This is a genomic window from Melioribacter sp. Ez-97 (genome assembly GCF_051488665.1).
Taxonomy (GTDB): Bacteria; Bacteroidota; Ignavibacteria; order Ignavibacteriales; family Melioribacteraceae; genus Melioribacter.
In genome coordinates, this window is sequence record NZ_JBPSEG010000011.1 from 1 (window position 1) to 57,671 (window position 57,671).

A 57,671-nucleotide genomic window follows, 5' to 3' on the forward strand; every position below is an offset into this window, starting at 1 on the left:
GCTTCCGTTTATTACGCCAGCAGTTATCAAAATGAAAAGAAATAATTGTAACGATTTTCTCACACAACCTCCCTGTTTTAGTTATGTAATTTTTAAAATAAGTAAATGTTTTATAAAAGCAAAAAGAATTATTCTATTACGATTAATAACTCGTTTTTCTCCACGCTGGCGCCCGGCTTAATTTTGATTTCCTTTATTTTTCCGTCTTTCGGCGATTGTATTTCGTTTTCCATTTTCATGGCTTCGAGCACAAGCAGACTTTGCCCTTTTCTTACCGAGCTCCCTTTTTCGACGTTCAATTTTACAATCAAACCGGGCATCGGAGCTTTAATTTCGGAATGTTTTTCTTTGCTCCGATTTTCCTCGCGGCTACTTTGAATTAAATATTGAAGAGCGGTGTAGAGCTTCAATTTATATAGATTGCCGCCAATATTATATATAAAATCGTTTCCGGCGGATTTTCCCGAAACAATGTTATAAACTTTTGTTCCCGTACGAAGAAGGAATTCATTTCCATTCTTAGCGTAAAACTCCTCAATTACGTATTCCGCATCATTGATAATGATATTTTTTCCGCCCTTATAAATAACAGAATATTTTTTATTGTTCAGTTCGATTACAAAGTCAATCATATTTCAATTCAGTCCATCTGTTTTGGTTATTAATCAGATTACCGTTGACTTTAAATCTGCCGCGGTAATTCATAACAGCCGCAATTACAGCGGCTATTTCCAGGTCGGTATTTTCTTCCTTAGTAAACGCTGCATTCTTAAGCGTATTGATATTGAAAGAAGCGTTTGCGAATATTTCGCTTTTCAATATCTGTTTTAGAAACGGAATATTAGTTTCGACGTCGGTTATTAAATAATTTTCGAGCGCATTCAACATACGAGCCAAAGCTTCCCTTCGATTTCTGCCGTAACTTATAACTTTGGAGAGCAAAGGGTCGTAGTATAAAGAAACTTCCGACCCGATATCGATACCGTAATCGACTCTGACGCCGGGCAGATTGGGAATTTTATGATTTGTAATTTTTCCCGTAGAAGGCGAAAAATCGAAGTCCTCGGAATTTATCCTGCATTCAATCGAATGTCCTTTTATGGCTACATCATCCTGTTCAAACGAAATCCTTTCGCCCGCTGCAATTTTAATTTGCTCTTTTACAATATCTATACCCGTTATCGATTCGGTAACCGGGTGTTCTACCTGAATCCGGGTATTCATTTCCAGGAAATAAAAATTACGGTTTTCATCCATCAGGAACTCCACAGTTCCGGCATTGAAATAGTTGCAAGCTTTAGCCGCTTGAACTGCGGCTGATGTTATTTTCAGCCTTAACTCCGAGTCGATAGAAGGCGAAGGAGCTTCTTCTATAATTTTTTGAAATCTTCTTTGAAGAGAACATTCGCGTTCGAATAAATGTACATGGTTGCCGTAGTGATCTCCCAGAATTTGCACTTCGATATGTTTCGGATTAATAATCAGTTTCTCGATATAAATTTCGTCGCTGCCGAAGGCTTTCTTGGCTTCGCTGCGCGTTAAATTAAAAGCCTGTTCGAGTTCTTTTTCATCGGACACCATACGAATTCCTTTTCCCCCGCCGCCGCCCGAAGCTTTAAGCATTATCGGATAACCGATTTCATTTGCAATCCCGGAGGCGTCTTCCAATCGATTTACCGGCACGACGGAACCCGGTACAACCGGAACGTTGTTTTCCAGCATCAGTTTCCGGGCATTCAATTTATTGCCCATCATTTCGACAGATTTTGCGGAAGGACCTATGAATTTAATTTTGCTTTTTTCGACGGCGCGAATAAAATTTGAATTCTCCGATAAATAGCCGTAACCCGGATGGATTGCATCCGCTCCGGTATTCAAAGCTATTTCGAGTATCAAATTCTGATTGAGATACGCTTTCGGCTCGCCAATCGAAACGGATTCGTCTGCGGCTGAAACGTGAGGCGAGAATTTGTCAATATCTGAATAGACTGCGACTGTTTTTATGCCCAGTTCTTTACACGCTCTTATTATTCTTAGAGCGATTTCTCCCCTGTTGGAAATAAGTATTTTCTTAAACATATATTAAGAGCGGTTATCCGATAATCAAGATAACAATAATTTTTCACAGAACAAACCGCTCATTCAAATTCGACAACTGTAATGCCGTCGCCGCCGCTTTCGATGTCGGCAAAATAATAGTTTTTAATTCCTTTGTACTTTTTAAGAATCGAATGCGCCAATTGTTTCAGCGCGCCGGTTCCCTTGCCGTGCAGTATTTCGACTCTCTCCAAGCCGTACATCAGAGAATCGTCGAGGAAACGGACAATCTCGTATTCCGCTTCATCCGATCGCATCCCTCTTATATCGAGTCTGTATTTAACGTGGTCGTAATCCGTAATGACTTTTTTCTTTTCGTATTCTTTGAAATCGGATTTTTTAGCAGGCACTAGAGAACTGTATTTTGCTTTTATTTTCAACGAACCTATCGTTATCAGAGCCTTGTCTTTATCTTCGTCGATTTCATCCAGAACGCCCACCGAAGTCGTTCCTTTAATCGAAACGTAATCACCCACGTTCAATTTGTAATTTGAACTTTCTTCGGTTTTCGATTTTTCCAGGAAACTTTGCGTCTTCTTTTTGATTGCTTCTATTTCGCTCTTTTCTTTCTTTATTACTTCTTTATCGGCTTTGGATTGTTTAATATTTCTAATGGCGTTTTCGATTTTCCTGTTCGCATCCGACAAAAGAATATTGGCTTTTTGATGAGCTTCTTCGAGTATCTCTTTTTTCTGCTTTTCCAGTTTGTTTATTTTTTCCTGATAAAGATTAGCCAGACTTTTTAGCCTCAGATTTTCTAGTTCGAGATTATGGATTTGATTTCTCAAATCGTGCGATTTTTTTTCAATGTCGATTAAAAATTCTTCAATTTTAGTTTTATCGCTGTCGATATAACTCTTTGAAAGCTCAATGAATTTTTCGTCGAAACCGATGCGTCCTGCAATTTCGAATGCATAACTCGAGCCCGGCATTCCCTGATTAAACCGGTATGTCGGTTTCAATTCCTCGCTGTCGAATTCCATCGAACAATTTTGAAATTTATCGAGTTGATTTGCAATCAATTTAAGCGAACCGTGGTGCGTTGTAGCTACTACAAGAGCGCCTTTATCGCGCAATGATATCAGAATTCCCGTGGCGATTGCGGCTCCTTCGACCGGATCGGTTCCGGTGCCGACTTCGTCGAGAAGCACAAGCGTTGAGCTGTTTGCGTTTTCTAGTATCGATTTAATATTCGTAAGATGCGAACTGAACGTACTCAAATCGTCTTCGATCGACTGATAATCGCCGATATCCACGAGCACTTTTTCGAAAATATGAAGATTGGAATCGGGGTGAGACGGAATCGGGATTCCGGACTGCGCCATTAAAACAAGCAATCCGATAGTTTTTAATGCAACGGTTTTTCCTCCCGCATTAGGTCCTGTCAAAACGAGTATCTTCTTGTCGGTAATTTTCAGATTCAACGGAACGGCAGCTTCGAATCCGAGCTTTTTGAGCAGAATCGGATGCCTTGCGTCGATCAATTCAATCGGTTTATCCTCATCGAATGAAGGAATCGAACCGATAATTTCTATCGCATATTTGGCGCGTGCAAACAGCGTATCGAGCGTTGTAATAATATTATATGAGTTCAGCAACTCTTCGCTTTTTGCCGCCACATGTTTTGTGAGCGCCAGAAGAATTTTCTCAATTTCTCTTTTTTCGGCAAACTTCAGAGAAAGTATATCGTTGTTCAATTCGAGAATTTCTGCGGGCTCAATATAGACCGTCTGACCTGTAGACGATTCGGAATGGATAAATCCTTTTACGTGTCTTTTATGTTCCGCTTTAACCGGCAGAACGATTCTGCCGTCGCGCTGCGTAAAATATTCTTCCTGAACGAGGTATTCTTCGCTCAGTTTTTTTAACAGGCGGTTGACTGTTTTTTGAAGCGACAATTCTTTTTCCCGTATTTCGCTTCTGATTGATTTCAACGCCGGGCTGGCATCGTCTTTGACATCCCAATTTTCGTCGAATATTTTTTCAATGCTTTTTTCGAATACCTTATCGACCATCAATCCTTTTCGTAATTCATCCAGAGGAGTATCGGTTTGATCTTCCGGTTTCAAATAACCGACCAGCTTCCTCGACATTTGCGCAAGGCGGTAGATTTCCCTAATATCCCTGGACGAAAGCGCAACTCCTTCAATTCTTGACCGATAAATGACTTCCGTTAATTCAGGCAGATATTCGAGAGGAGGAATATCTTTTTTAATAAGCAGATTACGCGCGTAATCAATCTTATTGCTCTCAGACAATATATAACTACGCTCGGTTAAAGGTCTAAGTTCTCTTATTTTCTTTTTGCCGGAGTCCGTCTGGCAATAAGAGGAAATATGCTCGGTGATTTTACGGAATTCGAGTTTATCGAGTGTATCGTTTTTAACCATGTCAATTATTATTCAAAGTGTCTGTTTTTTCTATAAAATCTTTAATTATGTCGGTCGCATTGGAACTTTTATCAACAACAAAATTGATGACACCCGGAATTATATTATAAACTCGCTCGTACATCAGAGATTCCGTCCGGGTTTGTTTGTCGGGATAACCAAGCAAATCAAGGACAAGAAAAAGCCCGCTAAGGAAAATTATTATTTGTAAAGTTCCGATCAAACCGCCGATAATCTGATTGATCAATTTATTTACTTTATCGGACGGATGAACTATTCTTTTCAAAATAGAAAATATAATAATGGTAGTTAAAAAGATTAATACGGCTGCGACGATTTTGGCAAAATAATCGTCGTCGTTCAATACCGGGGTCAGTATAATCGCAAGTTCATCCGAAAAATTAACCGTCAATATAACGGCGAGTACAAGACCTGTTATGCCTATAATTTTTCTTATAAGACCGTCCTTAAAGCCAAGGATAAAGCCAATTAAACCGACAACGATTATCAAATAGTCTAAGTAGTTCAATTATTACCTTACAATTACTGTTGCAGAAATTTTTCGACCATTTCTTTAATCAATTTGCCTTCGGCTCTGCCTTTAAGAGTTTTTGCGGCAACGGGCATCAGTTTAGGAAAGTCTTCTTTTGTAACTGCGCCGACTTCGGCGGCAATTTTTTTTACTTCTTCAAACACTTCTTCTGGCGATAATTGTTTCGGGAGATAGCTTTCAATAATCTTCAATTCGGCTTCTTCTTTTTCCGCAAGCTCGTTTCTCCCAGCGGCTTTATATTGCTCTACGGCTTCTCTTCTCTTTTTTGCGGCGCTCGTAAGCAGTTTTATTTCTTCTTCTTCGTTCAATGTTTTTCCGCTGCCGCTTTTTTCGAATTCAAGTATCAATGCCCGAATCGAACGAATTGTTTCGAGACGTACTTTGTCGCCCGATTTCATCGCTTCTTTAAGGTCTGCATTTATTTTATCTTTGAGACTCATAGTATTACCTCCCATAAATTCCAAAAAAAAAGGCAGGTTATTAAGAAACAACCTGCCTTTCAATTATAAAGACTGCGACTATATTTTTAGCAATGTCGAATAATTAATTCTCAGACAGGAAGCTTTTCTCAATTCCTGTTGAATATCGGTAACGATACCCATATCGGAATTTTTATCGATACGCAAAGAGACAATTATGTTTGGCATAGCCAGACGTTTAGTGTACATAATGTTCTGAATTTCTTCTAGTTTAGTAATACTGTCGTTCAGCTGAATTCTGCCGTCGTTGCCAACCCATATATACGAAACAAGTCTCTTATTTTCGATTTTTTCGATAGCTTTAGCTTCCGGCAGTCTAAAACTGACCAGAACGTCGACTTCTCTCAAAGTAGTGGTAACCATAAAGAATAAGAGAAGCATAAAGACAATATCGGGCAGCGAGGCTGTCGGAATCGATTGCTTTGTAGTCGCTCTTTTTTTCTCAAATTTCATCTCTTTTCCTCAATTATTTTTTTACGGTTTCCGGTTCGGCAATACTTATAATAATCGGAATTTTCTCTTTAATCTCTTTCATCTCCTCGCTACGTTCATCCAGATCGACTAATTTTTTACCGAATCTCGAGCGTGCATATTCCTCGCGCACCTGAAAGTAAGCATCTTTTATCTGATCCAACGCTTGAATATAAAGATTATAATTGGTTTTTCTGTCCGTCTTAACAGATACAACAAGTTTTTTATTCGAAGGCAGGTTGATTTTTTCTTCTATTCGCGGTTTAAGCGTCTTGGCAATTTGAGGAATTGCAATAATCTGGTTGTTCAGAAGAACATCTCCGTTTTCGTTAATCAAAACGGCGGCAAGACGGTCTTTGGAAATCGGAACGAATTCCTGCTGTTCCGGCGGAATGTATTCCGGCAGAACAAGACCGATACCGGTATCGACGTCGATCACCGTGGAGACAAGGAAGAACAACAGCAAGAGGAACGAGATGTCTGCCATCGAACTTGTTGGGATCTCTGCTTCCGATAATTTTCGTTTTTTTATCTTAACCATTTTAGAATACTCGTTTTAATTAGCTTTTCTTGGATTTCATTTCGTATAATGCGTCAATCAATTCAATTGAGCTTTCTTCCATATCGGCAACGATACGGTCAATACGTGAAATAAAATAGTTATAAAGAACCTGAAGAATCATAGCTACAACGAGACCGAAAAGAGTAGTCAAAAGAGCTACCGAGATACCGCCTGCAACGATACTGGGCGAAATCTGAGCGGCTTCTTTAATAGCGTCGAATGCCTCGATCATACCTTGAACTGTACCGGTAAAACCGAGCATCGGAGCAATAGCGATAAATGTCGAAATCCAGATCATTCCTTTTTCGAGGAATCCCATTTCGATTGCGCCGTATGCCATAATTGCTTTTTCAGCTGCATCGAGACCCTCGTCGGCTCTCAATAATCCTGCATGGAATACCGATGCAATTGAACCTCTGGTGTTTTCGCATAATTTAATTGCTTCGGGCACGCCGCCTTTTTGAAGCGCATCTTTGACTTGAACAATAAACTTTTTCGTGCTGATTGTTGCACGGGATAATGTCCAGAATCTTTCAATTGAAAAACCCAATCCAATGACCAAACATCCAAGAATGGGCCACATGAAAGCGCCGCCTTCTATGAATTTTTGTTGTAGGTATCCGATAAGGCTTGGTTCTTCGACTTGAGCTAAAATTGCAGTAATAAGGCCTGTAATCTCTGCGAGTTGCATATGGAAAAACCTCCGATTATGTTTTTATTATTTTAATTAATTCAAAAAAACTTATTATTCTCTAAAAATTAGTAACCAACATTAAATAAATGAGTCAAAAAAGTCAATAAATAATTTTTTCTTCTCCGCTAAATTAAGAATTTTTTAAAGTTTCTGAAAAGAAAATAATATTTCCGGTGAAAATTTTTCTGCTTCGGAATATATCTTCAACAATCATGCACAAATCCTGCAAAGGAATCAATTTGCTTTTGTCGTCTATCCATTGCCTGTTCGATTCGGTGTCAAGTATGTAGGGCGCAATTGCGTTTGCGCTCAGATTGATCGACTTCCCTTCTTCCGCCAAAGTTTTTACGAAGTAATTAAGAGCGCTTTTCGACGCGCCGTAAGCGGCTATCCCGGGCTCATTTGAAAACGCCGTGTATGCGCTTGTAAAACATATTGAACCGCCTTTTGAAGAAGCAGCCAATTTCATAAATTCCCTTCCGATCAGAAATGAAGAGTTAAGATTTATGTCGAACAATTTTTTCCATTCTTCGTAAGGCGTTTCTTCGATCCTTTTTCCGCCCCAATAAGCCCCGATAGTATCGAACAGATAATAATAAGAATCTTCTTTTCTTTGAATTTTACTGAACGCTTCGATTACGTCCGATTCGTTTGTCAAATCGTTTACAAGAATATTTTTGTGCGGTTTTGTAGTCGCCGGCAAATCAAGTTTTTTTCTGGAGATGAAGTAATAATAATCGTATTCGCAATTCAGGAAAAAATCGACGGCTTGAAGTCCGAGTTTACCCGACGCTCCGAACAATAAAAATATTTTTTCCATTATTTACTTTCTTTTATATAAAACTTAGCAGCCACGGGAAAATGGTCGCTGAAACCGCCGAAATACCTGTTGCCCACAAACGTTCTCAAAGGCGCTCCTTTGTAATCGCCTTCCTTCTGTATCATGTATTCCGGACGCACAATTTCAAAACTGTTTGCCGCATAGTCGACGCCCCTGCCGTCGATTAACGCGCCCGAAACAATTATCTGGTCGATCATATTCCAGTCTTTACGGAAATTATAAGTACCTTCTCCGTTTTCAAATTTTGCATAAGATAAATTCAGCAGGTCGCCGGGCATTTCGATTTTTTTACCTGCTCTAAGCGTTCGGGCAATAGATTGATTGTCGGGTTCGTCGTTAAAATCCCCGAGCGCAATGATATTTGCGTTTCCGTTCAAATTCGTCAGACTGTCGATAACCGTTCTAAGTTTTGCCGCAGCCGCTAACCGGTTGGGCTCCGATTTTTCCCTGCCGCCGCTTCGCGATGGCCAGTGATTGCCCAATATGTAGATCGTCTCCCCGCTTTTTTTGTGTTTCAACTCGACCAGCATTATATAACGCGTTTTATCGCCTTCGGGTAAATTCACGGAAAACGTATCGACATTGGCAACGGAAAAAATACTTCTGTCATAAATAACAGTAACGTCAATGCCTCTTTCGTCGGGAGAATCCCTGTAAGCGACAACATAATCTCTGTAGGTAAGTCTGTAAATTAATCGTTTTGCCATCCAGATATTTTCAACTTCTTGCAGGCAAAGTATATCCGGTCCGCAGCCGTCGTTCATATAATTAATCACTCTTTCGAGGTTGTCGAGCTTTTGTTCAAGTTTTTCAAAAGTCCATTTTTTAGAACCTTCCGGAGTAAATTCGTCGTCGTTTTTCAAAGGATTGTCTTCAGTGTCGAACAAGTTTTCCACGTTCCAACTTGCCACATAAATCGTATCCCCGCCTGAATCGAATCCCCCGGCTATCAGAGGCGCGGATAGCGAGAAAACTAAGAGAAATATAATTGATTTGTATTTCATAATATGTTCACTAATTTATATTTTCGGAATTGAATATAACATTTTAGGAAAATAAATGGGCAGAAAAAAATTCGTTATTATCGACGCAATGTCGCTGGCTTACAAAGGTTACTATGCATTCATTTCGAGACCCTTGTACACCAGCAAAGGCGAACCCACCTCGGCAGTTTACGGTTTCTTAAGTCAACTGTTTAAAATACTTGAGGATACTAAACCTGATTATGTCGCAATAGCATTCGATTCGAAAGAAAAAACCTTCCGCCACGACAGATACGAAAATTATAAATCGTCTCGGGAAGAAATGCCCGAAGAGATGGTTCCGCAAATAGCACGGATTAAAGAAATTATTGAAGCCTTCAATATTCCGATATATATTTTGCCCGGTTACGAAGCCGACGATTTAATCGGAACCGCGGTGAAAAAAGCGGCAGAAGAAGGATTGATTGCCTATGCGATCACTCCGGATAAGGATTACGTGCAACTGATTAACGATAATGTAAAAATTATTAAACCGGGAAAATCGACCGACGAAATTGTAATTATTGACGAAAAGAAAGTAGAAGAAGAATACGGTATAAAGCCGTCGCAAATGATCGATTATCTGGCTCTTGTCGGCGACAGTTCGGACGATATTCCCGGAGTTGCCGGTATTGGACCCAAAACCGCGGCTCCTTTAATTCAGAAATTCGGCTCCCTGGAAAAAATTTACGAGAATCTCGATAAAATCGATAAACCTTCGGTTGTAAAAAAACTGATAGAAAATAAAGAGAACGCCTTTTTATCCAAAGAGCTTGCAACTATCAAGACCGATGTGCCGTTTGATTTCAATCTTGAAGAAGCGCGTTTTACAAAACCGGACTTCAACAAACTGATGAAAATATTCGGCGAACTCGAATTCAGATCTTTTGCGGACAAATTGAAAAAAATCTATACCGATGAAAACAAGGAAATAGAACTACCGGAAGATAACGGTGTTAAGCTCGCTCCCGAAGAATACGGCTCCTTCGATAAATCGAAAATCAATTACAAACTTATATCAACCGAAAAAGAAGCCGTAAAACTCGCCGAAAAACTCTCGAAAGCAGAATTGTTCGTATTCGATACAGAAACCGATTCGCTCGATATTTTCAATGCCAATCTGGCAGGAGTCTCCTTTTCCGTAAAACCCGCCGAAGCATGGTTCGTGGCGGTTAATCCGGAAAGGACAAAGGAAGAATTGTTCGCAACCGAACTATCCGACCGTATTCCGGTTGATAAATTTATCGAAATTTTCAAATCTCTCTTTGAAAACGAAAATATTAAAAAGGTTTGCCAGAACGGCAAATACGACATTGCAATCATGAGAACATACGGAATAGAAGTAAAAAACTTTTACTTCGACACGATGCTAGCGAGCTATGTCATCGATCCGGATCAAAAGCACGGAATGGACGAGCTTTCAGCCAAATACCTGCAATACAAACCGATTCCGCTTATCGAATTGATCGGTTCTAAAAAAACGCCGGAAAAAATATTCGACGCGGATTTAAATAAACTGGCGGAATATTCGTGCGAAGACGCCGACATAACGTTCAGACTATACAAAGTCCTCGACGATATCCTGAAAAAAGAAAAACTCGAAAAAGTCGCTTATGAAATAGAATTTCCGCTTGTTCCTGTTCTGGAAGATATGGAACGCACCGGCGTAAAAATAGACGTGGACAGTTTGAACGAATTCAGCAAAGAACTCGAAATAAAATTACAATCAATTTCCAAAGAAATATTTTCTTACTCGGAAGAAGAATTCAACATCAATTCGACTCAACAGCTTCAAAAGGTTTTATTCGACAAATTGAAATTGCCTCAAACCGCCAAAACAAAGACCGGTTATTCAACCGACGCCAAGTCGCTGGAATCGTTGCGCGGCGCTCATCCGATAATCGATTTGATATTGGAATACAGACAAATTGCCAAACTGAAATCGACCTACGCCGACGCCCTGCCGAATATGATAAATCCTAAAACGGGCAAGATACACACTACTTACAATCAAACAGTCGTTTCCACCGGAAGACTGTCGAGCAACGACCCCAACCTGCAAAATATTCCGATCCGTACCGACCTCGGGAAAGAAATCAGAAAGGCGTTCATACCGTCGTCAAAAGACAATATTATTTTGAGCGCGGACTACAGTCAGATAGAACTTAGAATAATGGCAAGCATATCAGGCGACGAGAATTTGATAGCGGCATTCGAACAGGGCGAGGATATACACCGCCGCACGGCTGCAATGGTTTTCAAAGTGGCTCCGGAAGACGTCACTCCCGATATGCGCCGGAAAGCCAAGGAAGTCAATTTCGGAATTCTTTACGGTTTGGGTCCTTTCGGGTTGAAAAATCGATTGGGCATTTCCCAGGCTCATGCTAAAGAAATATTCGAAAATTATTTCAATTCGTTCAAGAAAGTTAAACAATTCATGGACGAATCGATTGAGAAAGCGCGCCAAAAAGGTTACGCCGAAACTCTTACGGGCAGAAGAAGATACCTCAAAAATATCAATAGTAAAAACAGAACCATACGTCAATTCGAAGAAAGAGTCGCTATCAACATGCCGATTCAAGGAACCGCTGCGGATATGATCAAATTGGCTATGATTAAAATCTTCAAAGAGCTGAACAACCGAAAATCGAAGACAAAGATGATATTGCAGGTTCACGACGAACTTGTTTTCGATATGCCCAAAAAAGAATTAGAAGAGTTAAAACCGTTAATAAAAAATTTAATGGAAACCGCGATGCCTTTAAATGTGCCGATTGTTGTTGATATCGGCACGGGTTCAAACTGGCTCGACGCGCATTAATCTTCCGTAAGTAATTTATAAAAAAGATAACCGAAGTTAATTTGAAGCAGCCCGAATGCGACTCCGCTGTAAATGTCGTACCGGTTAACTTTTTCGTACAGAGCGTTATCGCCCGTGCTGACGTAATCGTCGTAAAGATTGTCAGCCTTCAGCTTGAAATAAGCCGCAATTCCGCCGAGCAGCACAGACGAAGTTATCAACAATTTGAATTCTGTCGTTTCGGGAAATGCCTTTTTGAGTCTCGCAGGCGTCAAATCAAAATTTACAAATGCCCTGTCTTTAATTCCATAAAATCGACGCTCGCTTCCCTTCCGGGAAACGGCAATAACGTCGTCTTCAAAGCAATAGATTCTTATCGGCGTATAACCGGTTAATTTATCATTAATCCTAACCGAAGCATCCTGAGGATTCGAATCAATGAATGCAGCGGCGGGCAATTTGTATTTGAACGTATGCGCAGAATTATCATCGACTGCTATTGTATCCGAAATCATTATTCCATTCCATATTATCGGAGATTCGAGTATCGATACGACGTGTTTGCCTCCGGATAATTTAATCAAGACGCTGCCCCTTCCAACCGGTCGATCGTCGACATAAATTGCCGCGCCGGAATATTCCGCAATAATTTTAACCTCGTACAATTCCTGCTGCGCTTTTATTGTTACGGCAATCGCCAATAAAATTATTGTTCTAAAAAACATATCATCCGTCGCTTTTATAGTCGTAGATATAAATAATTCCCCTGTCGGCTCCCGTAATAATATAATCCCGGTAATAAACGGGGTTTAGTTTAGCCCTTCCGTCATAATGCAGTGTTTTTCGAATTTCTCCGTTAGCCGCGTCAATCAGATAGATTTTCTTGTTAAGGTCGGGCTGAAGTAAAATATTTCCGGTCATTAAAGGAGTCGCGTTTACAAGTCCGTCGATTTTAACTGACCATTTCAATTTACCGCTTTCTTTATAAACCGCATTAATTATTCCTTTTAAATTGCCCGAGATAACCAACGAATCGTTATGCACGGGAAAGTTAATAATTTTTGCGCCCGTATTAATTTTCCATATAAGTTTTTTTCGGGAATAATTATATGCATACAAATTGCCGATGGCGTCTCCGAAATAGATAACGCGGTTATCGATTACGGTACCGGATGTAACAGATGCGTCCGCTTTGAATGTATCGACAATTTTTTTCCGGTCTTCGGAAAAAATAATAAGTTTACCGTTGTTTGCGCCCCAGGCAATAATTTTACCGTCGGACGAAGGATGCGAATTTTGTTTTTCGTAAGTTTTGAAAGTCCATTCAACATAGCCTGCCGTATTAAAATTATAAATTTCGCCCTCATTGTCGACTATGAAAATCCTATCGTTCAATATCAACAATTCGCTGCTTACCGAGCCGTTTAATTCGTACCGATTAATTTCCTTGCCGTCGAAATAATCGAATGTAACGAATACCGAATTCGGTTTGTTTCTTTTATTTACCACAAAATAAATTCTCCTGCCAATCAGCGCCGGTGCGGTTGATATTTCGCCGTCGTATTTTTTGTATCCGTACGATTTTCCCGTTTCAATATCGAACGCATAGATTCTTCCGGAAAGATCGCCCGTAAAAATCAGACCGTTTCCGGCAATAACCGATGTATTTGCATGACTTCCTTTTAATTCGAGTTTACGGACCAATTTAAGCGAATCGGGAATTTCGATATTCGAGTAAAATTTTCTTTCGGGAACCGCTCCGAACATTACGTATCCGTTTCCGTCGACTGGACGGTAATCTACCAACAAATTGGCAACGCACGAATTGAAAACAAGCACAGACGCTATAATCAATAAAACTTTTTTCAAAAATCCCACCCGAAGAAAAACTGATAAAATAATTTATTCTGAAAACGCGAAAAATTGTTTTCAATTTTTTTGCCGATATCGTAACGGAGAGTAATTACGTTAAACAAATTGAGTCTGAAACCGAATCCCAAGCTTCCGAGAGTTTCGTTGTACTTGGAGTCCCAGGCTGCGCCGGAATCAAAAAAGAGAGCGCCGCGTAATCCAGCAAAACTTAAACCGAAGAACGGGAATTTAATATAAATCCTGTCGACCAACGGGAATCGTAATTCGATCGACGAGAGCCACAATTTTTCGCCTCTTATCGACCATCTGGGCCATCCTCTCAAATCCCAGCTTCCGCCGGCAAAATAGCGCCGGGCTTCTTTGCCGTGATTAATAAAAATCGCTCCTCTTACAGCCACCGCGCTTGTATATCCTATTCTGAAATATTTTCTGTAGTCGGCGATAATCGAATAATAATTTAAGTTGCTGAATTTTATGTCGCTGATGTAACCGAGCATAAATCTGAAACGGGAGCCGTCGATCGGACCGGTCGAAGCCCAGAGCGCATTGTCGTGCACAAATGATATTGTATTCGACATCAGCAACGCTTTTCGAGCCAGTAATTCGCCGAAAAGCTCTTTATCGGAATTGGCGAGACTAATGCTGGCTTCGAGACGTTGAAATACGGAAAACGGATAATGAATTTCCGCGAAACCGCCATATACTCTTTCATAAAAAAATTCTTCCGACTCGCGGATATCGTATCGTCTTCCGGCAAAGTGGAAAATTCCGTAACCGTAATTTCCTCTTTTTTGCAGGTTGATTCTGCTGAGGGCAATATTGAAATTGTCTAAAATTTCACTCTGTAATTCGGCGCTGTTATAAAAATAAAAGATGTACCGGTCGTCTCCCAGAAGGTCGCTAACGGCAAAGAGAGCGCCGCCTCGCGAACCGTAAACCGGATCGGTGGAAAGCTGCCCTACCGCATAATCGAGCGTATATTCCCTGTCGTATTTCAACCGGTCGACGCCCTTTATTGAAGAAATGCCTTCCGTTTTCCATGCCGGTTTAATTTTGGTATAATCCGAAGCAATCCGGTCATAAATTCCCTTTTCCGGGATATCGAGTTCATAGAATTGAAACGAGAGTTTCTCAAACGAAGACGTAATTAACGTCGTGTCGTCTGCAAAATCGAAACTGTATACGCTCGTTACAAATCTTGTTAGCTGTTCTATTTCACCTTTATCCTCGTCGAAATTATTTATTCGCCAGATATTATATACTCCGTCGTAATCGCAATTAAAATAGAGAGTTTTGTAGTCGGGAGAAAAACGGGGAAATCTGATATTGGCGTTTATATTAGTTACGTATGAAATAGAGTAAGTATTCAAATCGAGTTCGAATAAGTTAAATTTTTGAGCATACTCGCCGGAGGTTCTGTCGGAACTGAAGATTACTCCGTTTTCATCTTTATTGAATACGGGATCCGCGTCGGAATAATAATCGTTCGTCAAACGGATCAACGTATCGTTTTCGAGTTGATACATATAAATATCGACATAGGCTTTTGTATCGGCAGCCGAGAATAAGAGCCTTTTGCCGTCGTCGGAAAATTTCGGCGACCTTATTGAAATGAGATTATCGAATCGGAGCGTTTTTATTTTCTCGTTATCTATTACCGAATAGAGATGAATTACGTCTCTTTCTTTCGATTTTGTTATAAATGCCAACATGCCGTCCGGAGAAAGGTCGAGCGTATTGTCGAGAAGATGAAAACTTTCGTACTCGGGTTCCTTTTCGCCTTCGATTATTACTTCAGGTTCAGCCCGTTCGATGTTCTCGTAATCGAGTTTAAATACAGACGAATAACCGTTATGATTGCCGATAAAGTAGACTTCTTTTTTACCGTTCAGTATAAATATTCGGGGATTAAAATTCAGACCGGATTCGGTCAATTTACGGGCTCCGATAAAATGCGGATAATTTTTTTCATAAAGAGGATAATATTTTTTTTTGAGCTCATACTCCCACCGCGCTCCGATATCATTAAAATTCACTCCGAGTGTATATTCCAGATTGTCTTTGAACGAACCGAAGCGCCACATATTTTCGATAATGCTCAGAATTTTGTCTTCGCCGAATTCGGCTGCAATAAATTCCAGAAAACTTTGTCCTTCTTTGTAGATAATATATCCTCCCGCTCCGGAAAGGTCTTCGAGCGGTATAAACATGTTATTCAATACGAAATCCCTCATCGCCATTTCACCCTGAGCGTCCCATTCGTACGACCAGTATTCGGCGAGCCCTTCCACAAACCAGAGCGGCGGCATTCTGTTTGTTTCTATCCGGTGGTCTCTAAGAATATTGAAAATCTTATTTGTCATAAAAACATGAACCAGTTCGTGTTTAATAACGTGACGAAAATCTTTCAGTGAACCCGGATACGGAATGACCACTCTTCCTTTTAAGAATTCAAAAAAGCCTCCCACGCCTTCGGGAATAAAATTCGGAATTGTGTTAGTTTGTTGAAAGTGGATATGAGTGTTATAAAAAATAAGAGGGATTCTGGAAGTTACGTAATGATTGAATTTGACTTTCAGTTCTTCGAAAGATTCTTCCGCAAAACGGGCTCCGATTTCGGCTATCTGTTCAAAATTGTCATAGTAATAAATATCGAAATGGTCTGTTTTAAGGAGCTTCCATTGGAATGATTCGTACTGGACTTTATTTCGACCGAAGAAGTAAAACTGGGCGGAAATTATTTGAGGCATTAAGAAAAGCAGCAACAAATATTTCCGCCCGTTTAATATCAAAGCCGAGCCTTGAGATAATTAATGTTGTCTATTGTTGTGGGGTCGAATCCTCTGATAACGGCGTAATAGTAAGTAGCCCAATCGCCCAGGAAAATCAAATCGACCAAACGCAATTTGGCGTTTTTTTCGTCGCTTTTCAAGTCGATAATCTCGCACCCGGTTTTGCGTATTACTTCGGACGTGATTTCAAGACGTTTCTTGACCTGCGGATGATATTCGTCGTCCCAGATATTGATCAGTTTTATTTTCATCTCCTGAGAATTATACCCTTCCCAGCCCATAATTTCGTTGTGATCGAGTTCCGGGAAATATGCAAAGAAGGCGTGCTGTTTAGAATTTTCATTAAACTGTCCTTTAAAGCGCGTGCCCACTACGGAAGTATAATCCGAAACGGAATAGATCAACGGAACGTATCCGAGAAGGCTTTCAGCCAGACTAAGCGCTCTGTTTTCAGGTTGAGCGTATTCTGCGCCCTTCTTCTTCAACAATTCGATAGCGTCCTGAACATTTTGATTTTGATCGGGCACGAGTTTCAGATTGTGAAATACATTCAAGACAGTAAAGAAATTAATCCAGAGAGCAAATCGCGGCTGATAACCGGGCAAAAGTTTGCCGACGGGAATATTGTGTTTAGCGGCAACTTCCTCCATTTTTCCGCCTGTGGTTACGCATACAATCTGACATTTTTTTTCGATCGCCTGATTCAACGCCGAAAGAGTTTCTTCGGTATTTCCTGAATACGAAGAGGCAATCACAAGAGTTTCTTCGTTTACGTAAGGAGGCAACTCGTAATTTCTGTTAACCGCATAAGGATATTTCAACTCAGTGCGGAAAAAGTTCTGAATTAATTCTCCTCCGATTGCCGAGCCTCCCAATCCCGTCAATATGATATTCTTGATTTTCGAAGTATCGATTGACGAAAGATCGATTTTAAGATTCCAGGCGTACTCCACCTGTTTATAAGAATCCTGAAGAACTTGATACTGGTTAGCCTTATCGTGTTTGGCTATCAATTCACTGATATTGCTCATCGTTTTACCTCAATATAAGTTTTTAATTTGGTCAGATATTTTTTCGTTAAAGAATTTATGAAGCTTATTGTTGATTTCGTCTTCGTTTTTTAGATTCAAACATTCATTCGCAAGTTGTTTCAACTCGGCATAGTTCAAAGACCGGAGTATCTTTTTGTGCAAAGGTATCCCGGCGGCTGAAATGCTTAAAGATTCAAGACCGAGCCCCACGAGCAAAGGCAATGCAAACGGATCGGCAGCCATCTCTCCGCACATTCCTACGGGCACGGATTTTTTCCCGGCTTCGTCGATTATATGCTTAATGGTCCGGATAACAGCAGGATGAAATTCCTGATACTGCGTCGAAACAATTTCGTTGCCCCTGTCGACGGCAAGGAGATATTGGATCAAATCGTTCGTACCGATACTGATAAAATCGACTACGTCTGCAAAATCGGACGTCAAAACCGCAGCCGACGGCACTTCGATCATAATTCCAACGGGTATTTCATTATCGTATTTAATGCCTTCTCCCGTCAATTCTTTTTTGCATTCATTGATTATCTCTTTAGCCGCGGAGACTTCGGACAGAGAATTAATCATCGGCAGCATAAACCAGACATTTTTGTGTTTGCTGGCTCTGAGAACAGCGCGTATTTGCGTTTTGAAAAGGTTCGGACTATCGAGCAGCAGCCGGATTCCACGCCAGCCGAGCATAGGATTAGGTTCGTGCAAATCAACCGGCAGAACTTTATCGCCTCCGATGTCGAATGCCCTGATTATTACTATTTTGGGATAAATGCTTTCGGCAATTTTGTTATAAACTTCAAACTGTCTTTCCTCGTCGGGAAATACCTCGTATTCTTCGAACAACTGTTCGGTTCTGACCAATCCGATACCATCCGCACAGTTATGAACTATAAAACTCATCTCTTCTGAAATATCGAGATTCGCCATCAATTTGATCTCTTTACCGTCCAGCGTGACTGCAGGGAGCGATTTAATTTTCAATAATTCTTCGTCGTACTGGCTCAGCTTTTTAATCTTCTCTTCGTATTCCCGGATCAATTGTTCCGAAGGATTCACAATCACTTCGCCGTGGAAACCGTCGATAATCAAAAGATCGCCATCCCGGATAATATTGGTTGCTTCGTGAATGCCGACAACTGCTGGAATATTCAAAGATCTGGCGACAATGGCGGCGTGCGATGTAAGACCGCCGAAATCCGTAACATATCCTTTTACATTCGATCTCGATAAAAGCACCGTATCCGAGGGAGAAAGACTTGTGGTTACAACTATAACGTCATTAGTAATTTTAGACTTCCACTTTTTCTTTTTGAGATTGCGTATAATTCTGTTCTTTATGTCTTCGATATCGTGCGAGCGCTCTTTCATATAAGGCTCGTTCGAGGCGCTCATAATTCTTATGTATTTTGTAATTTCGTCTTCGACGATATATTCCGGCGTCATTTTTTCTTTTTTAATTCTTTCCTTGATAGTAGAAGTCAATACCGGGTCGTCGAGAATCATCATTTGAGCTTCGAAAATGGCAGCGCGTTTTTCTCCTATTTTGTCGACGGCAAGATTAAAGATTTTACGCATTTCTTTTTTGGACAGTTCGAGCGCCGCATCGAGATTTTCCAGCGCTTCGTCGACGTTTTCTATTTTTTCGGCGATAACCGACTCGCTCTCTTTGGAGAACAGATAAGCCGGCGCAATCGAGATTCCCGGCGCAGCGGCTATTCCTTTCAATATGATTTGATTTTTTTCCATTTTACATCTCGTCGAAACCTCTGTTGAAAAAATCGACAATTTCTTTTGCGGCTTCCTCTTCGTCTTCGCCGTCGAAAACGAGCGTAATTTCAGAGCCCTTTTCAGCCGCCAGCGTCATTACGCCGATTATACTTTTCCCGTTTATCTGCATTCCGTCTTTAATAAGATAAAAATCGCATTTGTATTTCGAAGCCATTTTAACAATTGTAGCCGCCGGACGAGTGTGCAAACCGGCGTTGTTCACAATTTTAACTTTTTTTTCTATCATATTTTACTTTGTTCTGTTTATTAGAGAATTAGCAAGCCAGTATAACATCCGGCTACCTTCGCCGTCCGGAAGTTTGTTCAAACCTTTGAGAGCCGATTTTGTATATCTGTCGATTTCCTTTATTGCGTCTTCAAGAACTCCGTATTTTTCATAAATCTTTTTATAAGATTCAATTTCGTCGGATTCGATTCCGGAATTTTTAATTACTCTCAATAGTTTCTTTTTATCCTCTCCTTTGGCTTTTTCCAGCGCTTTAAGAAAAAGATACGTTTTTTTACCTTCAATTAAATCACTGCCGACTTTTTTTCCAAATGTTTTTTCGTCGGCTATGATATCGAGCAGGTCGTCCTGAATTTGAAAAGCCATACCGAGATTTTTACCGTAATTCTTCAAAATTCTCACAACATTATAATCCGCCCCGGCAATCAATCCGCCTATTTCAGTACAAACGGTCAGAAGAGCGGCGGTTTTTTGTGAAATCATCAGGCGGTATTCCTCCAGCGATACGTTTTTACGCGTTTCGAATTCTTTGTCGAGGCTCTGCCCTTCGCAGACGTCGATAATTCCCTGCGTAAATGTTTCTATAATTTGATTTGTATTCTTTTTGCAATCTTTCAACAACAATTTATAAGCAAAGGCAATCAAATTGTCGCCCGCAAGAATAGCCGTATTCGTATCGAACTTTTTATATAATGAAGGTCTTCCCCTTCTGATCGGAGAGTTGTCCATAATATCGTCGTGCACGAGCGTAAAATTATGGAAAATTTCTACCGCCAATGCAGCATTGTAAGCGTCGTTGAAATTTCCGCCTGCGGCTTTGGTAGAAAGTAAGAGCAATACGGGGCGCAATCTTTTTCCGCCCGATTCGAGCGCGTATTTGCACGGCTCGTAAAGCGAAGCCGGTTTTTTATTATTAAATAATTTGTCGATTCTTTTCTCGATTATTCCGAGCAGTCGTCCGTATTGAAGTTCGTATTTTTCTTTTTTCAATGAAATTCCGATTTATTGATCAACTTATTTTTTTGCAAATCCGATAATTTCCCGCAGCCAGTCAAATACATTATTTTCTTTATATCTTCGAATAGATTTTTAATATACTCGACGGCAGCTTGTACGTCTTTTTCGATAACCAATTTAAGAATCGGTTTGGCAGCCGCAGTAAAATCGGCTCCCAGAGCATATGATTTGGCAAAATCGACGCTCTTTCTAAGTCCCCCCGAAGAAATAAGTACAAATTTATAATTTTTTTTCAACTTTTTAATCGTTCGCAAACAATAAGAAGTCGGATTTCCCCATTCGCTCAAAAAGCTTTGGCTTCCGCTTCGCATCAATTCGATTTTAGCCCAGTTGGTTCCGCCTGCGCCGGCGACGTCGATGCCTTTAACGCCGGCATCCAATAATTTGACTGCCGAGTTCGGATCTATGCCCGCTCCCACTTCCTTAACGATTACAGGCGTTTTAATTTTTGACGTAATTTTTTCGATTTTTTTAAGGAGCCCTTTGAAATTCGGTTCGCCTTCGGGTTGAAGCAATTCTTGCAACGGATTCAAATGAATTATCATTGCGTCCGCTTCGATTAAATCGATCAGATAATTAATGTCGTCTATTATATTTCCGGAATTTACTATTTGAGCGGCACCAATATTCCCGAGTATAGGAACAGAGCCTCCGATTTTTCTAATCGATTTGTACGAATCGTCGAATTTATTGTCCAAAAGCGAGCGGCGTTGGCTGCCGACTCCGATCGGAATATTAAGAGCTTTTGCAACCTCTGCCAGCCTTTCGTTGACGCTATTCGCCTCTGCAGCGCCCCCGGTCATCGAGGAAATGATAAAAGGATAATCGACTTTTTTCGAAAAAAACTTCGCGCTAAAATCGATTTCATCGATCGCCACTTCCGTAGCGGCATGATGAATAAATTGATAATTTTCGAATCCGTTAGTGACCGAATCGTAATCCGCATCGTCGGAAAGGGATAATTTAATATGTTCTCCTTTCCTGCCGCTGATTATTTTCGATTCATCGCTCAATTCAGTTTGCCCTCCTGATTTCGAGTTGAACCACAAAATTGCCGGTAAACCGCTCCTTCGAATCCGTAAAATCGAACAACGATACTTGAACGTAACGCGGATTTACGTTTGTAATATTCGAAAACATCGCTCCTTTAACTTTGAAATCTTGCACATTATTCCATTCCTTTCTGCTTTCGTTCCACCCTTTCGGCAGGCAATTTTTTACGTCTCCGACTAATTTAGAATAAATTTTGTTCGCTTCCTGTATATTGTCGCCTTCATAAAACTTGGCAATATAACTGCCGTCGTTTTCATCGACGAAAGCATCGGTCGAGCCGGACAATCTGACAAATCCGGATTTACCCGATACGGGCTCTTGTAAAAGGATAAAATTTGCTTTGGCATGTTCCGCAAGGAATAGTATTTGAGAGCAAAAATCCGCATCGTCATCCAATTTGACCGAATTGGACGCCGCAAAAGCATATTGCATCGAATAACGGCATTCGGACACATTAGAATCTGCCACAATCAAAAGCGCCCATTCGCCCTGCTTCGGAATTTGAGCCGAAATAGCAGCCGCTCCGCCGGCATTTGCGCGCGACTGTTTGAATACTTTGCCGTCGGGATCGACAAATAAGACAGTAAGAGGATTTGATTCGGGCAAAACGAAAAAGCTTACAATTTCGTTTTGATAGAATTCGATTTCGTACCCGTCGTATCTTCCGAATCCGCTTTTGAATTTATCTTTTGAATTAATTTCTCCGTTAATTTCGTTGAACTCTACAGAAAATTGTCCGAAGACCGGACTGACAAGCAAAAAGAGCAGCGGAATAATTTTTTTCATTTTTTCCTCGCCGTGGTTAAAAGTGATTCGCATCCGAACGAGATAAACTCTCGCAAGAAAGGGATTTCCGGTAATTTTACAACCGGCAGACCGAAACGCAGATTGTAAATCGGCCGGAACAAATAAAATTCTTTTACCATAAAATCGAAGCCGTAATCCGAGACCAATTGCTCGAGTTTTCTTACCGTACACCCGGTCGAAAAATGAAGTTTAATTTCGTCCGTATAACCCGGATTTTCTTTCATTATTTTAGAAATCAAACGCAGAATGCTTGCGGGCAAAAGATGAAGGTAAGGCACAAATTTCAAAAAGCTTTTTGCAATCTGCTGATGACCTGCAAAGGGAGAAAATTTGGGAGGAAAACTGATAAATATAAATCCTTTTTCATTCAGCAGACTTTTCAAATTTCCGAATGCGGCTTCTTTATCGCGAATATGCTCGATTACTTCTCTGATTATAATCAAATCATATTTCCCGTTCAATTTTGCGGGCAGTCCGGAATCCGTAATATCGCCTACAATTATGTCGAGTTCCGGATTTTTATTTAATGCCGTTTCTGCTCTTTTCGGGTCGATTTCGATTCCTCTGCAGCGCACGCCGAGTTCTTTCATAACGGTCAGCAATCCGCCTTCGGCGCATCCTACTTCCAGAAGATTCATCTTTTCGAAATCCGGCAAATTCCTGCGCAAATAAGGAATTATGTATTTCTTTGTGTAATCTATCTGTTCGTAATAATGTTTTTCAGCCATATTGTTCGATTAATGAAGGTAAAAATATCTCGGACGGTAAAATACGCAAGATTTTTTAATTATGAGAAGAAAATAAGAATCGGATTAAAGATCAATATCGATAAATCATCCGGCTGTTAAAAGAAAAAATAACGGATTAATTCCGCTTTGAGCCGAAGATTTCGAAGAACTGATCTACATCTTTAATATAATCATAACCGAAAATCCGGCAGGTTTCCGAGACGTCCGAAAAGTCGAGACCGCCGGCTGCAATTGCCTTATTATTGTAGCGATTTTCTTTCCCGTTGTATTTATTTGCAATTTCGACTGCAAGTTTCCAGACCTTCCGGATATTCTCATCGCCGATAAGTTTGTTCAAATCGACAGGCTGATTTGTAACAAATCCGGGCGATCCGTTTCCGGCAACGTTACCGTCGGGAATTTTATAATAAGAGCAATTTTCTTTCACGAATTTAAGTTTATACGGAGTAGTAACGCTTTCGTTCCAGTCGCTGTGTTGAACCACATGAATGCCATTTTTGATATCGACAGACGAATTGATTTCAATTATATTCCGGACGAGCGTATAAGTAAAATCCGACTGTCCCGCTTCGGCAATCCAAACGCGCCCGCCGTCTTTTAAAACGTTCATAGCCAATCCTGTAACTTCCTCAAGAGCGCGGTTGAAGTCCGAATGAGCGTCCGACCAATTGTTTCCGAATGCCGCTTCGAACAATTCGTTTGCCGGGACGTATAAACCTTCCTGTATTCCGTAAGCGCCCGCCACGGCGTGATATTTAACTCCGTCAAATTGTGAATGCGACAGAATTGCAGCCACTCCCGCTACAGAATGAAGGTCGTCCACGTCGGTTTTACAATCGAAATGAGCCAGGAACAAGTCTTTTTCTTTATTGAAATTCCCTATGATATTTTGGCTTTTTTCCTGAAACTTATGCCCTGCGAAAAAGAGAGTAATAATCATAACTACAAAAATATTTTTCCTGTTCATATGCGATTCCCGATTTTTTTTCTTTGATAAGAAAGATAAGATTTGACTTACATTGCGGCAAGGCGTCGTTTTATCAATATGATATTTTGAAAATCTATGAAAGTAATATTAACTACTGTCTTTTCAAGTAAAGTTAAAACGCCCTCTAATTGCACGGAACGCCTGAAATTAGTCTGACTTGAACGGCTTTGCCGTTATCTTCAATTTTGTCGAGTATAAAGGCATATGTATTGCCCGGTTGTAAACCAATACTTTTCCACTCGTTTAACGGTTTTGAAATTCCTTCATTCAACACCTCATTTACATCGAAGTCGAAAATACTATTCCACAATTTTACCGGATAAGAACGGTAGACATTAAAATATCCGTAACTTTTTCCTCCGTCATAAATTGAATAAAGCGAGTCGCCGGATAAGAACAATATGTTATTGCCGTATTGATCGTTGACATTCCTGAAATAATCAATAATTTTTCCTGCATTTTCCAGACTGTCATAATAATAAGCGGTATTACTCTCGAGTATTACATCGGTGAAAATCCAATTTTTAACAATTCCCTCGCCATTCCATGCGGAAATTAAAGTTGCGTATTCCGGTTCCGAATTAATGCTCCTGTTTATCTCTCCAAGCGTCGTCAGCATATTTTTTAATTCGAAAGGTATGTCGGCTCCGTCGGAGGCGCTTATATCTTTGGTTATGCCGCTGGCGCTTACGTATTTAATATGATAGTAAAATCCGTCCGCTATCGGATGCTCAGGTTTATATTCGTCTTCGAGCTTGAACACGACGTATTGGTCAAACGGCGGATTCAATCTGGCGAGTTGTTCGTCCGTCAGTTTTTTAGCGATACAATATTTTTTGTTCGAGCGGTAATAAGAAAAGACGGCATTGCCGTTAGAGTCGATAACTGTTTTCAGATGAACGCCGGCAAATCCGCCCGTCACATCATATTCAATCGAGCGGAACGAAACCACGCGAATCGAATCGACGCCCGATTCGCCGCAGGAGTATGCGAGGAACATTAACAAAATCAGAATACGTTTTCCGCAGCAAAGCAAATTATAATTCATCTGAAACGCCCCCACGCTTTCCCTCTCTACCCTTCTTAATTCGGTAGCTAAAATAAGTATTCCTACAAAAAATGGAAATATTTTTTTATAATGAAATAATCCGCAAAACTCAAAATACTGAGCTGGGGTGGTAAGTTTAAGTGAGGCGGCGGCGTATGTTAAGAAAATCGCGGTTGCCGTTTTCCACTTGATATTGGTTAACTTCTTGCATTTATTTGGGTTTCAAAATAAATTTGATTCGTTTTTTTGAAAAATATGGCAGAGCAAAGCGAAGAGAAAAATATAACGGTCAACCGGAAAGCGCAGCACGATTATTTTATTAAGGAGCGCTTCGAAGCCGGGATTGTTCTCGTCGGAACCGAAGTAAAAGCTCTGCGCCAGAACAAAGCCAGTCTGGTCGACAGTTACGCCGTAGTAAAAGACGACGAAGTCTGGCTGATGAACGCTAATATTTCTCATTACGATCAAGGCAGCTATAACAATCACGATCCGTTGAGAAAGAGAAAGCTGCTCCTTAAAAAGAGCGAAATAAGAAAATTAAAGAAAGCGGTTTCCGAAAAAGGCAATACGCTTGTGCCGCTACGGCTCTATTTCAAGAACGGAAAAGTTAAAGTCGAACTGGCGGTTGCCACGGGAAAACGCAAATACGATAAACGCGAAGATATCGCAAAACGAGAAGCCAAACGTGAACTGGAGCGTAAACTGAAACAATAAGGAGAAAAAATCAAAATTGGAAAAAAAGATTGCCTTCCCTCCCGTTAACGAACAAATGGATTTAATCAAAAGAGGAACTTCGGAAATTATACCGGAGGAAGAGCTCGTCGAAAAACTCGAAAAATCGTATAAAGAAGGAAAACCGCTTAATATAAAATTGGGCTGCGACCCTACGCGTCCCGACCTTCATCTGGGTCATTCGGTAGTTTTAAGAAAACTCGCGCAATTTCAACAATTAGGTCACACGGCAATTCTGATAATCGGCGATTTCACCGGAATGATCGGGGATCCCTCCGGTCGGAATTCATCGCGTCCCCCGCTTACGTTCGAAGAAGCGCGCGAAAACGGAAAGACTTATTTTGAACAGGCTTCCAAAATTCTCGACCCTCAAAAAACAAAAATCGTCTACAATTCCGAATGGCTCGGAAAGATGACATTTGAAGATGTAATCAAACTTGCTTCGAAATATACCGTGGCTCGCATGCTCGAACGGGACGATTTTACAAAAAGGATGAAAAACGGAATACCGATAAGCATGCACGAAATTCTCTACCCTCTGGCTCAGGCAATGGATTCCGTGGCAATCGAAAGCGACGTTGAATTGGGCGGCACGGATCAGAAATTCAATCTGCTGGTCGGTCGCGATATACAGCGTGAATTCGGACTTGCTCCGCAGGTAATCCTTACAATGCCGATACTCGTTGGAACAGACGGCACGGAAAAAATGAGTAAATCGCTCGACAACTATATCGGCATTAACGAACCGCCGAACGAAATTTACGGTAAAACTCTGTCGATTCCCGACGAATTAATTTATACTTACTACGAGCTTGCCACAGACGTATCGAACCAGGAACTTAAAGAAATAAAGCAACAACTTGAAAATAAAGAAGTTAACCCGAGAGACTTAAAAAGAGCTTTAGCGAGAAAACTTGTATCGATGTATCATTCTGAAGAAGCTGCATGGGAAGCAGAGCGCGAATTCGATCAGATATTTGTCAAAAAAGGTTTGCCGGACGAAATTCCGGACTTGAAATTGGATAAGAACGCTTCCGACAGCGGAATCGATATACTCGACTTAATTTTAAAAGCCGGCTTTGCTCCCTCTCGCAGCGAAGCCAGACGACTTGTAATTCAAGGCGGGGTTTCAATCGACGGTGAAAAAATCACCGATCCGAAATTGATTCTCAATCTCAAAGAAGGCTCCATCTTAAAGGTGGGTAAGCGCAATTTTGCAAAAATTTCGATTTAATTTATGGAGGAAATCTAAATTGTACGTACCAACAAAAATCTTTTTTACTAAAGGGGTCGGTCGCCACAAGGAATATCTGGCCTCGTTCGAGCTCGCATTACGCGACGCAGGAATCGAAATCTGCAATCTGGTTTCAGTAAGCAGCATCTTCCCCGTCGGCGCTAAAATAATTAATAAGACGCAGGGACTTAAAATGTTGCAGCCCGGTATGATTACCCACTGTGTGATGGCTAGAAATTCGACCAACGAACCGAACAGATTAATAGCCTCATCAATAGGAGTAGCAATACCCGCCGACAAAAATATGTACGGCTATTTGTCGGAGCATCATCCGTACGGAGAAACCGAGAAAGTAGCCGGCGAATACGCCGAAGACCTAGCAGCTACAATGCTTGCTACCACCCTCGGTATCGATTTCGACGCGGACAAGAACTGGAACGAAAGAGAACAGGTATTCAAAATGTCGGGGAAAATCGTACGTACTTTTAACGTTACTCAGTCAGCACGAGGAAACAAGAACGGTCTCTGGACGACGGTTATTTCAGTAGCAATTTTATTGCCGTAATTTATGATACATTCTCATTTGGCGTTCTGGATTTTCTTCTGGGTCGTTGTTACGATATTGTTCTACATCGACCTCTATGCAGTAGAACACAGAACCGATAAAATAGGAATTAAGACAAGCCTTAAATGGAGCGGCATCTGGATAGCTGCCGCTCTGATATTCAATTTGCTTATCTTCTTGTTTCTGGAAGACGGACATCAAAAAGCGCTCGAATTTTTAGCCGGCTATCTGATTGAAAAATCCCTCTCGGTCGACAATTTGTTCGTCTTCCTGATGATATTCAACGTAATGAATATCAAAGAAGAGCATCAACCTCATGTTCTCAAATGGGGAATTATAAGCGCAATTATACTGAGAATTGCATTCATACTCGCCGGAGTAGCTCTCATAGAACTGTTTCACCCGATTATTTATATTTTCGGAATAATGCTTTTTTATGCGGCTTATAAGATGGCATTCGGCGGCGAAGAGCAAATTAACTACGAAAAAAATCCTTTCATTAAATTTTTTACGAAGAGATTCAGGCTGATAACAAAATACGAAGGCAAAAATTTCTTCGTCAGAAATTCGGGCAAATTATACATCACGCCTGTTTTTCTTACGCTCGTTTTAATCGAATCGTCCGACATTGTTTTTGCCATCGATTCGATTCCCGCCATTATAGCGATAACGCACGATCCTTTCATTATTATTACTTCAAATATATTTGCCATACTCGGACTTCGAGCTCTCTATTTTGCGCTGGCAGGAATTGTCGATTTGTTTTCTTACCTTAAATACGGAGTGGCAATTATACTTGCTTATGTGGGCGTTAAAATGTTGTTGGCGGATATTTATAAAATACCGACTTTCTATTCGCTGGCGTTCATTGTAATTGTTCTTACAGTATCGGTAATTATTTCTTTGATGAAGAATAAAAGCGCCGGTAAAGAATCCCAAAAAGGTGAATAATAAAAGATACCGTCAAACCGACAATCATCGGCTCTATTACCCGGAAACCGTTATCGATATAAGGTCGTAACGCGAGCCAGGCTGCTACGGAAACCGAACCGAGAATTAATTCTGCTGAGGCAAATTTGCCGCTGACTTTGAATTTTTCGTAATATGCTCCGATTATCAGCAGTATTATACCCGGAATAAAAATGCTCCCGATCATATACCAGATTGAAATTACCGATTTTACATAGAAAGCCAGCAATACTGAAATTATTCCCGAAACAATAATGCCAATCTTCGTATAAAAATTAACCGAGCGTTTTTTAGAAAAGCCGAATTTAAGCATAATATCGTTCCCGAATGTGGTTCCGCTCAGAAACAGGAAACTGTTGGATGTTGAGATAATCGTCGCAAAAAGCGCCGCAAAAAAGAGTCCCTTCAAACCGCTGCTTAGAATTTTATCGGCATAAATCGGGAAAGCCAGAACCGGATCCGGCAGGTCTTGCAAATACGCTTTTGAAAAAAGTCCCGTTGTTGTGGTAAGAAAATCGAACAGGAACCAGAAAATAACCGATATTAAAATTCCGTATTTGGCTGTTTTTCCGTCTTTTGCCGCATAACATCTCTGGTGAAATCCGGGGTCGGCAAAAGTCCATAACGCAATCAGAAACCAGACCATTACATATAGAGGCGATTGACCGCCTGTAAGACTAAGATGCTCCGGCGGCAAATTATTAATTAAATAATTAAAATCCCCTACCGACGCGAACGAGACGATAACAATAATTGTGAAACCCGCAAACATTACAAAAAATTGGAAAACATCCGTAATCAAATCGGCGCGATAGCCGCCTTTAATCAAATAGACCGAAGAAAAAATAAGCGCAATTATAAGCCCGGCTAAAAGCGGAATGTTAAAAATAACCTGCAATAACGCTCCCGTCATCAGAATATAAGGCGCAGGCGAAACCAACACAAAGATAAAAACAGCGGAAATAAGCGCCGGAATTTTTCCGTAGACGATTTCGATTTTATCCGGTATGGTATAAAGAGAAGAATTCCTCACTTTTTCGGCAAAAAAAAGTGCAAATAAAATTGCAAAAATATAATACGGCAAACCTTGAGTAATCCAGCTCAGAATACCGCTTGTATACGTAAACTCCCCCACGCCTAAAATGCCGCCGTACCAGGTAGAAACATTTGTAAGCACAAATAATAGAAGTCCGACTTTTCTGCCCGACAGAAGGAAATTTTCCGAAGTGTCTTCGGATCGGCGCGCGGCAAGTAAACCGATAATCAAAAGAACGAGGAAAAATCCTGCAATAATCAATATATCGGTGAGGCTAAAGTTGACCATTTTTCCTCATTGCTTCAAAATCTCTTATCAGAAAAATCCGTCCGCCTTTAATCGTAAGATTTATCGAATCTTTCAGCGCAACGTTGCTTGTGCTTTCTTTTTCTCCGAAAGGCAGACTTGCGTTTTTAAGGGGATATTTGAGACCGCGCGATGTAATTTTGGTTTTACGACCGAAACCGTATATCGATACGGTTTCGCCGGGAGATGTTTTTATTTCTACATTGCCTTCATAAACGCTCAATACCGATTGACGATGTATTAGTTTAATCCGGATTTTATCGTGGAATTTCAACATAATTCCGAGATTGCAAAACGAATGATCCAGCCGGCTGCCTGTGGCTCCTATCAAGAACAATTCGCTGAACTTCATTTTTACCGCGTATTTGAGTGCTTTTTCGACGTCTGTGTCGTTTTGTCGTTTCAGTTGAATGATTTTCGATTTACCGGAAAAATAATTCAGATTATCTTCAGTAATCGAATCGAGATCGCCTATAATAACGTCCGGCGCGAAATTCAATTTACGGGCGGAGTTTGCCCCTCCGTCGGCGCAGATAATTTTATTGCATCCGGCGCGGATAAGATATTTAATTACTCTTTTCGACGGAGGGTCTCCGTTAGCCCATACTATTGCTTTTTTCATAAACCGAATTTTATTCCCGCAATAAAGTTACGTTCGGCAGCCGGAAAGAATTCCTTACCGATTCCGTATGCCGCATAAAGATTGTCGAAAATATTGTTAATCTGCAGATACAATTTAAGATTTTTCAAATACGAATCTAATTGTAAATCGTACGAGACATAAAAATTAGCGACAAAATACGATTCGACTTTGTTGTCGGTATAATCGGTAATGTAGGGATAAATCGATCTGTACTCGGACAATTTTTCGTCGTAATTATCGGTATAAAACTCCCCTACATACTTGCCCGACAGTTGCGCAAAGAATCCGTCTTTTTTGTATTTGATAAGCGCGTTGAACATCAGATCCGGGAAACCGCTAATTCTGTTGCCAGAAAGATCGAACCGGTAAGTTTTCGATTCGTCGTCGTTGTAGAAATATGCGTAACCTTTGCTTATATAATTTTTACTTACAGCTCCGTTAAAAACAAATTCGAGCGCGTCGGTCGGTTTGTATATAACCGAAGATTCGATTCCGTAATGAATAGTTCTGTCCATATTTCCGGTTATCGGCTGACCGAATCTGTCGAGCTGTCCCCTTTTTACAATCTCGTCGTTAAACAACATATAAAATCCATTTAGAGCTAAACTTAATTTATCGGTATTGTATGCTGTTCCGAATTCAAAGTCGTTCATTGTTTCGGGTTTAACGAGCGGTTTGGAAAAATCGTAAGAGCCGTCGGGCAGTTGTTCGAACTGAGGAGTTTCGCCCCCGCTCGATTCCGCTGCGTCGTAATAATTTTTAAGGCGCGGTTCTCTAGTTACCCGGGCAAACGTAAAATAGAAATTCATTTCGGGCGTATAACGGTAATTCAACCCGAACCGCGGATTGAAAAACAAATCGTCGATTTCGAATTCATTGTCGAGGAAGCGTTCGTTGGCAATTTCATATCTATGATACGCCAGCTGCGCTTCCGCCAGAAGGCTTAATTGCGAATTAATATTATATTTTTCGTGAGCATAGAAAGTGAAGATATCCTTTCCCCCTTCGTAATAATAATAACGGTAGTCCTTTGTAATGCCCGCTGGCAGGAATTCGCCGTAATTAAGACTTCCCCAATGAACCGATCTGTGAAGGCGCAATTCGCCGCCGAGAATTAATTCGCCGCCGGTGTGATTTATGCTCAAACGCGGAATCCAACCCCATTGTTTATTTTCCACCATAGCTCGTATCAATACATTAGAAGGGTTCACTGCAGGATTAAAACCGTTGCCGCGCGTAAGTCTGAAATATGTAGTGTCGCCCCACGAGCCGTCGTAATCGAAGAATCCGTTTCCCAGCACCAGGAACAAGGCGGAATTGAGCACGACATTATCATTAAACCTGTATTCATTGAGCAATTCAAAATGCGGCTGAGAAAAATTTTCTATTTCGTCCGGTCTCCTTTCGGCTGTATAAGTATAGCCGTTTTCGTCCGCTTCCCAATAAGAATAGTTTGCTTTTCTGAGCTCTCTGTCTTTAATGGCGAACTTCGGCAAGCCGGTATAAACCAATCCGTCTGCAAGCGGACCGCCGAAAATATTTATTTGAGTTGTAAGATTTTCATCCAGCCGAACAGCCGACAAATAATAAGATTTTAAGTCGACCCAGCTGTTGTTGCGATACCCGCTGCTCAATGTTTGCGATAGTTTGGCATAGACCGAATATTTGTTATCTATCAATCCGCTCGAAACGACTGCGGAATATTTTCTCGTGTTGTAACTTCCGATTGACGAGGAGATTTCCACAAGAGGCTTACTGGTAATCGAAGTTGTAATAATATTAATTGAACCTCCGACCGCGGCATATCCCGCAATACCGGAGCCGGCTCCGCGCTGAATCTGAATCAACTCGGTATTTTCCAATAGATCCGGGAAATCGATCCAGTAGACGTTATGGTCTTCCGGGTCGTTTTGAGGGATTCCGTTAATCGATACGGAAATTCTGCGCTGATCGAACCCTCTTATGCTCAGGTAATTATAACCCAGTCCGTTACCGCCTTCGGAATAGAAAGTAGCAGAAGGAGTGTAACTGATAACTTCCGGAATGTCCTGGATTGTATAGTCTTCTTTAATTTCGGTTTTGTTTAGTTTGGTAAAAGTCAGCGGAGAAAATCCGCTTTCGCCTATAGTGCCTTTGACGAGGACGGTTTGGCTCACAATTATGTCGCTTTTCAGTTTAATGACTTTATTTTCCAATGCAAGAAAGTCCTTTATCGGAATTTCGAATTTTCTAAATCCGATATAACTGGCGACAATTACGTCTTCGGCTTGGAAATTTCCTTTGAGAACGAACTCTCCAAGCGAATCCGCCGAAGCGCCGACAGACGTATTTTTTATGTAGACGTTTGCTGCAGGTAAAGGCTCGCCCGTGTCGGCATTAACGATTTTACCTTTGAGCTCTGTAACCTGCGAGTAAATTAAAGATGTGAAAAGAAAAAAAAGAATAATTAAGTTTTTCATAAGAACCTCCGTTTTAAAATAAAAAAGCCGTTTTAACAACGGGAAAACGGCGATCAACTTAATTATTCTTCGACCGTTTCCCTACGCTGGCATTACCCAGATCAGGTTCAAGGGTATAATCTCAGCCCCGCAGCGGGAGCACCCCTAACGACTTTTTATATGTTAAAAGAACTAGTTAATTATTTTGAGTTTTTGTCCGACTTTTATTTTGTCGGATTGAAGATTATTCCAGTTAATAATATCCGCAACCAGAACCTTATAAATTCTTGCAATAGTCCAGAGCGATTCGCCCTGTTTAACTCTATGAATCGTTACTTTGGATTCATTATTTTGCTTGGCAATATATTTATTATCGGAATTATTTTCCACTCCCTTCCTAACAGTAAGTTTCTGTCCGGCAAAGATTTTATTTGTGTTGAGACCATTCCAATTTTTCAAATCGTCAACGGATACATTGAATTTATCTGCTATTTCAATCAAGCTGTCGCCTCGTTTTACAATATAATAATCGCCCGGACTTTCATTGTTATCGTCGGACAGATTTTCATTTTTCTGATATATTTTCAGATTTTGTCCCGCACGGATAAGATTGCTTCTCAGATTATTCCATTCCCTGATATTCGAAACTCTAACGCCGAACTTATCGGCAATTTCGCTTATCGTATCGCCTTTTTTAACAGTGTATTCTACAAGGTTAGAATTTCTTTTGGCGGTATTGTCGCCGTATGAATAAACGTTGTCGGCTCCTTTGAGAGTAAGCGTTTGACCGTATCGTATCCGGTCGGATTTAAGATTGTTCCATCTTTTAAGTTGAGCGACCGACACTCCGAATTTTTTTGCAATTTCACTCAAAGTATCGCCTCGCCGCACTCTGTATTTATCCGCTCTATTATTATTGAGGCTTTGGGTCGTGGCGGTTTGAGTATACCCCGGATAAACAATCAACTTTCTGCCCTGATAAATTTTGTCGCTGCGCAGATTATTCCAGTCCTTCAATTGTGAAACCCGAACTCCGTATCGAGCGGCAATAGTTGATAAAGTTTCTCCACGACGAACCCTATGTTCGATAACCGCGCTGCCGGTATTCGCCAATAACAATTGATTTTTTTCCGTACCGGATAACGAATCAATTTTCGAATAATACTCTGTTTGTTCTTCAGGGACATAAATTTTTAATTGTTGACCTACTTTAACCCTTCGCGTATAAGGAATATTGTTCCAGTTTCTCAAATCGGAAACGCGCACGTCGAATAATTCGGCTATATCAACAAGATTATCGTTGCTCTTTACAGTATAGTTAACTGCAACTTTACCTTCGGGAACAATATATTCCAATGAATCGGCGCTGTAGAGCGAATCGTAAATTTGTGTGAATTTATCGTCCAGGTCAGGATTTGTGAGCTCGAGTTTATAAGTCGGATTTTCGTCTGCCGAAGCCACCAGCTCATCAACAGCAGGTAAAATATCCGTATTAATTGGAATATCATCGACATTTATGCTCGATACCGGAATCTTAAGTTCCGTTCCCACGCTTAATTTACGCCTCGGCGAAATGTTATTGTATGATGCAAGCTGTGAAATGCTCACATTGTATTTCGATGCAATTTGCCATAAAGATTCCCCCGATTTAACTGTATGAACAGTGTACTGAACTTTTGAATCGTCAGGGATATTTTTGAGATTCGTAACAAATGCTTCGTAAGATTGAGCGGGCACTTTTAGGGGATATCCTCCTTCATATTTGGGAGGAGTAATATTTTGAATTAATTCGGGATTTAATTCTCTTAAAAATTCAACGCTAACACCTGCGCACTTGGCAAGCACATTCAAATCGACAGCCTCTTCAATCCGGTAAATTTTATAATCAATCGGTTTCTCGTATTGAATATTATTGAATCCGAATTTTTCGGGTTGACTTGCAATTAATGTAGCGGCAATATACTGAGGTACGTAATTACGTGTTTCTCGCGGCAAATACCTTCTCATTTCCCAGAAATTATTCGAGCCGGAAAGTCTCATGGCTCTTCTTACTCTGCCTTCGCCGCTGTTATAAGAGGCTATTGCGGAATACCAATCGCCCAGTGAATAGTAAAGATCGCGTAGATGTCTTGCCGCGGCTCTAGTGGCTTTCTCCGGATCTCGTCTTTCGTCTATATGGTAATTGATTTTCAAGTCGTACAAGCGCGCCGTGCCTTTCATAAACTGCCACAATCCGACAGCCCTAGCCCACGATCTGGCGGTCGGGTTCAATCCGCTCTCTATCATACTCAAGAATATTAATTGCTGAGGCACCTGCTCTTCAGCAAAAATTTTAGCCATCATCGGAAAATATTTTCCCGAACGGGAAAGCCACAGTTCCATATACTTCCTGCCTTTGCCCGTGAAATACTCGATATATTGCTCTACATTCCTGTTGATTTCCAGAGGGAATTCACCGACTACGACAGTAACGGTATTATCATCGTCGTTTACTTCCACCGAATCTTCCAGAGCAGGCAAACCAGGTATGCTTTTATTCATCCATTCGTCTAGCGCGCTTATGGATGCGTCTTCCGGTAATTCGTCCAGACTTTCAACATAACTCCTGTAGTCTTCCACGATGGCATTTTCCAATTCGACATAAGCGCCGTTTTCTTCTATATTCGGATAATAACTTAATTTATTTATGATAGACAATGCCGATTCGTAATAATTAATAGCCTCGGATTTGAAGCCTAATTTTTGCTTGTAAAGAGCCGTCAGATAATCCTGCCTGGCGTTTTCCAACATCTCGCTGGTTATCGACCTGACAGTCAATACTTTTGTCGTATCGGGAGGCGTCTTTTCGCTTTTTTGAGATAAAAAGTCTAGTGTTCCGCATGCATTAATAATGAAAAGACTCAGTACCGGTAAGATTAAAATTTTATATTTCACACTAAACTCCATCTCATTTTTTCTTATTGCAATTTAGTCCCTTAAGTGAATTTTGTCAAGGAAATTATTATAAAATGTCAATTACTCCTTGTAATTAAACAAGTTAGAATTAAAGAGGAATATTCGAATGTTTCTTCTTAGGATTATTATCGACTTTTGTCTTAAGAATATTGAGCGAATCGATCAATCTTTTTTTGGTTTCTCTCGGAAAAATCACTTCGTCGATGTAACCCCTTTCGGCAGCTTTATACGGATTTGCAAATTTTTCGGTGTATTCTTCTATAAGTTCATTCAATTTTTCCCCGGGCGATTCGGCGTTTTTAATTTCTTTTTTGAATATAATTTCGACTGCGCCTTTAGGACCCATAACGGCTATTTCTGCCGAAGGCCATGCAAAATTGAAATCGCCCCTGATGTGTTTTGAATTCATCACGTCGTAAGCTCCGCCGTAGGCTTTGCGCGTTATGACAGTAATTTTAGGAACCGTAGCTTCGCTGAATGCAAAGAGCAATTTGGCTCCGTGCCGGATAATTCCGTTCCATTCCTGTTCGGTGCCGGGCAAGAATCCGGGTACGTCGACCAGGACTATCAAAGGAATCGAAAAGGCGTCGCAAAACCTCACAAAACGAGCTCCTTTTACCGAAGCGTTTATATCCAATACGCCCGCAAGGGCTTTCGGTTGATTGGCTACAATCCCTACAGACATCCCCCCTATTCTTCCGAATCCGACTACTATATTCTCGGCATATTGACTGTGCACTTCATAAAATTCTTCGGTCAATAAATCGATTACTTCTTTCATATCATACGGTTTATTCGGATTATCCGGAATTATTTTATCGAGCGCGGGGATTATCAAATCATCCGACTCGTAATTCTTTTCCGGAGGAGAGTCCATCCAGTTCAAAGGTAAATACGACATCAATTGTCTTATTCCTTCGAGGACTTCGGCTTCGCTGTTAAATACAAAGTGAGCCACTCCGCTTTTGGAAGCATGCGTATCTGCGCCGCCCAGTTCTTCGAACGATACATCTTCATGCGTAACTGTTTTAACAACATTAGGACCCGTAACGAACATATAACTTGTATTGCGGACCATGAACGTAAAATCAGTTATAGCGGGCGAATAGACAGCTCCGCCGGCGCATGGCCCCAGAATTGCGGAAATCTGAGGAACTACGCCTGAAGCCAATGTATTTCGCAAAAAAATTTCCGCGTAGCCGCCCAAACTCACAACGCCTTCCTGAATTCTCGCGCCCCCTGAATCATTCAATCCGATTATAGGAATGCCGGTTTTCAAAGCCATGTCCATTATCTTGCATATTTTTTCGGCATGAGCTTCGGACAACGAGCCTCCGAATACTGTAAAATCCTGACTAAAAACCGCCACCGGTCTGCCTTCAATTTTAGCAAAACCGGTAATAACGCCGTCCCCGTAAAACTTTTGTTTATCCAGTCCGAAATCCTGACTTCTGTGAGTTACAAGCGAATCGATTTCCTGAAAAGAGCCGCTGTCGACCAATAATTCGATTCGTTCCCGAGCTGTCAGTTTCCCTTTTTTATGCTGCTGTTCGATTTTATCTTTGCCGCCCCCTTTCAAAGCCTCGGCGCGTAAATTCTCCAGCTTTTTGAATTTATCTTCCATATTACACCAACATATTTGCCAGCAGATTGTCTGCGTCGAGTTTTTTGAATTCTGTAATCACGATTTTTCTCAGTTCTTCAAATTCCCCGGTTTTAATCGTATCCAGATTTTCTTCCTTAGAAATAGCGACGTCAATTTTTTTGATAATTTCTCCGGGATTTCTTTTCATCAATAACAAAACGTCCGACAAATAAATTGCTTCGGTTATATTCGAAGTAGTAATTACCATTCCAACATTTAATTCTTTGTTAATTTTTCTGAGAAGGCTATAAAGTTCCGCCTTTGAACGGTAATCCATTTTTATGAAAGGCTCGTCTATCAAGAGAAATTTGGATTTTCTAATTAAAGCTCTTGCCAAACTAATCCGGAAACGGAATCCCAGACTGTTATTGTAGGGAACGTGATTTTCGTATCCATCCAGCCCGGTAATTTTCAGAGCTTTCAGAAAATCCTGTTCGTCATGCCGTTTCAAACCGAAGAGAATGTTTTCTTTTACATTCAACCAGGGATAAGAAGAAGGAGCAGCCGGGATGTATATCAAGGGCGTTGCCAGTTCGTAACGGATTTCGCCTTCGCTTGGTTCTTCAAGCCCGCACAATATTTTCAACAAACTCGATTTACCCGCTCCGATTGGCGCAAGTACGGAAGTAATTTTATCGCTCTTAAATTCACAATTCAGACCTTTAAACAAAACTTTTCGGAAACCCTGCTCGTCGATATAAGTTTTGCCGAGGTTGATTAACTCAATCATCTTACTCTTCCCAATTAAAATATTTTTCTTCAATGACGACGAGAATTTTGTCGCCTGCCCAGATTAAAACAGTGGTAATTATGGCAACTACAAACAGGAAAACGAAATCGTTATAATAAAGCGCCCGGTAGTAAATACCGCCAAGTCCGTTACCTTTTTCGGCATACTCATAGAAAAGCGCCGCCATCCATATCAGATAATGTTTTTCCGATAACACGTGGTATAAATGCTTTTGTAAAATTTTATGGACTACTTTCTTTGCAACTTCCCTTTTAGACATTCCTAGATTTATCGCAACGTCCACGTATTCTTGTTTTATATTTGTCAATTTTCCGGCAGCTGAAAATTTGAGCAAAGCGGAAACAAAAACAAATAGAAACAGGAGCTCGCCCCAAAACGAAGCGCCGAACCAGAACAGAAATAATATTACAGGAAAAATAAAAGGGATATATTTAAGCGGTTGAACTGCCGAAAAGTCGAATGCGGCAAAAAGATTAAATCCTGTTTTTAACGCGACCAGAATCAACAAGTAGGCTAACAACATCGAAACATAGATAACCGTAGTTGTGGAAGCCAGACTTTGAAACACGTCGTATACTTTCCACGATTCAGCAAAGGATTCGATTATCTGCGAAGGTTGAGGCAATATTTTGTTAACCGGTAAAATAAATTCGAACAAAATCAGATAAACGAACAGAAGAGTAACTACAAACTTAATCCCGCCGTAATTTTTATTCATTTGTATCCTGTCGGTTTTATGTACTTAATTTATCGATAGGAAATCGATTATGCAACAATATAATCAAATTAAGAAAGGATTAATTTCTTTTTCCCTGCCGATTGTTGAAGATTCGCCGTGTCCCGGATAAATTACCGCATCGTCCGGAAGCGTGAGCAATCCCGTTTTAATCGAATCTATAAGTTGATCGTAATTGCCGCCCCATAAATCCGTCCTTCCGATACTTTCCTGAAAAAGAACGTCTCCGGTAAAACATAACTTTTCTTCAGGCAGATAAATTGAGTATTCGCCGGGAGTGTGCCCCGGCGTGAAAATGAATTTCATTTTGGAACCGCCGATTTTGAGGTCGAGATTTTCTTCGATATAAAAATCGGGTTTCGGAGATTCTTCGAATTCAACTCCGTAACTTGCGGCAACTTCCTTCATTAAATCGAGAAGAAATAAATCTTTTTCCGGAGCGTAGAATTCCGGATTAAATTTTTCGCACACAAATCTGTTGCCGAGTATATGGTCGATATGACAATGAGTATTAAAAAGGTAACGGAGTTTAATGCCGTTCAATTCGATAAAATCCGTTAATATTTCTTTCTCCTGCCGATTCGAACAGCCCGGGTCAATAATCGCGGTGTCGAGCGTTGATTCGTCCCAGATTACGTATGTATTCTCCGCGAAGGGATTAAATACGAATTTTTTGACCGATATCATTTATTAAAATTTTCTTTGAGTCTTTTTTCCAATTGCGCTCAACTAATTTCTGCTTATTTGCCCAAATTATTTTTTTTCAAATATATTTTTATTTTGCCGAAACTAAATGTTGTATTCATTTTCAATTCTGAATTAATTTAACTTTTTCTTCTAAGCTATTTAATAAATTATCGAATGCATCGGCAAACGCTTTTACACCTTTTTCCTGCAAATCGTTGGTAACATCTTCCATTGATATTCCCAATTCTTTCAAGTTGTTCATCAATTCAACAGCATCTGAGATATTTTCCGATAGAGTCTCCTTTACTACACCGTGGTCAATAAATGCATCAATCGTTGCAGGAGGAACCGTATTAACGGTGGTAGAACCGATTAATACTTGCACGTATAAGATATCGGAATAGTTTGGATTATTTGTGCTGGTAGATGCCCATAAAAGCCTTTGCACTCTCGCACCGTTTGATTCCAAATTCTGCCAAACTTCACCGCTGAATAATTTTTTAAATTCTTCGTATGCTATTTTGGAATTTGCGACAGTTGCTTGTCCCATAAATTCCGGTTTGTCGAGTTCCTCTAATAACTTATCCACCGAAGTATCAACCCTGCTAACGAAAAAACTGGCAACCGAAGATACCTTGGAAACATCGCCGCCGTTATCCATTAAAATTTTCAAGCTATCAATATATGTCTTCGCCACTTCGATATAGTTGTCGATCGAGAAAATGAGAGTGACATTTACGTTGATTCCGTGAGATATTAATTCTTTTATTGCAGCAATGCCGGCCTGAGTTGCAGGAACTTTAATCATTATATTCGTCATCGATAATTCCTTGAATAATCGAATTGCTTCATCAACGGTTTCTTCTGTTTTGTCAGCCAACTTTGTATTTACCTCCAAAGAAACATATCCGTCTACCCCATTTGTTTCTACGAATACCGGCAACAATTTTTGGGCAGCTAATTTAATGTCTTTTTTCGCAAGAGCTTCATATATTTCAAAAATCGGTTTCTCCAAATCAATCGATTTCAAGTCATCATCATATAAACTACTGCCTGAAATAGCCTTTTTAAAAATTAAAGGATTTGTAGTTACACCTCTCACGCCGCCGGATATTAATTTATCCAACGTTCCGTCTAGAATAATATCTCTTTTTAATATAATCATACCAAACAAATTGACCAAGTTCGGCTAATTTCTGTAATTTTGTCATTATTTCAGCTCATGTAATTCGTTCAGTTTAGTTTCGAAATTTAATTCATTTTACCGAGAAAATGAACGAAAGAAAAAGACCACGATTTTAGAAGAATTTAGAGTAAGCGAATCACGCCGATTGGTGTGGAGAGTTATAAGTTATACCGTATATGAAAAAGGTGTTACTCCGAGCGGAGCGAAGAGTCAAAAAAAGATTGACTGATTGAAGGATTGTCCGAAGGACTCTCACAGAGTCTGCGACTGTGATCATGATTGCATGAATACATGACGAGTTATAAAATGGTATTCCATTTTTTCATACTTCCATCATTGCATCCTTCCCAGTCCGCAATTTCACGTTATTATCCATTCTCAATTTACAACTATCACTTAATCGCTCGGATGTTGCCGTTTTCAGAGGATGGAGTACACGTGTAAAAAGCCGTCTCTTTATGGGAAGCAAAGTGACTGAAAGCAGAATTATTTTATTTAGACAAAAAATGGTTCAAAGTAATAACATTTGAACAATTGCTCAAATGTTATTATATTTGCTCCCATGAAAAATAAAGTTGAAGCTCCGGTGTGCGGAGTAACATATATAGACAAACAGAAAGTTAGGAATGTTGAAAAAGGATTTCCCAGCAGCGAATTGGTGATTGACACGGCGGATATTCTTAAAGTTTTGGGAGATCCCACACGGCTAAAAATTATAATGGCTCTTACCAAAGAGGAACTTTGCGTTTGCGACCTTTCCGCTTTGACCGATGTTTCTGTTTCGGCAGTTTCGCATCAATTGAGATTGCTAAGAGGACAAGGATTAGTGAAATACCGGAACCAAGGAAAGATGGTTTATTATTCCTTGGCGGATGAACATATCAATAATATTATTGCTGCTGCATTGGAACATGCGGAGGAGTTGCATAAGTGAACGAGTCTAAAAAAAGATACCAAATAGTCGCAGCGCTCCTGCTTACGGCAATTCTTTCCCACATTAGCCTCTTTCATTTTGAACTGCAGCAAAAAGTATTATGTATAGGGGAAAGGAATCATTTCCAAATTGAAAATATTGGCGATGCCCATTCGTCACTTAAGTTTACAATTAATCTCGGGTTCTTTCAAATAATTGAAAACGACGATTGCACTGAATTTAAACTTGATAATCATATTGATGAAGACATAGTTAAAGTTATCAGTAAAAATACAGTAAGATTTAATGAAGTATTAATAATAAATTTTGATACCATTAAAAAAGATGATAAATTTAGCATAATAGAAGATAATTTGCTGACTTCTCATAACACCGGATTGGAAAGTCTGGCAAAAATCTCCCTTTTAATCTGATACCCTCATAACACCACATCGCTTAGCGGCGTTTTACGGCCGCGCAAATTACACCATTTTAAAAAAATATTAGGTAAGGATACTCATTATGTATAGTAAAATTTTAATAATGAGCGGGATTTTCACATTGATTTCTATATTTGTTCCTTTAAGAACCGCTACGGCACAGGAGACTTCTTCGATAAGTAAATTCTACGGAGAATTTCTTGGGGAAAGCTGTATTGACTCGCTTGCCGCAAGTGAAAAAGCTTCAAACAAAACTCTGAAATTACAAGATGCGATAATTATCGGATTAAGGAACAATCCCAGCTTAAAATCTAAAAAACTCGAAATCAGCGCTTTCCAAGCGGCGGCTCTGCAAGCCGCATTATATCCGAATCCCATTGTGGAAATTGATTTTGAGAACGTCCTCGGTTCCGGTGATTTTGGCGGATTTAACGCCGGAGAGAATACATTTTTTATAACTCAGGACTTTGTTCTCGGCGGAAGACTAAGTAAAGCGGAGAAAGTTCAATTAATCAATTCCAATCTTGCAAAGTGGGAATTGGAGAAAGATAGACTGAATCTTATCTCTGAGATTCGAAAGTCCTTTACTCAAATTTCCTCGCTTCAACATCAAAATGAATTGAATAAGAAATTGCTCAAAATTTCCAAAGAATTTTTGCTGAATCTTGAAAGAAGAATAAAAGCGGGGAAAATTTCTCCCGCCGAAGCTTCGAGAGCTTCGTTGATTTCCACATCGCTCGAAATTCAAATTCAAAACACTGAGATGCAACTAGCATCCGAAAAAGCAAGGCTTAAAGCCATGCTCGGCAAACCGGATCTTCAATTTACCTCGGTAGAAAATATATGCAACTTAAGATACGACATTCCCAATTTAGATTCGCTGAGAGAATTGATATTGAACTCTCCTTCTTTGGCGCAGTTCAAAACAAAAATGAAGCGCGTTAAAGCGGCGGTTGAACTCGAAAAAGCCAAGGTAATTCCCGATCTTTCCGTTTCACTCGGTATAAGAAGATTGAACGAAACGAGCGATAATGTTCTCGTTCTCGGGGCTTCCATTCCTTTGCCAATCTTCGACGATAACAAAGGGAATATTCAGGAAGCAATGATAAGGGAGAATCAAGTTAAATACGAGTTCGTCGGCGCAATCAATTCGGCTGAAGCCAAACTTAAATTTCTCTATAACAACATAAAAGCATTCGGTTCGATGATTGAAAAACTTGAGCAGGAGTCTATACCGAGTGCTAAAGATGCTTTTAAGATTATAAACGAAGGAAGTTCGGTCGGTCGGTTTACGGTTCTCGATGTGCTCGATGCGCAGCGTAGTTTATTTGAGCTCGAATCGCAATACATAAAAGCGGTTGCCGAGTACAATCAAAACATTATAGAACTGGAAGCATTGACGTTAACTAAGTTAGATTTTGAAGTTAAAGCAAGGACGCAAGAAAATGAATAAAAAGAATTTAATCTATTTAATTGCAGGAATAATTATAGGTGGAATTGCCACGATTATTCTTTTGGATAACATTTCAGATCATGAAAATATTAACACTTCGGAAGTTACCGAGACCAGGCACAAGAACGAACACTCCGAATCAGAAGAAGAACATTCCGAAATAATTAATATTTCAGATAAGGTAATGAAAGAATTCGGGATTGAAGTCAAAACAGCCGGTCCCGGTAAATTACTTGTTCACAGGGATCTTACGGGAGAAATTGTCCCCAACCCCTATGAAGTGGCTCACATAGTTCCAAGATTCGGCGGTATCGTAAAAGCGATTTATAAAAAAATCGGCGACGAGGTGAAAAAAGGAGATAAAATTGCAGTAATAGAAAGCAACGAATCACTCGTTCAATACGATGTTACTTCCTCAATTGACGGAACAATATTGGAACTTCATATGACTCCTGGAGAATTAATCGGGGACGATAAGCATATTATTAAGATTGCCAACCTAAAGACGGTTTGGGCAGAGTTAAACGTTTACCAGCAAAACCTAGGCGAAGTTAAAGTCGGGCAAACTGTTGAAATTACATCTCCTCACAGTAATACAGTTTTTAAAGGGAAATTATTCTACATTAGCCCAACTGTAGATGAAGCAACCAGAACGGCGATTGCAAGGGTAAAACTCGACAACTCCCGAGGCGTTTGGAAACCCGGTATGTTTGTTTCCGCAAAAGTTGTTACTTCTTTTAAAAAGGTTGATGTAGCCGTACCGAAAAACGCGATTCAAATTTTGGAAGGTCAGAAAGTTGTTTTTATTAAAGGAGAGGAAGGCTTTCGGCCGCAGGTTATTTCCATTGGAGATGAGAACGGTAAATTTGTGGAAATCCTCGACGGTTTGCACCCAGGCGATAAATACGTAGCCAAAGGCGCATATAATTTCAAATCCGAAATATTAAAAGAATCGTTCGGCGGACACGGACACTAACTTGGAGGAAGATTTATGAATAAATTAATAGATTTTGTGTTAAAGAACCGCCTCCTCGTGCTTGTTGTAGGATTATTTGTGATGGCAGGCGGTTATTTCAGCTACAAGCAATTGCCTATTGATGCTTTTCCTGATGTTTCCCCTTCGCTGGTGCAGGTATTCACTCAAACCGAAGGCCTAGCTCCGGAAGAAGTTGAAAAGTATGTTACTTTCCCTATCGAAGTGGCAATGAACGGACTTCCGAATTTGAAATCGATTCGTTCTGTTTCGAATTTCGGTCTTTCCGTTGTAAATATTTATTTTGAAGACGGTACAGATATCTATTTTGCCAGGAGGGTTGTAAACGAAAGACTCACCGAAGCGCGAGAACAAATTCCCGCTGGATTCGGCGATCCGCAGATGGGTCCCATTTCAACAGGAATGGGTTTAATTCTTTTTTATTATTTGGAAGACGAAACAGGCAAATATACATTAGAAGAATTAAGAACCATCCAGGATTGGCTGATTAAATTCCAATTGCAAACCGTACCCGGTGTGACGGAAGTGCTCGGTATAGGCGGTTGGGAAAAGCAGTTCCATGTTGTTGTAGATCCTAACGGACTTCTAAGATATAATCTTTCTGTAAACGATATCGTTGAAATTATAAAAAAGAATAATTTAAACGTTGGAGCTTCTTTTATCGAAAAAGATGCCGAAGAATTCCTCGTCCGTTCGGTAGGACTTGCAACCAAAGTTCAAGACTTGGAAAATATTGTGGTTAAATCGGTTGACGGCACACCGGTTTACCTTAAAGAAATAGCCGATATTAAAATCGGCGGGGCAGTAAGACGGGGAATCCAAACACGAAACGGAATTGAAGAGGTTGTAGCCGGAATGGTGGTCAAATTATATGGCACAAATTCTTCTACGGTAATAGGCGCCGTGGAAAAGAAAATGGCGGAAATAAACAAAACTCTGCCCGAGGGAATAAAACTCGTGCCTTATTACGAACAGAAAACACTTGTAGAATCAGCCGTTAAAACCGTTACAGATGCGTTGATTCAAGGTATAATTCTCGTTGCGTTAATATTGATGCTATTTATGGGCTCGCTGCGTCCAAGTATTGTTGTTGCGCTTTCAATTCCGTTTTCGATTATGGTTGCATTTATCGGGATGCAGTATTTAGGATTGTCGGTCAATTTAATGTCGTTCGGAGGTCTCGCAATTGCTATCGGCATGATGGTGGATGCAAGCATTGTACTTGTTGAAAACATCGACAGATTGAAGAGGAAACACCCCGACGAGCCATTTTTGCATATAGTATCCAAAGCAAGCAAGGAAGTTCTGCGGCCGATTATTTTTGCAATTATCATAATTATAACTGTTTTCATTCCGCTTTTCACTCTACATGGAGTTGAAGGAAAAACTTTTAGACCTTTGGCCTTCACAATTGCACTAGCGATGCTCGGCTCTTTGCTTTTTGCCGTTTTGATTGCTCCGGTAGTTTCGTCTTTCATTCTAAAAACAAAACGGAAAAAGAATGATAGTAAAAAACCTAAAGACATTTGGATAGTTCGCATTTTAATAAAAATTTATACACCGTTTGTAAAATTTTTCGTCAAGAGAAGAATTGCAGCAATAATTGTTTCGATAATACTTTTGCTCCTGGGCGCATGGATATATCCCAAACTGGGTTCGGAATTCACACCCACGCTTCAGGAAGGAACACTAATCGTCCGTTTGTCTATGGCTCCTTCCATTTCATTGGAAGAGAGTAAAAGAATTACCCTCCTTGCCGAAAAGCGGGTAATGCGGGTTCCCGAAGTGCAAGGAACGGTCACCAGAATTGGGCGCGGAGAAGTCGGAGCGCATACAGACCCGATTAACAGCGCGGAAATGTATGTATTATTGAAACCTGAAGAAGAATGGAGAGAAGGTCTCGATCAAGAAGGCATTGAAGCAAGAATCCGAGAAGAAGTTGAAGGCATGCCGGGCGTACTGTTCAACTTTACTCAGCCCATCAGAATGACTGTTGATGAATTGCTGGAAGGAGTTAGAGCGGAACTGGCGGTTAAATTGTTCGGCGACGATTTGATTCTGTTAAAGAAAAAAGCTGAAGAGATATCTGCACTTCTCAGAGAAATAAGAGGAGCCGCGGATATTCAAGTGGATCAGGTGAGCGGAAAGCCTCAATTGAAAATTACGGTTGATAGGCATGCAATTGCTAGGTACGGATTGAATTTATCCGATGTTCAGCAAGTAATAAGAACCGCAATCGGCGGTGAGATCGCGGGACAAATATTCGAAGGCATCAAACGATTTGATATCTTCGTGCGTTTCGCTCCCGAATTCAGAGGCGATAAACAAGCAATCTCTAACTTGTTAATTCCCTCACCAAACGGATTACGTGTTCCTTTAAGTCAAGTGGCAACAATTGAAGAAATTGAAGGACCGCGGCAAATTACCCGTGAACAAAATCAGCGGTTCATTACCATTCAATGTAATGTGATCGATAGAGATATCGGATCTTTCGTGGAAGAGAGTCGAGCTGCAATTGAAAAGAATATCGATTTACCCGTCGGTTATTACACAGTCTGGGGCGGACAATTCCGCTTGCAGCAGGAAGCGAACAAAAGATTCGCCATCGTAATACCGATTACGCTATTGCTAATTTTCTTCCTTCTCTTTTCCAGTTTCAATTCGTTGAAGAATTCGCTGTTGATACTGTTGAATATTCCGCTCGCGCTTGTGGGGGGAATAATAGCGCTTTGGATTACCAATCAGAATTTATCCGTTCCCTCCTCTGTCGGATTCATTGCCCTCTTCGGCATCGCGCTCGAAAACGGAATGGTTCTGGTAACCTACTTCAACCAGTTAATGCGCGAAGGAATGGACGTCGACGAAGCTTCCATAGAAGGCGCGAAGCTTAGACTACGTCCGGTTCTGATGACCGCAGCCACAACCGCGCTCGGATTGATTCCGCTTTTGGTTGCAACCGGAACGGGAAGCGAAGTGCAAAGACCGCTCGCCACGGTTGTTGTGGGCGGATTGTTTACTTCAACTATTTTAACGCTGCTGGTTCTTCCGGCTCTTTACAAATGGTTCTCCATTAAACCGCAGGAGAGCGAATTATAATTTTTCGGCGGCGGATTTATTTCCGCCGCGTTTATTAAAAAAATTAAGGTGATGCAAATGAAAGAAATTAAAGCTATTATACGACCTTTCAAATTGGACGATGTTGTAACGGCTCTTCAAAAGATAGAAGGTTTGCCGGGACTCACTATTTCGGAAATTAAAGGCTTCGGCAGGTCGAGAGCAAAAGGCGCGGAGGATTCGTTCCGCGACGGTTTGCACAATTACATCAAACGGGTGAAAATAGAACTCGTGGTTCATAACGACATCGTAAACGAAGTTGTGGACGTCATTCAAAGAACCGCGCACACGGGCAACACGGGCGACGGTAAGATATTTGTGATTGAAGTGGCGGACACGATAAGAATAAGAACAAACGAACGCGGCGAAGACGCGATATAACAATTCCATATCGAAGAAAGGATGTACAAATGAAATCACTTCAAAAAATGACGCTTCCGGCTTTGGGCGCTATTCTATTCGTGTCTATTTATTTCAGCTATTTCGCGCCCACCGACGAGCTGGGAGATTTATCGAAATTCGGAGCCAGCGAGATTAATCAAACCGTAAACGTTATGATTGTCAAAGAGAACGGTTTCGGTAGAAACGCCGGCGGGAGAATAATTTCTTTCAGAGCGAAAGATAAAAACGGAGTTGCGGTAAACGTTAAATTGAGCGAACCGGCTCCTCCGGAAATAATTAACGCCGAAATAGTGGAGCTGCTCGGGCATTTGCACGGCAGCGATTTTAATGCCGCGAGCGTTAAAATTATTAAATAAAAATTGAGCCGTAAAGATGAAAAAGTATAAAATTAAAAATCTTAGCTGCGCTTCGTGCGCTTCCAAAATTGAAGACGGCCTTGCGAAATTGGAAGAAGTAAAGTTTGTCTCCGTTAATTTTGCCAATTCTTCTATTCAAATTGACACTGACAATCTGGATAAAGTTAAAAAGAAGATAAAAGAAATAGAGGCGGAAGTTGAGATAGTGGACGAGGAACGCGAAGAGGAGGAAGAGTTCAATATAAAAGGAGAATTACTTAAAATATTTTCCGTTATTTCCGTCCTTCTGCTCGGAATTGTTTTTAAGGATTCTTTGCACAACACGCCGTATAACATTGCGGAATACGCGGTGTTTGTAACCGTTTATCTCTTTAGCGGGTGGGGCGTTTTGAAGTCGGCGGGAATAAATATAGTGAAAGGACAAGTATTTAACGAGCAATTCCTCATGTCCGTAGCCACGCTTGGGGCGTTTGCAATTCACGAGATGCCCGAAGCAGTAGCCGTTATGGTCTTTTACAATGTAGGCGAGTTTTTCCAAGACCTTGCAGTAAGCCGTTCCCGCAGATCGATTAAAAGTTTGCTGGAAATTCGTCCGGACCATGCAAATCTCTTGGCTAACGGTGAGGTTAAGGAAGTGTCACCCGAAGATGTGCTTGTCGGCGATAAAATACTAATTAAGCCCGGCGAGAAAATACCGTTGGACGGTAAAGTAATTGAAGGGAATTCAATGATAGATACATCTGCTCTCACAGGCGAATCTGTGCCCCGTTCGGTTGAAGAAGGCGAGAGTGTGATGGCGGGAATGATTAACAAATCTAGTACTTTGACTGTGGAAGTGACGAAATTATTCGGGGAATCGTCAATTACCAAAATTTTAGATCTGGTGGAAAACGCAACCACAAAAAAAGCAAAGACGGAGAAGTTTATCACAAAGTTCGCGCGTTATTACACGCCGGCGGTGGTCTTTGGGGCGTTACTTGCCGCCGTCCTTCCTCCTCTTTTGGTCGAAGGGCAGATGTTTTCGGTTTGGATTTACAGAGCTTTGATAATGCTCGTCGTTTCGTGTCCATGCGCGTTAGTTATTAGTATTCCTCTCGGTTATTTCGGCGGAATCGGGGGTGCGTCCCGAAGAGGAATTTTAGTGAAAGGCTCAAATTATTTAGATGCGTTGACGTCGGTTAAAACCGCCGTTTTCGACAAAACCGGAACTCTTACAAAAGGAGAGTTTAAGGTTACTGAAATCATTCCCCGGAACGGGTTCGATAAAGAAGAAGTGTTGAAGTATGCGGCTCATGCAGAAGTAAATTCCAATCATCCCATTGCACAATCAATTATGGAAGCGTACGATGATAATATAGAGTTATCAATAATTAGTAATGTAACGGAGATTGCCGGACAAGGTATTCAAGCCGAAGTTGAAGATAAAATTATAACAGCTGGAAATGACAAACTGCTTCACACTAATAATATTAAGCATGACAAATGTAACGTGGAAGGAACAGTCGTTCACGTTGCCGTGGATTTGAAATATGCCGGCTACATTGTAATTTCCGATACGATAAAAGAAGACGCAGCTATGGCTATTGAAGAATTGAGAAAGCTTGGTGTAGAAAGAATCGTTATGCTGACAGGCGATAATGCTTTTGCCGCACAAACAATTGCCCGTAAACTTAATATTGATGAAGTTTATGCCGAATTGCTTCCGGAAGATAAAGTGAAATTTATTGAAAAATTCATAGTCGAATCGGGTAAAGATGAGAAAGTGGCTTTTGTGGGCGACGGAATAAACGACGCTCCGGTACTTGCCCGCGCCGACGTCGGGATTGCAATGGGCGCTCTCGGCTCCGACGCCGCCGTAGAAACCGCAGACGTTGTTCTGATGAACGATACTCCGTCGAGCGTTCCGACAGCAATTAGAATTGCAAAGAAAACCAGAAGAATTGTATGGCAGAATATTCTTTTTGCATTGGGAATAAAACTTTTGTTTATCGTGCTGGCGTCATTCGGAATAGCGACGATGTGGGAAGCGGTTTTCGGCGATATGGGAGTGGCTTTAATTGCAATACTAAACGCGACGAGAGTATTGAAATCAACAGAATAAATTCCTTTGTTCGTAAGATTACGTTCATTCTGTTTTGATTTGGATTATCTCTTAATATTTGATACTATAGTAGAATGAATTATTTGATATGGAAGCATGGAACTTCACGAAGAAATATAGCAGTTTAAGCATCATCTTCACTACTTAAAGGAGAAATAGAATCAATCCAAAAAGATGATTGACGAGAGAAAGAGTATAAACGACGCTTACGTACAGTTTAATGCTCCCGAAGGCATATTGGATAAGGCCGCGATTGTAAGAAATTCTGCGAAAGGAAATTGAGCTTAAAATTGTAAAAGCTGTTGACGCGTGCCCCGGCAATTACAGCGACGCGGATAAAATTCAATTCGCCAAAAAAGAATTCCCGAATTTAGAGATAGATAAAGCCGCCACTATTATTTCGGATAAGGATAAGATTAAGGCAAGATTAGATAAACTGAATTCGGCGGAAAGAATTTACTATCTAAAAAAATTAATTTGCTTTAAAATATTTGAATATATTGTGTGTTGTCGCTTTCATTATACAGCAATTTTTACAACTTTTGGTGTAGCTTATGTTAAACGATGCAATATTTCAGCAGAAAAATGAACGGGAAAATCAACTTTCATCAAGCTGCATTCTGAGGGAACAGAAGCTAAATATTGAATCCGGCTTTATAAACGTAATAATTGGTCAACGTAGGGCGGGAAAATCATTTTTCTATTTTCATTCATTAAAAAATAATATTTTGGATATGTGAGTTTTGAATATGAACGTTTAACAGAGCTCTCAGACTACGATGAAATTTTAAATGCGATGGATAAAATTTACTCCCATCCTATTATTTTTATACGAGATTCAAAATTTGCCAAAGTGGGAACTATTCACAAGAAAAGAGTAGAAAAACTGTGGGCTTTAGCCCCCATTTATTATTTGTCTATAAATCTTTTCCAACCACACTTTTTTATAAAAGTATCAACCTCGTTCTCATAAGGTATTCTTCTGTGATGCTTATCCTGCTTCTTGATGTAATTCCTCACATTCCCAAGATGACTATCACTTACACTAACAGCCCAATAATCATCCTGCCCGACTATTTCACAAAATCTTGATTATTAAACCAATGAGAGCTTTCTCCTTTAATAAACAGCATTTTTTGCTAATTAAAATATCTTTTGATAGCGATATCAAACAGTGAATATGATCTTCGAATCCGCTTAATGAATCAATTAATATTTCCTTTTCTTTTGCATTTTCGAGGATGTGATAAAATAATTTTTTTACTCACTTCCAAAGGTCTAAATGTTTTTATAAAATTTTTTGTTGAAAATACGAAGTGTATCACCACTCTGACCCAACTCATCAATCCTCCCCGAAGATTGATGATTGTGTAATTAGTATTAAAAAAATAATCTTACAATTTAATAATTACTAATGAAAATGTGGCTATAGCCATTTTTTGTTTCTGCTTCTTACTCTCGTAATTGCCGCCCCATAAATCCGTTCTTCCGATACTTTCCTGAAAGAGAACGTCTCCGGTAAAACATAACTTTTCTTCAGGCAGATAAATAGAGTATTCGCCGGGAGTGTGCCCCGGTGTGAAAATGAATTTCATTTGAGAGCTGCCGATTTTGAGATCGAGAATTTCTTCGATATAAAAATCTGGTTCCGGAGATTCCTCAAATTCCACTCCGTAACTTGCGGCAACTTCCTTCATTAAATCGAGAAGAAATAAATCTTTTTCCGGTGCGTAGAATTTCGGATTAAATTTTTCGCGCACAAATCTGTTGCTCAGTATATGGTCGATATGGCAATGAGTATTAAAAAGGTAACGGAGTTTAATGCCGTTCAATTCGATAAAATCCGTTAATATTTCTTTCTCCTGCCGATTCGAACAGCCCGGGTCAATAATCGCGGCGTCGAGCGTTGATTCGTCCCAGATTACGTATGTATTCTCCGCGAAGGGATTGAATACGAATTTTTTGACCGATATCATTTATTAAAATTTTCTTTGAGTCTTTTTTCCAATTGTCCGGTATAATTCAAAAAATTCGCTCTGGTTTCTTCGATCGAATCGCCGCCGAACTTTTCGAGAAACAATTTTGCCGCGCTCCATGCTGCCATCGATTCGGCAATAACGGCGCATGCCGGCACGGCTACAAAGTCGCTTCTTTCTCTGCGAGCTTTTATGTTCTTCATTTTCGATAAGTCAATCGAACCGATGGGAGACATGAGTGTGGCAATCGGTTTCATTGCAGCTCTTATAATTATCGGCAATCCTGTTGAAATTCCTCCTTCTATTCCCCCGGCATTGTTTGTTTTGCGACTGATCTTTCCTCGTTTCAATACGATCTCGTCGTGCACCGCCGAGCCGTATTCATCTGCCATCTTGAATCCCCTGCCAATTTCAACGCCTTTAACCGCCTGTATCGACATTATAGAATGAGCAAGTTCGGCTTCAAGACGAGTATCGTAATGCACAAAACTTCCGACGCCCGCCGGCATTCCGGTTATTACTACGTAGAAGGTTCCTCCTAACGTATCGCCCTTTTTCTTTGCCAGTTTTATACGTCGTATTATTTTATCTTCATGCTCTTTGTCCAAGACCCTTACGGGACTTTTATCCGAAATCCTGTTCAATTTTTCCGCCGAAAAATTAGAATTTATTTTATTGGCAAAGAATTTATCTATAAAATTTTCTTTCGGATAAATTCCGCCTATACTCTCAACGAAACTTCCGACGTGAATGCCGAACTCGCTCAAAAATTTTCTGGCTACCGAACAGGCTGCCACGCGAGCCGCCGTTTCGCGCGCGCTCGAACGTTCGATCGAATTCCGTATATCGTCGAAATTATATTTCGTTACACCGACCAAATCTGCGTGCCCCGGACGGGGAATCGAAATTTTTTCGATCTGAACGTCGACCGGTTCGGGATTCATTTTATCCGTCCAGTTTTCCCAGTCTTTGTTCCAGATTACCATTGAAATCGGCGAACCGAGAGTTTTGCCATGTCGAATGCCGGACAGTATTTCGGCTTTATCCGTTTCAATTTTCATTCTGAGACCCCGTCCGTAACCAGCCTGACGTCTCTTCAAATGTTCGTTTATATATTCAGGAGAAATTTCGATATTCGAGGGGAATCCGCTAACAACGGTTACAAGAGCTTTTCCGTGGGATTCGCCTGCAGTGACAAAATCAATCATTTAACCAGCCCTGTTTTTTTGATCCGTAAATATAAAAAAAAGCGTCCCAATAATGGACGCTTTTTTCGGTTAAACTGAATTTTATTATTCATCTTCATCAGGAATTTCAAGACCTACAAGGCGGGAATTACCCTGACTGTCGACCAATTTAAGAAGCACGGCTTTACCTTTATTTTCATCGAATATTTCTTCAAGTTCTCCTACGGTTTTAACCGGCTTTCTGTCGGCTTCGGTAATTACCACGCCACGGATGATTCTCTGGTTATAAGCTCTACTGAAGTTTTTAACTTCGGTGACGAGAACGCCGTTATCAACTTTGTACTCTTTCAATTCGTCTTCTGTCATATTTCTGACTGTCATACCCACGTTATCGAATTTAATTTCCTTCTTTTCGATTTTACCTTTCGATTTACCTTTATCCGAAGCCTTAACGTTATCGGACGAATTGTCGTCGTCGCGAGCTTTCAGTTTAACGTACCTTTCGATTTTCTTGCCGTCCCGATAGAGGGTTAATTTAACTTCGTCCCCTGCACGTTTAGAAGCTACATACGACTGCAATTCGCTCGGCACGTTAACTTCTTTATCGTCAATTTTAAGAATAACGTCGCCTTGTTTTATGTCGGCTTTTTCAGCCGCGCCGCCTTTAACAATATCCTGAATAAGCACGCCTTTCGGTTCGTCGAGCCCGATAGCTTTTGCAGTTTGAGCGTCGAGTTCCGAAATTTGAACGCCGATATAACCGCGGCTTACTTTTCCGTTTGCAATCAAATCTCTTGCTACCGCTTTTGCAAGATTAATCGGTATTGCAAATCCGTAACCGATATACCTTTGAGTAATGCCGTCGGTTGCAATCGCGGAATTAACTCCGATAACCGCGCCGTTTAAATCGACCAGAGCTCCTCCGCTGTTGCCCGGATTGATTGCAGCGTCGGTTTGAATGAAATTTTCGATTGCGTACTGGTCCCGGATAATATTAATGTTTCTGCTCTTAGCGCTGATAATTCCGGCTGTAACGGTCGAGGCAAGCGACAGCGGGTTTCCGATTGCCATAACCCACTGACCGACTTTAATATTATCGGAGTCGCCCAGATAAGCCGCCGGTAAATCTTTTGCATTTATTTTGATAACAGCCAAATCAGTCAACGGATCGGTGCCGACAATTTCTGCTTCGAATTCTCTTTTGTCGTGCAATGTAACGGTAACCTGTTTGGCGTCCTCAACGACGTGATTGTTGGTCAGGATATATCCGTCTTCCGAAATAATAATTCCGCTGCCTCCTCCCTGCTGTTCGCGCGGAATGTCGTCTTTGAACGGGAAAAAGAAGTGAAATTCTTCGGGCAGTTTATTTTTTACAGTTGTCACAACGGTTATTTGTACGATTGAAGGGGTTACTTTTTCGGCTGCTGCAATGAATGCGTTATTGAAAGCCGCGGCTTGCGGGTCCAGATTGACTATCGGAGCTTTATCGGCGCCAATCTGAACGTCGGCATAACTGGGACGAACCCACCCGAATCCCGAAACCAAAACGGCTCCGAAAACAATTCCGATTAATATTAGAGAGACAGTACCCAGCAGATTTTTTTTATTCATTTTATTTCCTCCTGTTAAAATATTTTTAGCGACCTGAGTCCCTTGAATTCATCGATATTATATTTTAAAAATTTTTCGAGCAACATTATCAGCGTGTCGAGCTCCCTGTCGCTGTATTTAATATTATTATTTTTTGTGCTTAGACACTGTAGTAAATTGAAAAGTTCCTTTGTAAATCTGAAATGACTCATCCTGTCTTTGCCGCACACTTCGCACATTATTCCCGTGTCGTAATTATAATTAACCTGCATATCGGCTGTCAGCTCCTTGTTGCAAACGGAACAATGAGTAGTCGGGAATTGATAACCGATTTCTTTGATAAAGAAAAGAAAATATTTTGCGAAATAAAATTTCGGATTTTTTTCGGGACTGTTTATCAATTCGAATATCCTGACCGTACCGTCATATAGTTTCGGGTGTGGGTCCAGCTCCGCCGTCAACTGAACTAGCAACTCTATTACAGCGGTGGCATATTTCATCTTTTCGAAATCTTCTTTGATTATCGGAAAATGTTTCAATAAATCCGCGGCGCTGATTAATTGAATGTCCCTGGTTTCCTTTTTATAGATAATAACCTGAATGATATTCATCGTGTCGACAATCATGCCGATTTTCGATTTAGGCGAGCGGGCTCCTTTTACGATGACCGACATTTTCCCAAAATCGCGGGTAAAGAGATGCGCTATTTTACTGGTGTCCCCGTAATTGAGTTTATTGAGCACAACGGCGTCGGTTTTAATAATTTCAGACATTCTCTAAACTGTAAGGATTTCTAAATACGCCCTTTTCCGTAATAATTCCCGTAATCAATTCTGCTGGCGTGACGTCGAATGCGGGACAGTACGCGTCGTAAGCGTCGGATGTAAAACGGCATTCGCCTATTTTAACCAATTCATCTTTACTGCGCAATTCGATTTTAATTTCGTTGCCGTTCCGGCAATGTCTGTCGATAGTAGATGTCGGCGCCGCAATATAAAACGGAATATTATGATGACGCGCAAGGACGGCGAGATTATACGTCCCGATTTTATTAGCCGTATCGCCGTTTACTGCAATCCGGTCGGCTCCGGTAATTATCAGATCGACTTTTTTTTCTTTCATTAAGACCGCCGCCGTTGAATCCGTATTAATAGAAAAAGGGATTCCAAGTTTATCGAGTTCCCACGCTGTGAGTCTGGAGCCCTGAAGCAGAGGGCGGGTTTCGTCCACATGGATGTATTCCACAAAGCCATTAAAATGTGCGTGACGTATGACGTTCAAAGCCGTGCCGCTTCCGCCCGTAGCCAATGCGCCGGTATTGCAATGCGTAAGAACTCTCATTTTCCGGTCGAAAATCGACAAACCGTTGAGCGCAATTTTTTCGCACATTTCGATATCGTCCTGATGAATTTTCCGGGCGGCATCTATTAATTTCGAATAGAGCTGCGAATCGTTTTTATGTTTTTCGAATTCGCTTTTAATCGCATCCAATCCGAAGAACAGATTAACTGCCGTCGGGCGCGTTGCTTTCAAACGTTCGTACGCTTTATTAAATTCTTCCTCGACGTCAACGTTTTTATTTTTTACGGAAAGAGCGAGAGCGTAGGCGGCTGTAACGCCGATAGCCGGAGCGCCTCTGACTTCGAGCCTTTCGATTGCTGTTGCAATCCTTTCGTAATCATCCGTTACGATATATTCTTCTTTTAAGGGAAGTTTTGTCTGATCGATTAATATAATTTTATCGTCTTTGAATTTTACGGCTTCGATTTTTTTCATATCAAAAACTCGAGAGTTCTTTGAATTCGAAATAACGATTCTGGATTTCGAGATAGCTCAGGTCTTCCAATCCTTTAGTGCTGAATTTTTCAACGCAGAAGGACGCCATTACGCTGCCGTAAATTACAGCGCGTTTCAGATTGTCGAAACTCAGGTCGCGATTTTTATGAAGATATCCGGTAAAGCCGCCTGCGAAA

The 57,671-nt window shown here is 40.6% G+C and carries 50 protein-coding genes and 1 riboswitch (1 of these 51 running past the window's edge); of the genes, 13 read left to right on the forward strand and 37 right to left on the reverse strand.

The window, feature by feature from the left end:
- Positions 1 to 128: 128 nt before the first annotated feature.
- From ACSSWA_RS11700 to ACSSWA_RS11745, 10 genes are all read right to left on the reverse strand, one after another.
- Positions 129 to 632, reverse strand: a complete 504-nt coding sequence (locus ACSSWA_RS11700) for an acetyl-CoA carboxylase biotin carboxyl carrier protein subunit (protein ID WP_437356758.1) — start codon at positions 630 to 632, stop codon at positions 129 to 131.
- Positions 625 to 2,079 (reverse strand): acetyl-CoA carboxylase biotin carboxylase subunit, encoded by a 1,455-nt coding sequence (locus ACSSWA_RS11705; protein WP_437356759.1) that lies wholly within the window; start codon positions 2,077 to 2,079, stop codon positions 625 to 627. Before ACSSWA_RS11705 ends, ACSSWA_RS11700 begins: the two co-directional genes overlap by 8 nt.
- 59 nt (positions 2,080 to 2,138) lie before the next feature.
- Positions 2,139 to 4,487, reverse strand: coding sequence for an endonuclease MutS2 (locus tag ACSSWA_RS11710; protein WP_437356760.1), 2,349 nt, complete (start codon positions 4,485 to 4,487; stop codon positions 2,139 to 2,141).
- A 1-nt stretch (position 4,488) separates the two neighbouring features.
- The gene (locus ACSSWA_RS11715; protein ID WP_437356761.1) at positions 4,489 to 5,016 is read right to left on the reverse strand and encodes a CvpA family protein; all 528 of its coding nucleotides are present in this window, start codon (positions 5,014 to 5,016) and stop codon (positions 4,489 to 4,491) included.
- A gap of 14 nt (positions 5,017 to 5,030) precedes the next feature.
- Positions 5,031 to 5,480 (reverse strand): GatB/YqeY domain-containing protein, encoded by a 450-nt coding sequence (locus ACSSWA_RS11720; protein WP_437356762.1) that lies wholly within the window; start codon positions 5,478 to 5,480, stop codon positions 5,031 to 5,033.
- Positions 5,481 to 5,558: 78 nt separating this feature from the next.
- On the reverse strand, positions 5,559 to 5,972 hold the full coding sequence (locus ACSSWA_RS11725; RefSeq protein WP_437356763.1) for an ExbD/TolR family protein: 414 nt from the start codon (positions 5,970 to 5,972) through the stop codon (positions 5,559 to 5,561).
- A gap of 13 nt (positions 5,973 to 5,985) precedes the next feature.
- The gene (locus ACSSWA_RS11730; protein ID WP_437356764.1) at positions 5,986 to 6,531 is read right to left on the reverse strand and encodes an ExbD/TolR family protein; all 546 of its coding nucleotides are present in this window, start codon (positions 6,529 to 6,531) and stop codon (positions 5,986 to 5,988) included.
- Positions 6,532 to 6,550: 19 nt separating this feature from the next.
- Complete coding sequence (locus ACSSWA_RS11735) at positions 6,551 to 7,243, reverse strand: MotA/TolQ/ExbB proton channel family protein (RefSeq protein ID WP_437356765.1); 693 nt, start codon at positions 7,241 to 7,243, stop codon at positions 6,551 to 6,553.
- 133 nt (positions 7,244 to 7,376) lie between these two features.
- On the reverse strand, positions 7,377 to 8,066 hold the full coding sequence (locus ACSSWA_RS11740) for an SDR family NAD(P)-dependent oxidoreductase (protein ID WP_437356766.1): 690 nt from the start codon (positions 8,064 to 8,066) through the stop codon (positions 7,377 to 7,379).
- Positions 8,066 to 9,091, reverse strand: a complete 1,026-nt coding sequence (locus tag ACSSWA_RS11745; protein WP_437356767.1) for an endonuclease/exonuclease/phosphatase family protein — start codon at positions 9,089 to 9,091, stop codon at positions 8,066 to 8,068. Before ACSSWA_RS11745 ends, ACSSWA_RS11740 begins: the two co-directional genes overlap by 1 nt.
- A 55-nt stretch (positions 9,092 to 9,146) precedes the next feature.
- Here ACSSWA_RS11745 and polA point away from each other — a divergent pair, with 55 nt between their 5' ends.
- Positions 9,147 to 11,930: a DNA polymerase I gene (gene polA, locus ACSSWA_RS11750; RefSeq protein ID WP_437356768.1), complete on the forward strand. Its 2,784-nt coding sequence runs from the start codon at positions 9,147 to 9,149 to the stop codon at positions 11,928 to 11,930.
- Here the strand turns inward: polA and ACSSWA_RS11755 are convergent.
- The 12 genes from ACSSWA_RS11755 to ACSSWA_RS11810 all read right to left on the reverse strand — a co-directional run bounded on the left by ACSSWA_RS11755 (position 11,927) and on the right by ACSSWA_RS11810 (position 25,289).
- Complete coding sequence (locus ACSSWA_RS11755; RefSeq protein ID WP_437356769.1) at positions 11,927 to 12,634, reverse strand: hypothetical protein; 708 nt, start codon at positions 12,632 to 12,634, stop codon at positions 11,927 to 11,929. The two genes, polA and ACSSWA_RS11755, sit on opposite strands and share 4 nt — an antisense overlap.
- 1 nt (position 12,635) lies before the next feature.
- Positions 12,636 to 13,778 carry an outer membrane protein assembly factor BamB family protein gene (locus ACSSWA_RS11760; protein WP_437356770.1) on the reverse strand — a complete coding sequence of 381 codons (1,143 nt, stop codon included), beginning with the start codon at positions 13,776 to 13,778 and terminating at the stop codon, positions 12,636 to 12,638.
- Positions 13,775 to 16,546 (reverse strand): hypothetical protein, encoded by a 2,772-nt coding sequence (locus tag ACSSWA_RS11765; protein WP_437356771.1) that lies wholly within the window; start codon positions 16,544 to 16,546, stop codon positions 13,775 to 13,777. The genes ACSSWA_RS11760 and ACSSWA_RS11765 overlap by 4 nt, the downstream gene beginning before the upstream one ends.
- Positions 16,547 to 16,569: 23 nt before the next feature.
- The gene (locus tag ACSSWA_RS11770) at positions 16,570 to 17,604 is read right to left on the reverse strand and encodes a bifunctional phosphoglucose/phosphomannose isomerase (RefSeq protein WP_437356772.1); all 1,035 of its coding nucleotides are present in this window, start codon (positions 17,602 to 17,604) and stop codon (positions 16,570 to 16,572) included.
- A gap of 9 nt (positions 17,605 to 17,613) precedes the next feature.
- Entirely contained in the window at positions 17,614 to 19,359 is a 1,746-nt protein-coding gene (ptsP, locus tag ACSSWA_RS11775) for a phosphoenolpyruvate--protein phosphotransferase (RefSeq protein ID WP_437356773.1), read from the reverse strand.
- A 1-nt stretch (position 19,360) separates the two neighbouring features.
- Complete coding sequence (locus ACSSWA_RS11780) at positions 19,361 to 19,627, reverse strand: HPr family phosphocarrier protein (RefSeq protein ID WP_437356774.1); 267 nt, start codon at positions 19,625 to 19,627, stop codon at positions 19,361 to 19,363.
- 3 nt (positions 19,628 to 19,630) lie between these two features.
- Complete coding sequence (locus ACSSWA_RS11785; protein ID WP_437356775.1) at positions 19,631 to 20,617, reverse strand: polyprenyl synthetase family protein; 987 nt, start codon at positions 20,615 to 20,617, stop codon at positions 19,631 to 19,633.
- Positions 20,614 to 21,657, reverse strand: a complete 1,044-nt coding sequence (gene fni / locus ACSSWA_RS11790; protein ID WP_437356776.1) for a type 2 isopentenyl-diphosphate Delta-isomerase — start codon at positions 21,655 to 21,657, stop codon at positions 20,614 to 20,616. The genes ACSSWA_RS11785 and fni overlap by 4 nt, the downstream gene beginning before the upstream one ends.
- Position 21,658: 1 nt before the next feature.
- Complete coding sequence (locus tag ACSSWA_RS11795; protein WP_437356777.1) at positions 21,659 to 22,483, reverse strand: hypothetical protein; 825 nt, start codon at positions 22,481 to 22,483, stop codon at positions 21,659 to 21,661.
- Positions 22,480 to 23,232 (reverse strand): class I SAM-dependent methyltransferase, encoded by a 753-nt coding sequence (locus ACSSWA_RS11800; protein ID WP_437356778.1) that lies wholly within the window; start codon positions 23,230 to 23,232, stop codon positions 22,480 to 22,482. Before ACSSWA_RS11800 ends, ACSSWA_RS11795 begins: the two co-directional genes overlap by 4 nt.
- Positions 23,233 to 23,368: 136 nt before the next feature.
- Entirely contained in the window at positions 23,369 to 24,220 is an 852-nt protein-coding gene (locus ACSSWA_RS11805; RefSeq protein ID WP_437356779.1) for a hypothetical protein, read from the reverse strand.
- 145 nt (positions 24,221 to 24,365) lie between these two features.
- On the reverse strand, positions 24,366 to 25,289 hold the full coding sequence (locus ACSSWA_RS11810) for a hypothetical protein (protein ID WP_437356780.1): 924 nt from the start codon (positions 25,287 to 25,289) through the stop codon (positions 24,366 to 24,368).
- 255 nt (positions 25,290 to 25,544) lie between these two features.
- Here ACSSWA_RS11810 and smpB point away from each other — a divergent pair, with 255 nt between their 5' ends.
- The 4 genes from smpB to ACSSWA_RS11830 are packed head-to-tail and all read left to right on the forward strand — an operon-like array spanning position 25,545 to position 28,771.
- Positions 25,545 to 26,003: an SsrA-binding protein SmpB gene (smpB, locus tag ACSSWA_RS11815; protein ID WP_437356781.1), complete on the forward strand. Its 459-nt coding sequence runs from the start codon at positions 25,545 to 25,547 to the stop codon at positions 26,001 to 26,003.
- 55 nt (positions 26,004 to 26,058) lie between these two features.
- Positions 26,059 to 27,255: a tyrosine--tRNA ligase gene (gene tyrS / locus ACSSWA_RS11820; RefSeq protein ID WP_437356843.1), complete on the forward strand. Its 1,197-nt coding sequence runs from the start codon at positions 26,059 to 26,061 to the stop codon at positions 27,253 to 27,255.
- 19 nt (positions 27,256 to 27,274) lie between these two features.
- Positions 27,275 to 27,820, forward strand: a complete 546-nt coding sequence (locus ACSSWA_RS11825) for a pyruvoyl-dependent arginine decarboxylase (RefSeq protein ID WP_437356782.1) — start codon at positions 27,275 to 27,277, stop codon at positions 27,818 to 27,820.
- A 3-nt stretch (positions 27,821 to 27,823) separates the two neighbouring features.
- Positions 27,824 to 28,771 (forward strand): TerC family protein, encoded by a 948-nt coding sequence (locus tag ACSSWA_RS11830; RefSeq protein WP_437356783.1) that lies wholly within the window; start codon positions 27,824 to 27,826, stop codon positions 28,769 to 28,771.
- Here ACSSWA_RS11830 and ACSSWA_RS11835 read toward each other — a convergent pair.
- The 9 genes from ACSSWA_RS11835 to tal form a co-directional block, all read right to left on the reverse strand.
- On the reverse strand, positions 28,716 to 30,113 hold the full coding sequence (locus ACSSWA_RS11835; RefSeq protein WP_437356784.1) for a sodium:solute symporter family protein: 1,398 nt from the start codon (positions 30,111 to 30,113) through the stop codon (positions 28,716 to 28,718). The two genes, ACSSWA_RS11830 and ACSSWA_RS11835, sit on opposite strands and share 56 nt — an antisense overlap.
- Positions 30,100 to 30,753, reverse strand: a complete 654-nt coding sequence (locus ACSSWA_RS11840) for a thiamine diphosphokinase (RefSeq protein ID WP_437356785.1) — start codon at positions 30,751 to 30,753, stop codon at positions 30,100 to 30,102. Before ACSSWA_RS11840 ends, ACSSWA_RS11835 begins: the two co-directional genes overlap by 14 nt.
- Positions 30,750 to 33,233 carry a TonB-dependent receptor gene (locus ACSSWA_RS11845; RefSeq protein WP_437356786.1) on the reverse strand — a complete coding sequence of 828 codons (2,484 nt, stop codon included), beginning with the start codon at positions 33,231 to 33,233 and terminating at the stop codon, positions 30,750 to 30,752. Before ACSSWA_RS11845 ends, ACSSWA_RS11840 begins: the two co-directional genes overlap by 4 nt.
- Positions 33,234 to 33,294: 61 nt before the next feature.
- Positions 33,295 to 33,389, reverse strand: a riboswitch (TPP riboswitch).
- 15 nt (positions 33,390 to 33,404) lie between these two features.
- Positions 33,405 to 36,146: a LysM peptidoglycan-binding domain-containing protein gene (locus tag ACSSWA_RS11850; RefSeq protein WP_437356787.1), complete on the reverse strand. Its 2,742-nt coding sequence runs from the start codon at positions 36,144 to 36,146 to the stop codon at positions 33,405 to 33,407.
- Positions 36,147 to 36,255: 109 nt separating this feature from the next.
- Positions 36,256 to 37,791 (reverse strand): acyl-CoA carboxylase subunit beta, encoded by a 1,536-nt coding sequence (locus ACSSWA_RS11855; protein WP_437356788.1) that lies wholly within the window; start codon positions 37,789 to 37,791, stop codon positions 36,256 to 36,258.
- A gap of 1 nt (position 37,792) precedes the next feature.
- A complete protein-coding gene (locus tag ACSSWA_RS11860; RefSeq protein WP_437356789.1) occupies positions 37,793 to 38,542 on the reverse strand; it encodes an ABC transporter ATP-binding protein in 750 nt (249 codons plus the stop codon).
- Between the two features lies 1 nt (position 38,543).
- Positions 38,544 to 39,281, reverse strand: a complete 738-nt coding sequence (locus ACSSWA_RS11865; protein ID WP_437356790.1) for an ABC transporter permease — start codon at positions 39,279 to 39,281, stop codon at positions 38,544 to 38,546.
- 63 nt (positions 39,282 to 39,344) lie between these two features.
- A complete protein-coding gene (locus tag ACSSWA_RS11870) occupies positions 39,345 to 39,986 on the reverse strand; it encodes an MBL fold metallo-hydrolase (RefSeq protein WP_437356791.1) in 642 nt (213 codons plus the stop codon).
- Between the two features lie 121 nt (positions 39,987 to 40,107).
- Entirely contained in the window at positions 40,108 to 41,112 is a 1,005-nt protein-coding gene (gene tal, locus ACSSWA_RS11875) for a transaldolase (protein ID WP_437356792.1), read from the reverse strand.
- Positions 41,113 to 41,734: 622 nt separating this feature from the next.
- Here tal and ACSSWA_RS11880 point away from each other — a divergent pair.
- From ACSSWA_RS11880 to ACSSWA_RS11915, 8 genes are all read left to right on the forward strand, one after another.
- The gene (locus ACSSWA_RS11880) at positions 41,735 to 42,106 is read left to right on the forward strand and encodes an ArsR/SmtB family transcription factor (RefSeq protein ID WP_437356793.1); all 372 of its coding nucleotides are present in this window, start codon (positions 41,735 to 41,737) and stop codon (positions 42,104 to 42,106) included.
- Positions 42,103 to 42,519 carry a hypothetical protein gene (locus ACSSWA_RS11885; RefSeq protein WP_437356794.1) on the forward strand — a complete coding sequence of 139 codons (417 nt, stop codon included), beginning with the start codon at positions 42,103 to 42,105 and terminating at the stop codon, positions 42,517 to 42,519. The genes ACSSWA_RS11880 and ACSSWA_RS11885 overlap by 4 nt, the downstream gene beginning before the upstream one ends.
- An 88-nt stretch (positions 42,520 to 42,607) precedes the next feature.
- Complete coding sequence (locus ACSSWA_RS11890) at positions 42,608 to 43,978, forward strand: TolC family protein (RefSeq protein ID WP_437356795.1); 1,371 nt, start codon at positions 42,608 to 42,610, stop codon at positions 43,976 to 43,978.
- Complete coding sequence (locus tag ACSSWA_RS11895) at positions 43,971 to 44,954, forward strand: efflux RND transporter periplasmic adaptor subunit (protein WP_437356796.1); 984 nt, start codon at positions 43,971 to 43,973, stop codon at positions 44,952 to 44,954. Before ACSSWA_RS11890 ends, ACSSWA_RS11895 begins: the two co-directional genes overlap by 8 nt.
- A 15-nt stretch (positions 44,955 to 44,969) precedes the next feature.
- A complete protein-coding gene (locus tag ACSSWA_RS11900; RefSeq protein ID WP_437356797.1) occupies positions 44,970 to 48,068 on the forward strand; it encodes an efflux RND transporter permease subunit in 3,099 nt (1,032 codons plus the stop codon).
- A gap of 57 nt (positions 48,069 to 48,125) precedes the next feature.
- The gene (locus tag ACSSWA_RS11905; RefSeq protein ID WP_437356798.1) at positions 48,126 to 48,467 is read left to right on the forward strand and encodes a P-II family nitrogen regulator; all 342 of its coding nucleotides are present in this window, start codon (positions 48,126 to 48,128) and stop codon (positions 48,465 to 48,467) included.
- Positions 48,468 to 48,496: 29 nt separating this feature from the next.
- Entirely contained in the window at positions 48,497 to 48,844 is a 348-nt protein-coding gene (locus ACSSWA_RS11910; RefSeq protein ID WP_437356799.1) for a hypothetical protein, read from the forward strand.
- 16 nt (positions 48,845 to 48,860) lie between these two features.
- Complete coding sequence (locus tag ACSSWA_RS11915; RefSeq protein ID WP_437356800.1) at positions 48,861 to 50,945, forward strand: heavy metal translocating P-type ATPase; 2,085 nt, start codon at positions 48,861 to 48,863, stop codon at positions 50,943 to 50,945.
- A gap of 1,394 nt (positions 50,946 to 52,339) precedes the next feature.
- On the opposite strand, the gene ACSSWA_RS11920 is transcribed toward ACSSWA_RS11915, so the two are convergent.
- From ACSSWA_RS11920 to ACSSWA_RS11945, 6 genes are all read right to left on the reverse strand, one after another.
- Positions 52,340 to 52,921, reverse strand: coding sequence for an MBL fold metallo-hydrolase (locus ACSSWA_RS11920; RefSeq protein WP_437356801.1), 582 nt, complete (start codon positions 52,919 to 52,921; stop codon positions 52,340 to 52,342).
- Positions 52,918 to 54,129: a chorismate synthase gene (gene aroC / locus ACSSWA_RS11925; RefSeq protein WP_437356802.1), complete on the reverse strand. Its 1,212-nt coding sequence runs from the start codon at positions 54,127 to 54,129 to the stop codon at positions 52,918 to 52,920. The genes ACSSWA_RS11920 and aroC overlap by 4 nt, the downstream gene beginning before the upstream one ends.
- Positions 54,130 to 54,213: 84 nt before the next feature.
- The gene (locus tag ACSSWA_RS11930; RefSeq protein ID WP_437356803.1) at positions 54,214 to 55,719 is read right to left on the reverse strand and encodes a Do family serine endopeptidase; all 1,506 of its coding nucleotides are present in this window, start codon (positions 55,717 to 55,719) and stop codon (positions 54,214 to 54,216) included.
- 14 nt (positions 55,720 to 55,733) lie between these two features.
- Positions 55,734 to 56,471 (reverse strand): DNA repair protein RecO, encoded by a 738-nt coding sequence (gene recO, locus ACSSWA_RS11935; RefSeq protein ID WP_437356804.1) that lies wholly within the window; start codon positions 56,469 to 56,471, stop codon positions 55,734 to 55,736.
- A complete protein-coding gene (mtnA, locus tag ACSSWA_RS11940; RefSeq protein ID WP_437356844.1) occupies positions 56,464 to 57,465 on the reverse strand; it encodes an S-methyl-5-thioribose-1-phosphate isomerase in 1,002 nt (333 codons plus the stop codon). The genes recO and mtnA overlap by 8 nt, the downstream gene beginning before the upstream one ends.
- Positions 57,466 to 57,475: 10 nt before the next feature.
- Positions 57,476 to 57,671 carry the 3' portion of a PfkB family carbohydrate kinase gene (locus ACSSWA_RS11945; protein ID WP_437356805.1) on the reverse strand. 710 nt of this gene lie beyond the right edge of the window, so 196 of the gene's 906 nt are visible here — the last part of the coding sequence; its start codon lies beyond the right edge, outside the window — the gene reads right to left on this strand; its stop codon occupies positions 57,476 to 57,478.

Excerpts from the sequence above, each read along its gene's own strand:
- ACSSWA_RS11700 (WP_437356758.1), bottom strand. The coding sequence starts at position 632 with ATGATTGACTTTGTAATCGAACTGAACAATAAAAAATATTCTGTTATT.
- ACSSWA_RS11705 (WP_437356759.1), bottom strand. The coding sequence starts at position 2,079 with ATGTTTAAGAAAATACTTATTTCCAACAGGGGAGAAATCGCTCTAAGA.
- ACSSWA_RS11710 (WP_437356760.1), bottom strand. The coding sequence starts at position 4,487 with ATGGTTAAAAACGATACACTCGATAAACTCGAATTCCGTAAAATCACC.
- ACSSWA_RS11720 (WP_437356762.1), bottom strand. The coding sequence starts at position 5,480 with ATGAGTCTCAAAGATAAAATAAATGCAGACCTTAAAGAAGCGATGAAA.
- ACSSWA_RS11725 (WP_437356763.1), bottom strand. The coding sequence starts at position 5,972 with ATGAAATTTGAGAAAAAAAGAGCGACTACAAAGCAATCGATTCCGACA.
- ACSSWA_RS11730 (WP_437356764.1), bottom strand. The coding sequence starts at position 6,531 with ATGGTTAAGATAAAAAAACGAAAATTATCGGAAGCAGAGATCCCAACA.
- ACSSWA_RS11735 (WP_437356765.1), bottom strand. The coding sequence starts at position 7,243 with ATGCAACTCGCAGAGATTACAGGCCTTATTACTGCAATTTTAGCTCAA.
- ACSSWA_RS11740 (WP_437356766.1), bottom strand. The coding sequence starts at position 8,066 with ATGGAAAAAATATTTTTATTGTTCGGAGCGTCGGGTAAACTCGGACTT.
- ACSSWA_RS11745 (WP_437356767.1), bottom strand. The coding sequence starts at position 9,091 with ATGAAATACAAATCAATTATATTTCTCTTAGTTTTCTCGCTATCCGCG.
- polA (WP_437356768.1), top strand. The coding sequence starts at position 9,147 with ATGGGCAGAAAAAAATTCGTTATTATCGACGCAATGTCGCTGGCTTAC.
- ACSSWA_RS11755 (WP_437356769.1), bottom strand. The coding sequence starts at position 12,634 with ATGTTTTTTAGAACAATAATTTTATTGGCGATTGCCGTAACAATAAAA.
- ACSSWA_RS11770 (WP_437356772.1), bottom strand. The coding sequence starts at position 17,604 with ATGAGCAATATCAGTGAATTGATAGCCAAACACGATAAGGCTAACCAG.
- ptsP (WP_437356773.1), bottom strand. The coding sequence starts at position 19,359 with ATGGAAAAAAATCAAATCATATTGAAAGGAATAGCCGCTGCGCCGGGA.
- ACSSWA_RS11780 (WP_437356774.1), bottom strand. The coding sequence starts at position 19,627 with ATGATAGAAAAAAAAGTTAAAATTGTGAACAACGCCGGTTTGCACACT.
- ACSSWA_RS11795 (WP_437356777.1), bottom strand. The coding sequence starts at position 22,483 with ATGAAAAAAATTATTCCGCTGCTCTTTTTGCTTGTCAGTCCGGTCTTC.
- ACSSWA_RS11800 (WP_437356778.1), bottom strand. The coding sequence starts at position 23,232 with ATGGCTGAAAAACATTATTACGAACAGATAGATTACACAAAGAAATAC.
- ACSSWA_RS11805 (WP_437356779.1), bottom strand. The coding sequence starts at position 24,220 with ATGAACAGGAAAAATATTTTTGTAGTTATGATTATTACTCTCTTTTTC.
- ACSSWA_RS11810 (WP_437356780.1), bottom strand. The coding sequence starts at position 25,289 with ATGAATTATAATTTGCTTTGCTGCGGAAAACGTATTCTGATTTTGTTA.
- smpB (WP_437356781.1), top strand. The coding sequence starts at position 25,545 with ATGGCAGAGCAAAGCGAAGAGAAAAATATAACGGTCAACCGGAAAGCG.
- tyrS (WP_437356843.1), top strand. The coding sequence starts at position 26,059 with ATGGATTTAATCAAAAGAGGAACTTCGGAAATTATACCGGAGGAAGAG.
- ACSSWA_RS11830 (WP_437356783.1), top strand. The coding sequence starts at position 27,824 with ATGATACATTCTCATTTGGCGTTCTGGATTTTCTTCTGGGTCGTTGTT.
- ACSSWA_RS11835 (WP_437356784.1), bottom strand. The coding sequence starts at position 30,113 with ATGGTCAACTTTAGCCTCACCGATATATTGATTATTGCAGGATTTTTC.
- ACSSWA_RS11840 (WP_437356785.1), bottom strand. The coding sequence starts at position 30,753 with ATGAAAAAAGCAATAGTATGGGCTAACGGAGACCCTCCGTCGAAAAGA.
- ACSSWA_RS11845 (WP_437356786.1), bottom strand. The coding sequence starts at position 33,233 with ATGAAAAACTTAATTATTCTTTTTTTTCTTTTCACATCTTTAATTTAC.
- ACSSWA_RS11855 (WP_437356788.1), bottom strand. The coding sequence starts at position 37,791 with ATGGAAGATAAATTCAAAAAGCTGGAGAATTTACGCGCCGAGGCTTTG.
- ACSSWA_RS11860 (WP_437356789.1), bottom strand. The coding sequence starts at position 38,542 with ATGATTGAGTTAATCAACCTCGGCAAAACTTATATCGACGAGCAGGGT.
- ACSSWA_RS11865 (WP_437356790.1), bottom strand. The coding sequence starts at position 39,281 with ATGAATAAAAATTACGGCGGGATTAAGTTTGTAGTTACTCTTCTGTTC.
- ACSSWA_RS11870 (WP_437356791.1), bottom strand. The coding sequence starts at position 39,986 with ATGATATCGGTCAAAAAATTCGTATTTAATCCCTTCGCGGAGAATACA.
- ACSSWA_RS11880 (WP_437356793.1), top strand. The coding sequence starts at position 41,735 with ATGAAAAATAAAGTTGAAGCTCCGGTGTGCGGAGTAACATATATAGAC.
- ACSSWA_RS11890 (WP_437356795.1), top strand. The coding sequence starts at position 42,608 with ATGTATAGTAAAATTTTAATAATGAGCGGGATTTTCACATTGATTTCT.
- ACSSWA_RS11895 (WP_437356796.1), top strand. The coding sequence starts at position 43,971 with ATGAATAAAAAGAATTTAATCTATTTAATTGCAGGAATAATTATAGGT.
- ACSSWA_RS11900 (WP_437356797.1), top strand. The coding sequence starts at position 44,970 with ATGAATAAATTAATAGATTTTGTGTTAAAGAACCGCCTCCTCGTGCTT.
- ACSSWA_RS11905 (WP_437356798.1), top strand. The coding sequence starts at position 48,126 with ATGAAAGAAATTAAAGCTATTATACGACCTTTCAAATTGGACGATGTT.
- ACSSWA_RS11910 (WP_437356799.1), top strand. The coding sequence starts at position 48,497 with ATGAAATCACTTCAAAAAATGACGCTTCCGGCTTTGGGCGCTATTCTA.
- ACSSWA_RS11915 (WP_437356800.1), top strand. The coding sequence starts at position 48,861 with ATGAAAAAGTATAAAATTAAAAATCTTAGCTGCGCTTCGTGCGCTTCC.
- ACSSWA_RS11920 (WP_437356801.1), bottom strand. The coding sequence starts at position 52,921 with ATGATATCGGTCAAAAAATTCGTATTCAATCCCTTCGCGGAGAATACA.
- aroC (WP_437356802.1), bottom strand. The coding sequence starts at position 54,129 with ATGATTGATTTTGTCACTGCAGGCGAATCCCACGGAAAAGCTCTTGTA.
- ACSSWA_RS11930 (WP_437356803.1), bottom strand. The coding sequence starts at position 55,719 with ATGAATAAAAAAAATCTGCTGGGTACTGTCTCTCTAATATTAATCGGA.
- recO (WP_437356804.1), bottom strand. The coding sequence starts at position 56,471 with ATGTCTGAAATTATTAAAACCGACGCCGTTGTGCTCAATAAACTCAAT.